Source organism: Zobellia sp. OII3 (assembly GCF_002211465.1).
GTDB lineage: Bacteria > Bacteroidota > Bacteroidia > Flavobacteriales > Flavobacteriaceae > Zobellia > Zobellia galactanivorans.
In genome coordinates this window covers 1-57,671 of record NZ_MWRZ01000004.1, presented here as the reverse complement: position 1 = coordinate 57,671, position 57,671 = coordinate 1, and the positions used below count along the sequence as shown (strand labels likewise).

The window sequence follows — 57,671 nt, the reverse complement described above, 5'->3', positions numbered from 1 at the left end:
TTGGTAACCAACAATCAATAAACCTAAAAAAACCGCCCTGTAACAGCAACCCCCTTACGGGCTTACAGCGAAAAAAAGACTAAAAATGAACAAAACTATAAACATTAATCTAGCGAATATGCTCTTCCATATGGATGAAGATGCATACAACAAAATGCAGCGCTACCTAGAGTCGGTAAAGCGCTCTTTCGCCAATACCCCGGGCAGTGACGAAATACTGGCCGATATTGAGGCGCGTATAGCCGAACTCTTCCATGAGAAGCTCGACAACGAGCGCCAGGTCATTACCATAAAACAGGTAGACGAGGTAATCGCCATCATGGGGCAGCCTGAAGATTATATGGTGGACGAAGATATCTTTGAAGACGAACCCCATACGGGAAGAACGAATTCCGATCATAGAAAATCAAAGAAACTATACCGCGATACCGAACAGAAATACGTTGCCGGTGTATCTTCGGGTTTGGCCCACTACTTTAATATCGACCCTTTGTGGATCCGTCTTTTATGGGTACTTCTGACCATAGGTTCTACCGGTGGGTTTATCCTGATCTATGGCCTACTTTGGTTATTGATCCCTGAAGCCGCCACAACTGCGCAAAAATTGGATATGCGGGGGGAGGACGTCAACATCAGCAATATAGAACGCAAGGTCAAGGAAGGCTTTGATGATGTTGCCCAAAAAATTAAGAGCGTTGATTATGAAGGTGTAGGTAACAAGGTAAAAAGCGGAGGTAAGTCGTTTTTTGACACCCTTGGGGACATTATCATGTTCTTCTTTAAGGTCATCGGAAAGTTCATTGGCATTATCTTGATCATTATCGGGGCCTCGACTATCATAGGCCTTTTTATAGGCATGATAACCGTGGGTATTTCCGATATGGTTCAGATACCTGGCCTTAATATGTACAATCTGGTAGATGCCAGTAACATGCCCATTTGGCTCGTATCCATACTCGGTTTCTTAGCCATAGGCATTCCGTTTTTCTTCCTTTTGTATTTAGGTTTGAAAATTTTGGTCAACAACTTAAAGTCCATCGGTAATATTGCGAAGTTCTCTTTATTGGGACTCTGGTTGATCTCGATTATCATGCTCATTGTCTTTGGTATCAAACAAGCTGCCGCAAGAGCCTACTCAGACACTTCCGAGCTTACCGAAGACCTTTATTTTAGAGACCTAACGGATACATTGGACATTCAGGTAGTAGCCTACGATACCCGGTTCAGGAACAAAAGAAGGGTTGAATTGGACGGACTCACCATTACGCGTAATGAAGCCGGAGAAGAGGTTATGGTTCTTGACGACGTCAGCTTTTATATTGAACGTTCACGAGACTCGATAGCCAAAATAGAAATCGTTAAGGAATCCGATGGTTCTTCCTTTAAAAAAGCCGAAGAATTGGCCGAAAAGATCAGTTACGAATACAAAATAGAAGGCAATACCTTGTTGCTCGAAGACTTTTTGACCACCGCCCGTCAGAACAAAATCATGAACCAAGAAGTACGGGTAAACATATTCATACCTGCGGGTGCCCTTTTAAAGTACAACAAAGAAAGTGGTTTTAACTGCTGGAGGTTCCATGCCAAAAATGATAGGGACCTTGACGGTTGCGAAATTAAGGGCGAGATATGGAAAATGGGTACCGACGGGGAGTTAAAATGTCAAGAATGCCCAGAAATATCAGATATTGAAGAAGACGACGGCAATGGAAGGAACAAGATCAGAATAAACAAAAACGGCATCGATATCGATATTCAAGACGACGGTGAATCTTTCAAAATGAAAATTGATGAAGAAGGGGTGCAAATAAAGGCCCATGAAAACGATGCCAATGGAAAAAACGAAATCAACATAAATGAAGATGGCATCAACATAGACGTTGATGACAATCATCCAGAACCAGAAGCACCTGATCCAAAAATTTAAACCAGGGCACCCTATTGGCCCAGTGTAATCAATTCAGCAACAACATTTGACATTTGAGTCTGAAAATCTGGCCAAAACACAACATATAGTGCAATTTTACATCAATCTTAAAACAACGATCATGACAACTTTAATTCGTATTGCAATAGCATTTTTGGTAGCGCTATTTTTATCTTCTTGCGGTTTTGACATAAACCTCGGGGATTTTGGCGCGGGAGAAAAGGGTAACGGAACCGTGGTAACCGACAAACGGGATATTACGGACGAATTCACAAAGGTATCGGCTTCGGAAGGCCTAGCCGTCTACGTGACGCAATCTAAAGAGTTCGACATAAAAGTAGAGGCGGACGAAAATATCATAGACCTCATTGCCACGGACATTAAAAACGGGAAATTACGTATCCACGCCAAACAGAATATAGGCCGTGCCACTAAAAACGTATATGTCTCACTTCCGGTCATTTCAAATTTAAGTGCCTCTAGCGGATCGCGGATACAGACCGAAAAAGCCCTTAAAAGTGATAATCTTGACATAGACGGTAGCAGCGGGGCCCAAATCAATATTCAATTGGTTGCCGATGCCTTGGAAATAGACGCCAGCAGTGGCGCTAACCTCAACATATCGGGACAAGCCAACCGGGCTGACGTAGATGTGAGCAGTGGAGCCAATATCAACGCCAAAAATCTATCGATCCAGACCTGTTCGGCAGATGCCAGCAGCGGCGGAAACATTAAGATCCATGTATCGAAATCGCTTATAGCCGATGCTAGTAGCGGAGGTAACATAGCCTATTCGGGCAATGCCAGCGTAAAAACTAAAAAATCGGTTTCAGGTAGCGTACACAAGTATTAAGGCCACATTACATACAACCACCAATGCAAGCTGTCGAATTTTCGGCAGCTTGTTTTTGGTTTAACCCCAGATCAGGCTTCATCTTTTTAACTTTTCAAAAAAAAGCCGCAAGACCGGCACAATCCTTTTTTCTCTTTTTATATTAGTGGAAACAATTGGACCATGCAGTTAGATTTAAAAAAATACGTTTTAGCCCTAAAACACACCTTTAGTATTTCACGCGAATCACACGATTTTCAAGATACGCTTATCCTTAGTCTTTCCTTAGACGGAAAAACCGGTTATGGTGAAACCACATCAAACCCGTACTACAACATTACCGTTGAAAGCATGATGGCGGAAATTGAAACCATCCGAAAAGAAATAGAAGATTTCCACATCGATCACCCTGAAAACTTCCATGCTTTTTTGACAAGTAAAAAGCTATCCAATTTTGCGATCTGCGCGTTAGACCTTGCCGCTTGGGACCTTTATGGCAAATTACAAGGGAAGCCCCTTTATGACATATGGGGTACCGGCAACACTTCTTATCCAACCACGAATTATACCATAGGCATCGCCCCCGTTGAAAAAATGGTGGAAAAAATGAAAGAAATGCCATGGCCTATTTATAAGATCAAACTAGGGACCGAAGACGATGTTGCCATCGTTAAGGCCCTGCGCCAGCATACCGATGCCGTATTTCGAATAGACGCCAACTGTGCCTGGTCTGCCGACGAGACCATTGCCAATGCCCCATTACTCAAGGAGTTGGGCGTTGAGTTTCTTGAACAGCCCCTAAAGGCCGATGATTGGGACGGGATGCAAAAAGTGAAGCAACACAGCGTTCTCCCCGTTATTGCCGATGAAAGCTGTATCGTTGAAAGTGATGTAAAACAATGTGGGGACTATTTTAACGGCATCAACATCAAACTCACCAAATGCAGTGGCCTTACCCCTGCCCTACGTATGATACACGAAGCAAAACAAATGGGACTCAAGGTTATGGTGGGCTGTATGACGGAATCTACCGTGGGTATTTCCGCCATTGCCCAACTGGTTCCGCAACTGGACTTTGTAGATATGGACGGACCATTGCTACTCAAATCGGATATTGCCGACGGTGTAAAAATATTGCCTGACGGAAAGCTCATCTTTCCGCGATTGAACGGAACAGGAGTAAGCCTAAGGCCATGAACCACTATATAGATACATTTCCTGGAAGAAAAATCACCATTGACGGGGTTTCGCACCTCTATTTTGGAGGCACCTCATACTTGGGCCTTCAGACCGATGCCGATTTTCAGAAACTATTTATAAAAAATATCAAGAAGTATGGCACCAACTATGGGGCCTCCAGAAAATCGAATATCCGTTTATCGGTATTTGATAAAGCCGAAGCGTATTTAGCGGACTTAGTGGGCAGCGAAGCCTGTATCTCGTTGTCGTCGGGTTATTTGGCCGGTCAGTTTTTAGCCCAGGCCCTCAATACCAAAGCACATCAATTCTTCTATGCGCCCAACACCCATTCGGCCCTCTATCAGGAAAAAATCAAACCCTATACCACCTTTGCGGCATTGAACATTGCCGTTCGCGAGCATTTATCCTCTAGTAAGACGACTCCTGTAGTCTTTTTGGACGGTATCGATTTCTCTGGATGCAACTACCCCCATTTTGAAGCCTTGCAAGTTCTTCCTTTGGACAAAATTCTTTTAGTTGTCGATGACTCCCATGGATTGGGAATCGTAGGTAAAAATGGCGGAGGCGTCTATAGCATCTTGGCAAAACTGAATATCAAGGAACTTATCGTATGTGGATCTTTGGGCAAAGGCTTCGGTATTCAGGCAGGTGCCATTTTCGGCACTAAGGCGCGTCTAGCCGCTTTGGCCGACACCTCATTCTTCGGAGGGGCCAGTCCGGCTACCCCTGCGGCCATGGCCACACTATTGGAGGCCGATGGCCTATATGGTTTAAAAAGGAATCGTCTACAACGGAACATCGCCTATTTTTTGGACCATCTCAAAAAGCGAAAACAGTTCCATTTTATGCAGGACCATCCTGCCTTTACGTTTTCAAACGTTCAGTTGACCGAATACCTTGCCGCCCATAAAATTATAGTTACGAGTTTTCCCTATCCTGACAAAAACGCCCAGCTCATGAGCAGGATCGTTTTGAGTGCCGCACACAAAAAGAAGGATATCAAGCATCTATTGGAATGCGTTAATATCCTTCCTTAAAAATGTCAATTGTATTTAGTCTTTATCCCACCATACTGGATCGATAGGTGATTTTTTATTAGCCTGAACATTTTCTGGATTCCTAGTTTCTTCTTGATCAGGGTAAGATGCCCGAACAAACCAAGCCCCGGGGAATTCTGTTTCTGCATTATCTAACGGCAGTTCCAAATCTTTAAACACATCTGATGAAAAATCATATCTTCTAAAATCAACATATGTTTCTGCATTTAAAAAATTGGCAATATATTTTTCCTTCATAATGTGATGTAACATCAAATTAGTCTCCCCTACCGCAATAGCGCCATCTTCCAAGTATGCAGATCCATCAACGCCTAACTTATTCATATTAGCCTCAATACCCATCAAATAAGCCGTATAGGCATCAGCAGTAGAACCTAAACTTGTTTCTGTACCTCCGTTTACCAAAAATTCAGCTTCTGCCCTAATAAAGAGTGCTTCTGCATATGTAATTACACCAATAGGAGAATCTATCGAAGTATAAAAACCATCATCTGCGAAATCAGTATTTGCATCTTCTCCGTCAGATGAAATTCCTCCTCCACCACTTACATAACCTCTATAAGGGCTTCCTTCATCCCCTTCATTGTCCGCATACACAGGAAGGCGGGGGTCAAAGAGCAGCATGCCACTTTCAAAAGGATAGGAAGTTCCGTTCATGTAACTTACCAATTGATCACCAATCTTATCGTGTACATTACCGGTTCTCTCAGCTAAAACTTCTCGTGAATGCCAAGGGTTTATATTTCGCTCCTCAAAATTTATTTCAAAATCATCATCGTTGGATATGAAACCGTTTTTCAAACTCAGTAATGCCGCATTAGCAGCTTCTACTCCATTTACTTCTGTTAGATGCAAAGCATACCTTGCCTTTAACGTATAGGCTGCACGAAGCCATTTATCTGCATCGCCCCCATATACAATATCTCCAGTAGTAGGTAAAAATTCCGAAGCGTTTGCCTGGTCAAGGTCCGATATGGCATCACTCAAAAGCAGATTAATACTCGAATAAATAGATTCTTGTGAATCAAATACAGGTTTAAGGTTTTCTGTACCCTGAAAAGCTTCCGAATAAGGGATACTCCCATAACTATCCGTGGCCAGACCGAGATTAATAGCCGTCAATACCTTTGCAATTCCCCTAAAGTGATTAGACCCTGTTTCTTCAGCTTTGTTTAATATGGTCTTTATATTCGGCAAGGCGTATAAATATATATTACTCCATGTACTCCCTATTGATGTAGTACCGATTGTTGTTCCTCCTTGACCTGTAAAATACTGAGTATAATTACCAAAACTCCTTTCTGCATAATACTGCGCCATTACCGTATGATAAATAGCCGGGGCCAACAAATCGTTCATCCCCAATTGATCTTCGGTCGCAGAGCCGGACGGTACATTTACATCAAAATATTCATCGCTACAACCTAAGGCCAAAAAGGCTAACGATATGATAGATATATAAAACTTTTTCATCTGTTTTTTTTTTAGAATTCAAGGCTAAGGCCAAGTGAATAATTCTGCGTTAATGGAGTAGTCAAACCTGTAAAGCCGTAAATATTGCTTCCGGCGCTAAACTGGTTACTTTCGGGGTCGAACCCATCAAAAGGTGTCCACAATATGATGTTATTCGCACTAGCATTTACAGCTACTTTAGTCAATCCTATACGTCTAACAAATTCTTTAGGCATGTCATAAGAAACTCCAATATTTCGAAGTTTTACCCAAGAACCATCTTGCAGTAATACTTCTGAAGCCGCACTGTAGACCGAACTACTTCTATAAAAATCATCTGCATTAATTAAAGCTGGCTTCGTATTTGGTACAAAGCCACCACTTCCATCTGACACAACACCTTCTAGAATCTTTGTCTTATCACGGAATTCGGTTAACGCAAGGTTACCATTTCTGAGAGAATTTCTTAAACCACGGTCATATAAGTCCCCTCCTGCCTTATACTCAATCAAGAAGTTTAAACCAAAATTCTTGTATTTGAAATAATTGGACATAGACAATATGTAATCTGGAAATGCATTCCCTACGAGAACTTTTGCATTTTCGCCTTCAAAGTAATACCCAGAGTTCTCAGAACCTGTTACTACCCAGTATCCACTATCATCCACATAACGTTGCCCGTCAGGTGCCGTTTGAAACACCCAACCATATAAGGCTCCCAATTCATCACCGACTTTAGCTTTTCCCGTAATGAAATCATCATAAAATACAATCTCATCCAAATCTTCAGGTATAGCCGTTACTTCCCCTGCCGTTGTTGAAAAGTTGACGACTGATTCCCAATTAAAGGTTTCGCCACTGATAAGTTTTGCACTCAATAAAAACTCATGTCCCCATGTTTTATAATCTCCTGCATTTCTAATAACACTAGACAGACCCGAAGAATATGCCGAACCTACGGGAAATATCTGATCTCTTACTTTAGTGTTATAATAAGAATAATCAAGCCTTATGCGATTATCCCAAAAACGTAAATCGGCACCTACTTCCAAAGTATTGCTTCTCTCGGGAATAAGTTCAGTATCACCAAACTGAGTACTAGCCCTAAAGCCCCCGGCCCCACTAAAAGGAAAGTCACTGTCTTTTATAAAGTACTGTCCAATCTGTCCGAAGTTCGGACCTTTACCCACTTGTGCCCAAGAACCTCTTAGTTTTCCAAAAGTGAAGAATTTTCCTTCTGGATCCAATAGGTCGTTAAATAAATAAGATAGGCTTACCGATGGGTAAAAAAATGATCTGTTTTTTGGAGGCATAACCGAAATCCAGTCATTACGTCCGGTTACAGATAAAAACAGAACATCTTTATAACCAAATCTTAAATCTCCAAAAACACCCATATTTCTTAACTGAGTTACCGTTTTATCCCCAAAAAGATTAGTGGTATTACTAATTTCCTTGATACCAGGAAGATTCAATCCCTCCCCCCTGAGATAAGAGTAGTTTGTCTTGGTATCGGATAGTTGATGACCAACCGTAAGCGTAGATGAGAAATCTTCGGAAAAATCTTTAGTGAAAGTGGCTAACAAATTTGATTCGACCCCAGTAAAATTGATATTCTCATTTACCAAGAATCCGCCGATTTGAGAACCGGCATCTACATCCGGCGGTACAAAACGGTTACGAAGATCCGAGTAGTTATCTACCTGTACAGCATATGAAATATTAGCCCATTCCGCAGGGTTCCAATTTAACGTAATGTTACCTACCCATCTATTTACATCATCTTTCAGATTACTTGTTTCTGCAAGATATCTTGGATTATCCGCAATACCATCAGTATAATTTTTTTCGCTTCCATCAGGTAACAAATAATCATTTACATCAAAAGTTGCAGACCAGTAGGACAAGGCACTGTAAATAGATTTGTCCCCACCAGTTCCACGGGTCCCTCCTGAATTTGTAAAAGCGATTGAAGAATTTACATTAAACTTATCATTTACCTTATATCCTCCCTTAAAACGGAAATTAATTTTATCATAAGATGTATTTGGCTCAATGCCTTCATCACTACTTTTCCCAGCTGACAGATAATAATCAAGCTTATCCGTTGCCCCACTCAAATTAAAGTTAATCTGAGTATTTACTCCAGTTTTAAAAAAATCATAAGGGTCGTTGAAGCTATCATTGCTAAGGTCTATGACCGTTCCATCTTCCAAAGCAAAAGAATCATCGGTATAAGGAACTCCCCAAGAATAAAATGAAAAGCCCGCATAATAATTATAGCCGTTAGGTTGACTAGGGTCTTCAACCGCAGGTATTCTTGAGGTACGATGGCCTTCACGGTATGTAGTCTGCAAAGTTGGTGTTTTTCTAACCTCTCTAACTGTTGTAGATGCCGTTACCCCAACTTTGACCTTCCCTTGTCTTCCCTTTTTAGTAGTAATTACAATGGCTCCGTTAGAAGCTCGAATACCATATAAAGATGTCGCTGCGGCCCCCTTAAGCACATTGAAGCTTTCTATATCTTCGGGGTTAATATCCCCTGCCCTGTTCGAGAAAGAGAATTGTTCGTTACTACCTGAAGCATTAGAACCTGCACTAGGAAGTACATTACCCGCAAAGGTATCGTTGTTAAGCGCGATACCATCAACAATTATTAAAGGTTGGTTATCCCTACCAGGATTTACGGAAGTCACACCTCGTATCAAAATATCAACACCCCCACCTGCAGCCCCAGATGTTCGATTGATTTGGACACCGGCAACCCTACCCTGAAGGGTTTCCAAGGGGTTAACGTTTCCTGCCAGTGTTAACTCATCAGCATCAACTTTTTGTACAGCATAACCGAGGGTCTTCGTTTCCTTTTCCAAACCAAAAGCTGTTACTACAACCTCGCTCAATTGCTGTGCATCTTCTTCAAGAACTACATTAATAGTTTGATTACTACCGATTGTAACCCTCTTAGTTTTCATACCAATATATGAAAAGCTCAAAACATCACCTTGAGAAGCGGTTATTGTGTATTTTCCATCAAAATCCGTGGTTCCTCCCTTGTTCGTTCGTTCGACTACAATGGAGACTCCCGGTAACGGAACATTTTCTGCATCTGTGACGCTGCCCGAAATTGTTTGTCCGAAAGAAGTGTAAGAACACAAGAGGACAAACATTACTAGTGTAATATTTTTCATGTGTATTTAGAGTTAGTTTATCTAATAAAATTAGCGAATAATTAACAGACACTTAACGCTCCGAAGGAAAAATCACACTTCTGTAAAATAACTTCCTCTAATTATGAATATGCTGTTTTTATATTCTTTGAATTTTCAAACACATAATATGAAAGATTTTACCTACAGTATCAATATCTCAATTTTCTGTTACAAAAAATACGATTTTCCTAAAATTTGTTGTAACTTATTGGTACAAAACCGCTTATCCACCTAAAATAACACTACTATGAAACAGCTTATAGGATTGGCTCTAATGATGCTTCTGCTCATCTCAGCAACAAAGAACCCGAAGAACGTTCCCGAACTTCACCCAACGATAGAAGGTACTTGGGAATTGGTCAGCCGCTACAACTACGACGGTGAAAACGTTACCGATACACTCACCCCCGAAAAGGGATACCACCAGATCAAAATGTTCTATAACGGAAAAATCATGTGGACGCGCTATACCCCTAACAAAACGGTTGAATGGTTCGGCTATGGCTCTTACGAGACCACGGATAATTCCCTTATGGAAAAACTGGAATATATGTCGGCTTCCATGCGAAAAATAGCTAATCCCGATATGGTATGGCGTATGGAGCTTCAATTAAAGAACAACACCTATACCCAAATTTCATTGGATGAAGACGGAGGACGCATTGCTTCGGAAAATTACCGGAGAATAGATTAAACCCGATTCCTTTACGGACTGTTCGTTTTTACTGTCCGATATTACATACCCCTTGTTCAGTAACCTTAAAAACACTTGCCATGAAAAAATTAATCACGATACTCATCTTCTCGCTTTTAATGATTTCCGCCACCGAATACCATCCTACAGCAAACTTTCACCCTACAATTGAAGGTACATGGGAGTTGGTCAGTTTCTACAACTATGAAGACGGGGTAACCCCCTCCGACACCTTATTGATCGCCGATGGTTACCGCCAAATTAAAATGTATTACAACGGCAAAGTAATGTGGACCCGTTATGTACCCAATGATTCCGTCGAGTGGTTCGGCTATGGTTCTTACGAGACCACCGACAGTACCTTAACCGAAAAATTGGAATACATGTCCGCCTCTATGCGTAAGATCACCAATTCGGATATGCTATGGGATATGGAACTGCTACTGGAAAAAGACAGGTACAGCCAAATTTTCACGGACGAGGAAGGAAATAGAATCAATTCAGAAAACTACAAACGCCTCGATTAAACCATTGATGGCCACAAATAAAAAAAGCTGCGAAACGCAGCTTTTTTCTTATATTATATAAGGTATTCTACACTGTTTCCTGTGGGGTTTCAACCGTTGCCAGATAACGTTCCGCATCTAGTGCGGCCATACAGCCCGTACCTGCAGCGGTAACCGCTTGACGATATTCCTTATCTTGTGCATCACCACTAGCAAAAACACCTGGTTTATTGGTTTTGGTAGACTTTCCTTTGGTTATAATATAACCGGTTTCATCCATATCCAATTGCCCCTTGAATATATCGGTATTGGGTTTATGCCCGATGGCAATAAAGAGTCCCGTAATGGCAATATCCTCTTTTTCCCCTGTCTGATTATTCACCATACGCAACCCTTCGACCACTTGGTCACCTAACACTTCATCGACTTCGGTATTATACCTGATCTCGATATTTTTAATGCTTTGGACACGATGTTGCATAGCCTTAGAGGCCCGCATATGGTCTTTTCGGATCAACATGGTCACTTTATTACATATATTGGCCAGATACGAAGCTTCTTCGGCAGCGGTATCACCGGCACCAACAATTGCTACATCTTGACCCTTATAGAAAAACCCGTCACAAACGGCACAGGCAGAAACTCCCCCACCCCTTAGACGCTGCTCACTCGGTATGTTCAAATATTTGGCAGAGGCCCCGGTAGAAATAATAATGGTCTCCGCTTCTATAGTCTTACTATCATCGATGGTCACCTTGTGTATTCCTCCAACGGTATCGCTCAACTCAACCGCCGTGACCATACCTATACGAACCTCGGTTCCGAAACGTTCGGCCTGTTGCTGTAATTGGACCATCATACTTGGGCCGTCTATACCTTCTGGATACCCTGGAAAATTATCGACCTCCGTGGTAGTGGTCAATTGCCCTCCGGGCTCCATCCCTGTATATACCACTGGTTTCAAATCTGCACGGGCTGCATAAATAGCCGCGGTATAACCCGCAGGTCCCGATCCTATAATCAACGTTTTCAGCCTTTCTATTTTCTCAGACATAATCAAATACTCATTTTAGATAGTTAATGAACAAATGTAACTTTTTTGCAAAAAGCCTGTTGTAAAAGTTATCAAAAGTTTTGTGTATTGGTCGGTTTAGATTACAGTACTTACAAACCGCGATATAGTCAACTATAGTCGTGCCCCAAAGGTTCTGGACACTATTTTTACTGTTTGGTTTTTCACATAAAAATTGTTCAAAAACCAAATTTCTAACGCATAACGTCCTCAATCTTCCGGATAAAATCCATACTTTCAGAGGAACGGTCCTAGGTAGCCTAGGCCATAATCGACAAATCTATACGGAAAGATACAATGGACTATTCCTCTACCGGAACGACCATAAAAGGAATGTCTACGCAAAAACTAACTTTTTTGATTACAGGTTCATGGGTTAGTTTCTCTATAAAGTCGTGATTGTATTTGAACATCGTCAACAAATCGATGTCCAATTCCTTTAAAAATACCTGAATACCTTTTGTTTTGTTTCCAAAATTGGGCATCCAATGAAAAGAGGGCTTGAATTCTTCCAAATAGGTCTCCAAAGTGTTCCTATTCGATTCTTGAAGACGGTTCAAGCGTTCTTCTTCGAATATGTGCATGATATGCATGGATGCACCAAAGCGAGAAAGTACCTGCTTTATGGGGTCTAGAATATCGGCAGAGAAGTTTCTCTTGTAATTGGTTACAAAAGCAACATTTTTAACCAATTGATAGGTATATCCGTTCGGAACGATCAGCATTGGACAAGTGGCCTCTTTTAATACGTCAACCGTTTTTGTACCTAAAAATGTCGCTTTTGCCCCTGTCGCGCCCTGGGTCCCCATCACAATTATATCTATCTGCTCATTTAGGACCATTTTTTGCACTTCCGCTCCCAAGGATTCAAATGCCACATGGGTCACAAACTGGTGACTAAGATTGGTATCGTCACTTTCCAATTCTTCACTTAGCTCGTTTATTTCACTTTCGGCCTCTACCTTCCAAGTATCGCCCAAGCCAATTTGACCCGGTGAGCCGAGAATATAATCGATCCGCTGAGCTGCCGGAGTATAGGTATGCAACAAATAAAAAGTGCAGGCAACATCTTTATAGAAATGCAAGGCATAACGAATTGCATTTTTTGAGTTTTCGGAAAAATCTGTCGGTAATAGAACTTTGAGCATAGTTTCTTGTTTATAGGAATAAAATTATGGCATTCTAAATATCTAAAACATGACTTCTATCAGTTTTACCCTACATATAGATAAATTTATTCCCAAAATACGTAATGATTTGCTATAGATTCGTCAATAAAATATTAAACTCTATATTTGCAAAAGCTTACCTATATTTTTATATGGCCCCACAACTGTAAAAAAAGGTGATTAGTTTAATGAATATTTAACCTCTTTAAGAAGTTATACTTTTTAAATAATCCTCTGATTATGAACTCCGTAAAATTAACGTGTGTAGTTATCGACGATTCGAAGACTCAGCGTACCGCAGTTGCCCAACTTATCAAAAACCACATTAACCTGCGTTTTTTGGCCGATTATAAAAATGCAATAGAGGCTCAGAAGCATATGGAAAAAAACGAGGTCGACCTTGTTTTTCTCGATATAGAAATGCCGCTTGTAAATGGTTTTCAATTCATAGAATCGCTTGAAAACAGGCCCCAGATTATTCTTATTACGGGCAAAGCCGAATATGCCATGCAAGCTTTTGATTACGATGTTACCGATTATCTTCTTAAACCTATTTCCCAAGGCCGTTTTAATATTGCCATAAAGAAGGCTATACAGAACAAGGTTGTTCCTATGGAAAAGGAAGAAGATTTTATTTTTGTGAACAGTAAACTAAAAAAGGTAAAACTACTCTTAAGCGATATTAAATGGGTAGAAGGGTTGGGCGATTACATTAAAGTAGTTACCGATGACGAGAACATTTTGATCTTATCGACCATGAAGGCCTTTATCGACAAATTGCCCGAAGACCAATTCCTTAGGGTACACAAGTCGTATATCATTAACCTAAACAAGGTTGAGAAGTTCAACGGTTCACAAGTTGAAGTATGCGGACACTCCATTCCGTTGAGCAGACACAAAAAATTGGCCTTGGAAGAGGCCCTTATGAACAGTACGGTACAATAACCGTCTCTTCCGCACTAAAAATAAAAAAGGTCGATTTTAATAAATCGACCTTTTTATTAGTTGATAATATGGGTACCCCCACTTGGCTGTACTTCAAAAGCTTCCAAGTCAATATCGAATTTCTCTTTATAGGCCTTGGCGGCTTGGGTGACAAAATCGTCGACGGCATCCCCGTGAACGATATTCAATGTACATCCACCGAAACCTCCACCGGTCTGCCTTGCTCCCAAAACTTTAGGGTTGTCTTTTGAAAAATCGACCAAAAAGTCAGATTCGGGGCAGCTTACTTCATATGCTTTGCTAATGCCTTCATGGGCACGATAGAGAATTTGACCGACTTCATCGAGGTTGTTTTTCTTCAATGCATCGACCATGGCCAAAACCCTGTCGTTTTCCTTAACAATAAAAGAACAACGTTTGTATACGGTTTCGCTCATTCCCTCTTTGCTGGAAAGCAACATTTCTTCATTCACGTCTCTCAAGGATTTCACCTCGGGATATTTCTTTTGAATAACACTTACCCCTTCTTCGCATTCTTTTTTACGCGTATTATACTCGCTCGAAGCCAAATTGTGCGAGACCTTGGTATTAAGGAGTATGATTTTATACGGATTCAGGTCTATTGGAATATGCTTATAGTCCAAGGAACGACAATCCAATAAAATTACGTTGCCGGCCTCGCTCATTACAGAGGCAAATTGGTCCATTATACCACATTGTGTTCCCACATAAGTATGCTCCGCCGTTTGCGAGAGCTGAACCATTTCAATTTTTGAAAGTCCAAGATCAAAGATCTCGTTCAGACCAAAAGCCAGACCACATTCTAAAGCAGCGGAAGAACTGAGTCCGGAACCTGTAGGCAAATTACTCTCTACCACACAATCGAAACCCCTCACCTTATCGGTTCTCTTTGAAATTTCGTTGAGCACCCCCAGAATATAGTTCTCCCACTCTATCTTGCTAACGGCAATGGCGTTCAAATCTATTTCAAAACCGGTATCGTAAGTCTTGCTATAAACACGACATTCGTTATCGGAGCCGTTCTTTTTAAAACTGAAGGTAATGTTCTTTTCTATTGCCGTTGGCAAAACATAGCCCATGTTATAATCGGTATGTTCGCCAATAAGGTTTATCCTACCCGGCGATGACACCACCAATTCGGGCGTAAAGTGTTCTAAAAATTGCATAAAAAATTATTTTTTTGAATTGCGGATCATATCAGGGGTAGCAACGGTTCTAAAGCCCAAATGTTCCAAGGAAGAATCTAGGCTCGTAGCCATTCTAGACGAAACCCTATAACTCGCGCAATAACTGGCATTGCACAGAAAAGAACCGCCTTTCATTACTTTTTCCCTGGCATAGGGATCTCTTTCGTTATAGGCCTGATCCGCTCCCAATGGGTTTTTGGCCACAGGGAAGGTCGTACTCAGTTCTTTGTAGTAATTGGTATTGTACCAATCGTTGGTCCATTCCCAAACATTTCCAGCCATATCATATAGCCCAAAATCATTTGCGGGATACGACTTAACGGGTGCCCGAAGGCCGAAACCATCGGTCTCGACATTGGTTACGGGAAATTCCCCTTCCCAAGTATTCGCCTTATCCGATAATTTAGCGTCCTCATCGCCCCAGAAATAAATAGTGTTCAAATGGTTGCCACGAGCAGCGCGCTCCCATTCGGCCTCGGTAGGCAAACGTCTATTGGCCCACTCACAATAGGCCAGGGCATCTTCATATGCAATATGTACTACAGGATAGTTTCCTTTGCCCTTAATGGAACTGCCTGGGCCATTGGGGTTTTTCCAATTTGCCCCTATCGTCCAACTCCACCATTGTGAAAAATCGTAAAGATTGGGCACGGAACTTTTTGCCTGTTTAAAGGTCAGGGAACCAGGCTGCATAATACTATCATGGGGTTTGGGCGTACCTTCAGGAAGCTGTTTTTTCATCTCTTCCCAATCGATCTCACGCTCTGCCACCGTTTTATAGCCTGTTTCATCCACGAATTTTTGAAATTCATCGTTGGTCACCTCGGTAATATCCATAAAGAAACCGTCTACCGCTACTTTATGGGCAGGTTTTTCGTGATCCATAGCCGCCTTATCTTGCGGTACTGCACCTTGAGAGAACACGGCTCCGGGTATCCACACCATTCCTTCGGGAGCGCTAACATCTTCCGGCATTTCCTTGACTACCGTAGTATCGACCTCCACTGCCTTGGGCGCCTCCACTGTTTCGGTAGACACTGTTGCTTCCTCCTTGTTCTTCTTTTCTTCCTTACATCCTATTAACAAACAAAAAATGGCAAGGGGAATATAACTCTTAATCATATTGTACATAATTCTATTTCAAAAATGGATAACAAAGTTAAACCTATTTTTTTGGTATAGCATCATAATAAGGCCCAGCTGTTTTTTTTAAAACGGAAGCAAAAAAATGTCCCTATTATTAACAGGGACATCCTTATTTTGTGTTATCTGTAAATTTATATCACTACAGTTTCACCCGGCTTTGGTATGTTATACGTACCATCGGCATTGGGTTGCACCGGTGCTGGGGAATCCCAACTTAGTTCATCTGGGGCCAAATCGATATTGGACTGCATGGCTTCATCCCATTTAATGACTTTTCCAGAGTAAGTGGCCATTCTACCCATTATGGCGCTCATAGTACTCTTTGCCCCATTTTCGGCATCGGCTATGACCCCTCCGTTTCTAATCGATTCAAAAAGTTTGATATGCTCTACTTGGTATGGATTCGGGTCGTCTTTTCCCCTATGTTCGAATATAGAACCACCGCTATAGTCTTTTAAGATGGCCGTATCCCCTTTGGTATAGACCGTACCCTTGGTTCCCTGAAAGAATTCGGAAACCTTGCTCATAGTCTCGGGCTGGTGGCGGCACTGACTTGCGATGACCGCTCCACTAGGGTAGGTATACTCTACAAAATGGTGGTCGAAAATTTCACCATGGTCTTTTCCTTTACGTACCTGTCTACCGCCCATACCCTGTGCTGAAATGGGGTATTCACCGATAAACCAGTTGGCTACGTCAATATTATGGATGTGCTGCTCTAAAATATGGTCTCCACATAACCAATTAAAGTAGTACCAATTGCGCATTTGATATTCAAGTTCAGTTTGCCCAGGCTGTCGCTCACGAACCCAAACACCACCACTGTTCCAGTATACTTGTCCAGAAACAATTTTACCGATAGCATCTTTATTAAGATGTTCTAGAGCCGCCAAATAACTGTCTTGATAGTGTCTTTGAAGACCGACCACTACATTCAATTTGTTTTCTTTTGCCTTTTTTGCCGCAGCCAATACCTTACGTACGCCGGGTACATCGGTAGCTACAGGCTTTTCCATAAACACGTGCTTCCCATTGTTTACGGCATATTCAAAGTGCTGAGGACGAAAACCCGGTGGCGTCGCCAAAATGACTACATCGGCCAAATCGATCGCCTTGGTGGCCGCATCGAAACCAACGAATTGGTTCTTTTCCTTTACATTGATTTTTTTGGTCTCGCCCATGGCCTTGGAAATATTCGCCAAACTGCCTTTTAAGCGGTCTTCAAAGGCATCGGCCATAGCCACAAGCTCTATATTGTCATCGGCGGTCAAAGCCTGTACCGCGGCGCCAGTACCCCTGCCACCACAACCGACCAGTGCCAGTTTTAATTTTTTATCCCCTAATACATTTGCCATACCGCTCATCTGCAGGTTGGGCAACAACATGGCCCCTCCGGTAAAAAGGGCGGTGTTCTTTACGAAATCTCTTCTTGATTTTTTGGTCATACTGGTTTTGGTCTTGTCTGTTTTCATTTCCTGAATATTTCTGAATTAACTACAATGCGAAACACAAATGCAATGCTTGGTGAATATAAAAATAATATGGCAAACAAATGCCCCATCATTTACATAATCGCCAAATAAAATAAAGCCAAACCATCAAAAAATTAAAATATTGTTAGTTTTTTAAACGTAATACGAAGCCCTTTTTTATACATGGCCCATACTACGTCAAGTATACTTAAACTAAGGGTTCGGGACGTATTTGAACTTAAAGCCTTGACATTTGGAACTTTGAAGATAGCAAAGGTTTTAATAATAAGTGTATATTTAACACAAAAATTAAGCCCCTAAAGAACTTTAAAACCCAAAACATCCCTTTATATGGAGATGAGGGAGACTTGTTAAAATCGCTTTTTTTTTATCAATTACATATTTTTAATTTATCTTTCGTTTCGATTTTCGTAAAAAAATGTTTGATTAAAATTACTTTTACCAATCTGATCATATAAAAAACAACAAACCAATATCATATGGAAACAACAACGAACGGAATGGCCTCAAACGCCAATAGACTTTTTTACGGTAGCTGCTTTGCTCTGATCACCACCGCATTCTCTTTTAGTATCAGGGCGGGTATTCTCCCCCAATTAGGGGAAGAACTAAGCCTTAGTGGTGAGCAACTAGGTTTTATCAATTCGATGTGGTTTTTAGGATTTCCCCTGTCTATGGTTATCGGAGGGCTTATTTATCACAAGGTAGGAGGAAAAGCCATTATGCAGTTCGCATTCTTCGCCCATGCACTAGGTATTATATTGACGATTTATTCAGGAAGCTATATTGGCCTATTGATCTCTACCCTATTAATAGGTTTGGGCAACGGATGTACCGAAGCTGCCTGTAACCCCATGATAGCCGATGCCTATCAAGGAAACAGGATGAGCACCATGATGAACCGTTTTCATATGTGGTTTCCAGGGGGTATTGCCATTGGTAGTCTTATTTCAAGTTTTATGACCGATATGCATTTTGGCTGGCAAACCCAAATCTGGTTGATCCTTGTACCCACACTTGTCTATGCCTATTTGTTCTTCGGACAATCATGGCCCAAAGCCAAAGTCGAAGAAGCGGCCACTCTCGGTGGAAACTTCAAGGCTATGCTTTCTCCCTTGTTCCTCTTTATGGTCGCCTGTATGGCCCTAACCGCTATTTCAGAATTCGGGCCTAACCAATGGGTAGGATTGATCCTCTCTAAAAGTGGGGCCAACCCAATGATCATATTGGCATTGACGGCGGGTCTTATGGCCGTTGCCCGTTTCTTTGGAGGTGATATGGTAAAACAATTCAACCAGACCGGGGTACTTTTAGGTTCTGCGGTCTTAGCTACCCTCGGCATCTACTTATTCAGTACGCAAACAGGGGCAATGGCCTATGTTGCCGCCATCTTTTTTGCCTTAGGCGTTGCCTATTTCTGGCCGAACATGATCGGTTTCGTAGCCGACAAAATACCAAAAAGTGGTGCCTTGGGACTTTCGATTCTCGGTGCCGTAGGTATGTTCTCCAGTTCTATATTTCAACCTATCATCGGTGGATGGATTGATGCCGATAAGGCCAAAGCAGCAGCTCAAGGCTTTACCGGTGACGAACTGGAATTGGTTTCCGGCCAAGCTACCCTATTGACCATGACGATATTTCCCGGTATTCTCATTGTGCTCTTTACCATTCTCTATTTTTGGATGAAAAGCAAAAAGGAGGACAAAGTAGAAGCCGAAGTGGCATCATAATCCTATATATACTTATTGAAAATGAAAAGCCCGTAGAAACGGGCTTTTTTTATACCCCTTCCCCACCTGATTCACGCCCCCACACTACGATCTCAACAGCCATCCCTATCACCAAATACGATACCCCCTACTCCTCCTCCTTCAATGCATTACACTATGGTTTCATTTGGATTGACCCACAGTTCGTTTTGTATTGGAAAGCTTGATTACAAGCCTATACCCCATTTTAAACCAATTATCAGATTTTCGATTTTCTTATTCACTTTTCATTGAATTCATTACCACACCCCACAAATATTACCAACTACCTAATTTAAAACCCCATATGCAACATAACTATTAGTATATGCATCAAATCTTTTACTGCAAGAAAAGCCCTTCATATACATTTGCCTCGGGTGAGGACGTGACATGGCCAATCACCTGAAAATTAACTAACTAAACTCAATGATTATGATTAAACTTAAACATGCGATCATTGCAATGTTTGCAATGATCGGGCAATTTGCCTATTCACAAACATCTACGGTCAGCGGTGTAGTTTCCGATGAAAGCGGAACCCCTCTTCCCGGGGCCACCATTGTTGTTTCGGGCACAACAAACGGTACTACCACCGATTTTGATGGAAATTATTCCCTATCGAATGTAGGCGCCACCGATAAACTGGAGTTTTCCTATGTCGGTATGACCGCCAAAGTCGTTGCGGTAGGCAACCAAACCAATATTAACGTAACCCTCGAGGAAGATGCACAGGCCCTTGAAGAAGTTGTGGTCGTAGGGTACGGCACACAATCTCGGGCAGAGGTAACCGGCGCTATAACCACGGTAGGTTCGGAAGAGATTTCCTCCCTTCCCGTGGCTACGGCCGATCAAGCGCTACAAGGTAGGGCTGCCGGGGTTACCGTATTGAATTCCGGTTCCCCAGGTACAGCGCCCGTCGTTCGAATTAGGGGGTTAGGCACCATGAACAACAACGACCCGCTTTACGTTATTGATGGGGTCATAGCCGGAGGTCTCGGTGATTTAAACCCAAACGACATAGAATCGATCAATGTCTTGAAAGATGCTTCCACCACCGCCATTTATGGGTCCTTAGGTTCTAACGGTGTAGTTATGGTAACCACTAAAAAAGGAAGAAGGACAGGAAAAACAGTCATCAACCTCGATTCGTACACAGGTATACAATACTCCAATCAACGGTACGACCTTTTAAATACACAAGAATATTTACAATTTGCACAAGATGCCTTTGGCTTTACCCCTACTTCGGCCCTATCCCAATCCGGTAACAATACCGATTTTCAGGATGCGCTATTCAGAACAGGCGTAATGCAAAAAGTCGACCTCGGTATTTCCGGCGGTTCGGAAAACAGTGATTTCAGGTTCTCCGCTGGCTATTTAGACCAAGAAGGGGCCGTTATAGAAACGGGCTTCGAAAGATTCTCTTTCCGTGCCAATAGCAATTTTACCTTAGGGAAATTCAAGTTCGGCGAAACCTTGGCGGTTTCGTTCAACAAGCAGAACCCGGAACGGAATTTGGGAGATCGCTCACTATTGGAACATGCAATCAAAATAGCTCCTTACCTCCCTATTTACAACCCAAATAACTTACAAGGTTTTCAGGGCCCTAGCAATGGTTCGGACGGACAAGATGCCGAAAACCCGATTCGCGTACAGACCCTAGGCGAACACGTAAACAAATCTTCGGGTATTATCGGAAGTCTCTTCGGTGAATACGAGATAGTTGAAGGGCTTAGTTTTAAGAGCCAAGTTGGTTTGGAATATAGAAATTCAAGCACCAATATCTTTAGGCCTTCCTATAACGACGACAGTGAAGGAGGCAATACCCACAGCTCGGATTTTGCCGCTATAACCAGGAATTCAGGCTTAAGAAAATCGATTATCTTAACCAACAGCCTAAATTACTCAAAGACTTATAACGACCTTCATAACTTAGAATTTTTAATTCTTGCCGAAAAGCAAGAGCAATCGGACGAGCTATTGAATTCCAATAGCCAAAACCCGATTACCAACGAGCTTGACCAAGTTTCCAACGAACAATCGTTCTTAGAATCAAAATCATACGAATACAACCGTATAGGTTACTTGGCCCGTTTGAACTACAATTATGATCAAAAGTACATTCTGGCCGCCTCTATTAGAAGGGATGCTTCTTCGCGTTTCGGGGAGAACAATCGCTGGGGTACTTTTCCATCGGTAGCCCTAGGTTGGAACATTGCCAACGAAAGTTTCTTGGAGAACTCCTCGATCAACACCTTAAAACTTAGAGGAAGTTGGGGTATTACAGGAAACGATAGAATTGAGGACTATAGATATAGCGCCACACTTTTATCCAATTTCTTTTATCCTTTGGGAGAGGGACTTGCCACGGGTACCACTCCGGGCGGATTGGCCAACCCTGATTTAAAATGGGAGGAAACTACCATGAAAAACATCGGACTTGATTTTGGTTTTTATGACGGAAAAATCACAGGTGCCTTAGAGTATTACAACAATACCAGTAACGACCTTCTTATGGACCGCCCCTTACCGGGTTCTTTGGGCATACACTCGGGAGTAGTAACCGAAAACGTAGGCTCCGTTGAAACAAGTGGATTTGAACTTAATATAGGATATAACGATTTTGAAGGTGACTTTACCTGGTCGGCCAACCTTAATTTGGGTACATCTAGCAATGAAGTACAATCACTAGGTGAGAACGAGTCGCTTTCCGGTGGCTCTTTTGAAGGGCAAAATATTTCACGTGTTGAAGTCGGGCAACCCTTGTTCTTCTTCTATGGCTATGAAACCAATGGTATATACCAGACACAGGGCGAAGTCGAGGCAGTGCTTGACCAAGTTCCCGACGATAAAGGCGAAGTCACTTACAATGCCGGTGATATCCGTTTCGTAGACCAAAACGGAGACCGAAAAATCGATGACCAAGACCGTGTCAATATCGGCAACCCATACCCTGATTTAACTTATGGATTAAACTTAGACTTCAACTACAAGCAACTCGACTTGAATATGTTCATTTCCGGTGTAGCGGGTGTAGATGTCTATAACACCAACATCTATGATTTAGAGGGGATGCCCAGATTGTTCAACGCAGGAACAAATGTTCTGAATAGATGGACAGGGCCGGGAACTTCGAACTCCGTACCCCAAGCTGGCGGTGCCGATGAGAACTTTACCTTGATTTCCGACAGATTTGTTGAAGACGGATCCTATACACGCCTAAAGAACATTACTTTAGGGTACACCTTGGAAAACACTTCACTGGAAAAGTATTTTTCCAAATGTAGAATTTATGTAAGCGGACAAAACTTGATAACCATTAGCGACTACTCTGGGTTAGACCCCGAAATCGGAAACCCGTTGACCAATGATGGAGGTAGCCGAAGATATGAACTGGGAATTGACAGGGGCAACTATCCACAACCTAAATCAGTTTTACTCGGAGTACAATTATCATTCTAAAAAAAATTACCATGAAAAAAAATAAAATATTTTTGACGATTCTCGCCACTTTAGGCTTGGTGCTTTCCTGTAACGACGATTCCTTGGAGCTGACCAACCCTAACGAGTTATTGCCAGATAGCTTCTTTGAAAACCCCATACAGGTACAATCTGCAGTAAATGCGATTTACTCCAATTTACAGACCCAAGGGCTCTATAGCCGTCATATGTTCTTTATGATGGACAATATGGCGCATGAAAACGGAGGGAACCCCCAACTCGAAGCGGACAAAAGGCAATATCTCGATTTTTCCTTTACTCCATCACATGGCGCCATCGGGGCGTATTGGGAAAGCTGCTACAGGGGCATAAACAAAGCTAATTATGTTATAGGGAACGAAGAGACCATCAATGCCATTCTACCATCGGTCATGACCAATGAAGACAAGCAAAGGGCACTTGGCGAAGCTAAGTTCTTAAGGGGACTTTTTTACTTCTTTATCGTCACCCGATTTGGAGACGCTCCATTGATCACCACCTTGCCCCCCGAAGACGGGGTCGGTTTTTCCAAGAACACCGAAGCGGAGATCTATGCCCAAATCGTAAAAGACCTGAAAGAGGCCATACCCGTACTTGATACCAAGGCCAATACGGAAAACGGTAGGGCCACCAAAGGTGCCGCTCAGGCATTACTAGGTAAAGTATACCTTTTCTTAGAGCAATACGAAGATGCAATGGCCCAATTCAACGACCTTAGCGGTTACGCCCTTGAAGACGATTACTTTGACAATTTCAAGGAAGAAACGGAATTTGGGGTCGAGTCGATTTTTGAGATCCAATATGATGACGATCTTGGGTTTGGTGCCCAATGGAACTCCGACAGATCGGGAGAAGGTCCGAACGAAGCTACGTTTAGAGGCCAAGAATACGGGTTTAACGATTGGTTCAATGTCTTTCCTTCCGATGACCTTTTAGAAGAATATGAGGCCGGCGACATACGTTTCGAGCAATCGTTCTACGTTAACGGTGACAAGTTTGGAAAAGACAGTGCCCTGACCGTTGATCATTTCCCAAGTAACGGAGGTGGTAATGCCGGTTGGGCAAAGTATAACAATTACTATAAGGATGATAATGAAGACCAAACCTCAGGTATCAATTTCAAGTACTTAAGATATGCCGATGTTCTGTTGATGATGGCCGAATGCGAAAGTATGAGACCCGGCGGCGACCAAGATGTAGCCGTGGGCTATATCAACGAGGTTCGTGAAAGGGCCATGGTAGATCCCCTACCTATGGGCCTATCGCAAGCAGAGGTCTTCGAGGCTTTGATACACGAGCGTAAAGTAGAACTGGCCGGTGAGCAGTGCAGGTTCAACGATATTATCCGTTGGGGCATTGCCAGCACCGAATTGGCCGGCACTGGTTTTCAAGAAGGCAAACATGAGAGATTGCCGATACCTCAAGCTGAAATTGACGCTAACATTAACATTAGCTCGGCCGACCAAAATCCGGGATACTAGAACTGATTTAATTGATAGTTTTGAGTTAGTTTCTTTTAAAACAGTGTGTTTCCTGAGCACACTGTTTTTTATTTTAACCGCTATCCGCAAAAAAATGTAACTTAATTTTTTGAACTCACTAACATGAACTTCAAGACATACAGCCGATTTTTAATCTATACCATTATCCTTACCTGTATTGCCTGTTCCCCTAAAGGGAAAAGTCAATTTAAAGGGAAGCTCTTTGCTACCTTAAGTCCCGAAACTACGGGAGTGAATTTCAGCAACGACCTAACCGAAAACGACTCGCTCAACTACTTTACCTACTCATACCTCTATATGGGCGGTGGTATAGCCGCGGGCGACATCAATAACGATGGATTGGTAGACTTATACTTTACCGGAAATCAAGTTTCCAACAAACTTTACCTGAACAAGGGCAACCTTCAATTTGAAGACATCACCGAAAAGGCAGGTGTTTCTGGCGATAACCGCTGGTATACCGGTGTTACCATGGCCGATGTAAATGGCGATGGCCATTTGGATATTTATTGCTCCGTGGGCGGCAAATTCGGCCCAAAGAACAATGAGCTCTTCCTCAACAACGGAGACGGCACATTTTCGGAAAAGGCCGCCGAGTACGGTATAGACGACATCGGCAACAGCGTTCAGGCCACTTTTTTCGATTACGACAAAGATGGCGACCTAGATCTCTTCGTGGCCAACTACCCCCCTACCCGGTTTGACTCCCCCACTTTTGTGTATTCCTATAAAATGAAAAATGTCAAAGATTACGAATCTGGACATTTGTACCAAAACAACGGAAAGGGCTTTACCGATGTTACCGAGGCCTCGGGCCTAAAGGCCTTCGGGTTGTCATTGAGCGCTACCGTAGGGGACATCAACAATGACTCTTGGCCCGACCTCTACGTTTCCAATGATTTCAACTCCCCCGACTTTATGTACCTGAACAATCAAGACGGAACGTTTAAAGAAGTGGTAAAGCAAGCTACATCACATACCGCCTTTTATGGTATGGGTGCCGATATTGCCGATTTTAACGACGACGGTAACCTCGATATTTTTCAGGTCGATATGGATGCCAAATCGAACCGGAGAAAAAAGGCCAATATGGCCAGTATGAACCCCGAACTCTTTTGGGACGTAGTAAATGCCGGATTCCACTATCAGTACATGCACAACTGTATGCAAATGAATTCAGGCGTATTCGAAGATGGCATCCCACATTTTTCCAATGTTTCCCGAATTACGGGAACCTCCTCTACCGATTGGAGCTGGGGCCCTCTTTTTGCCGACTTTGACAATGATGGCGATAAAGACCTTTTTGTTTCCAACGGAACACGACGGGAAATCAACAACAATGATTATTTCAACCAGCTCAAGACCATTACATTGAGCAAGGATACCTTGTTGGCCCTGAGCCAAAAAATCCCATCCGAAAAAATAGACAATTTTATATTTAAGAATACGGGGCTACTTGAGTTCAAAAGAGCCAATAAAGACTGGGGTATTGAATTCGAAGGTTTTTCTAACGGGGTAGTTTACGCCGACCTTGACAACGATGGCGACCTAGAGATCGTTACCAACAATATTGACGATAAGGCTTCGGTTTTCAAGAATAATGCTTCGAAGACCAACAACTACATCCAAATAAAATTTAAAGGAAACCCTTCGAACCAATTCGGTCTGGGATCCCGTGTTTATGTTACCAGTAACGGAAGAACCCAAATGCAGGAACTGACCCTTACCAGAGGATTTCAGTCTTCGGTAGCACCAATACTCCATTTTGGTCTAGGGGATGCGACCCAAATAGATACACTTAAAGTGGTTTGGCCCAACGGAAAAGTCGAACATCTAAACAGACTCGATGCCAACCAAAGCCTTACCCTACTTCTTGAAGACGCCAATGGTACGGACGAGAACAGCGCTTCAGAGGAACCTGTACTTTTCACAACCGATAAGAGCGTAAAATTTCCGCCCTACAAACATGTTGAAAACAGCTACGACGATTTTGCAGACCAAGTTTTGCTTCCCCACAAAATGTCTTCCTTCGGTCCCACCCTTGCTACGGGCGACCTGAACAATGACGGCTTGGACGATTATTTTATCGGTGGTTCCGCGGGTCAAACGGGCGCCATATTCCTGCAGACCGCTGAAGGGTTCAAAGAACAATCTTCCCCCTTTTTAGAAGAGGATAGGCAAAGTGAGGATACGGGCTCTTTAATTTTTGATGCGGACGGAGACGGTGACCAAGACCTTTATGTAGTCAGTGGCGGATACGAATTTGCCGTAGATTCGGAAGCCCTGCGCGACAGATTGTACCTCAACGACGGCAAAGGGAATTTTACGAAAGCCGCCCCCAATGCCCTGCCCGACCTAAAGTTTAGTGGTTCACGGGTATACCCATCCGATTTTGACGGCGATGGCCAAGCCGACCTTCTGGTATTGGGCAGACAGGTACCGAAACACTATCCCAGCCCTGCAAGCAGCTATATCTTAAAGAACAACAGTCGAAACGGAAATGTACGTTTCGATGTGTTCGACCAAATGCAACCCGAGGCCTTTGAAAACCTTGGTATGGCCACCAGTGCCGTAATTACCGATTACGACAACGACGGACGGAATGATATTATGATCGTTGGCGAATGGATGCCCATTCGTTTGTTCAGAAATACGGATAAAGGTTTTAAGGAAGTTTCCGAATCGCTCGGCTTGACCAAGGATACCACAGGCTGGTGGTGGAGCGTGCAGCAAGGCGATTTCGACAAGGATGGCGATATGGACTATATCGTAGGCAACAACGGCAAGAACTACAAGTACAAGGCCACCCGGGAAGAGACCTTTGACATCTTCGTAAACGACTTTGACAAAGACAATAAGGAAGATATCGTGTTGAGCTACTACAACGATGGAAAACAATACCCCTTACGAGGGCGGGAATGCTCTTCGCAGCAGATTCCTTCGATCAAGCAAAAATTTCAAAATTACGAGAGTTTTGCCGAGGCGACCTTAGAAGATGTATATACCGAAAAATCGCTTGAATCGGCCCTGCACTACCAAGTGAAATCTTTTGCCAGCATCTATTTAGAGAACCACGAGGGCAAATTTATCGTCCACGAACTACCCGTCTTGGCCCAGACCTCCAATATCAATGAAATACTGGTCGACGATTACGATAAAGACGGAAACCTAGATGCACTCGTTGCAGGAAACCTGTACGCCTCAGAGGTAGAGACCCCTCGTAACGATGGGAGTTACGGCCTATTACTAAAAGGGAATGGACAAGGAAGCTTTGAAGCCCTACCAGCTTCTAAAAGTGGCCTATTCCTAAAAGGCGACGTTACCCAAATGGCCCCGATAACGGTGGCCAAAGAAAAGTATATCATTGCGGTCAAAAACAATGATTCACCACAATACATCAGAAGGAAATAAAACGGAAAGAGGGGGCAAAATAGTTGCCCCCTCTTTTTCTTAGTCCGTCTATTTTTCTACTTATACGGATCCAGTGTAACAATGGTACCGTCTTGGTTGTATTCAATTTCAGCAACCTTTACGGACCTAAGGTGTGTTACCCCTTTCGAAAGGCTCGAATCGTGGTAAAACAAGTACCACTTCCCATCAACTTCACATATGGAGTGGTGCGAGGTCCACCCTACCACGGGGTTTAAGATCCTGCCCGCGTAGGTAAAAGGACCGTAAGGACTATCTCCCATCGCATAACAGATGTAATGGGTGTCTCCCGTAGAATATGAAAAATAGTACTTGCCCCTATATTTATGTACCCATGAAGCTTCAAAGAAACGTCTTTCGTTATCGCCTTCCAACAGAAGGTTTCCGGCTTCATCTAAAATCCGTACTTCTTTAGGTTCTTCCGCAAACTCAAGCATATCATCGCTCAATTTGGCAATGATAGGCAACAAGGCCGCTTCGTTCGGTTTGGGCAATTCATGGGAACTATCATAGGTATTGTTGCGGTACTTTTGCAACTGTCCGCCCCAAATTCCTCCAAAATACATGTAGTAACTACCGTCTTCGTCTTCAAAAACCGCAGGGTCTATGGAGTAACTGCCCTTTATTGCTTCCGGCTGGGGTACAAAGGGGCCTTCGGGAGCATTGCCCACGGCCACACCTATCTTAAACCGCCCGTCATAATCCCGGGCCGGAAAATACAAATAGTACCGTCCGTTTTTGTGCGCCGCATCGGGGGCCCACATTTGTTTTTCTGCCCAAGGCACATCATTCACATGAAGGGCGACACCATGGTCTACGGCCTCACCATTTATATCCTCCATAGAGATTACGTGGTAATCTTCCATGGCAAAATGGCTTCCCAAATCATCGAAGGGAATACCTGATTCTACATCGTGGGAAGGGTAAATGTATATTTTCCCATGAAAAACATGGGCCGAGGGATCAGCCGTATAAATGTGCTTTACCAAGGGTTTTGAGATCGCACGTTCGTTCAGTTCATTAAAGTCAATATGTTCAATAGGTTCTTCTGGCATATTATGTACTTTATTTTGTTTTGCTTTTATTCGATTCTTCTTTTCTTTAGCTCCTCTTCGATCAGGGTCTCCTTCTCTTTATTGATCTCATAGAAAAAGAGCAATCCGATTCCCAATAGAAAGGGAATGGCAGGATAAATACTAACGAGCATTCGTGTACCTTGAATTGCCGATTCGGGTTGTACGATCGCCTCCCCTACCACGGCGGCTTCCTTGGAAACGTAATTGTAGGCACCGAGAATTGCGGTTACCAAGGCACTTCCAATACTCAATCCTCCCTTTAAACCGACCATCATGGCTGAAAAAATTATGGCGGTGGCCCTACGATTGTTCTTCCATTCGGAAAAATCGGCCACATCGGCGATCATTGCCCACAACAAGGGTATGGTCAACCCATAGAAAAATCCGTGAAAGATCTGCGATGTAAATATGAGCCCTACTGAATGGGGCGAAAAGAAATAGAAGAACATTATGAACAAGGTCGACAAAAAGAGGGCTACCATAAAAACATCTCTTTTCCCGTATTTATCGGCAAACCTTTTTGACAGGGTAATACCGAGTATCATAAAAATAATCCCACCCGCATTGAAGAGTCCAAAACCGGCCGATACCGGATTCTCCCCAAAAAAGTTCACATTAATGGATACCAAGAAATCAAGTAGGGGCTGAATAAAATAAGTAAGGCTTCCTTCGTCTACAAAGTTTTCAAAATAGTAAACATAGGCCCCTCCTTTCATGGCCAAGGTGACAAATACCAAGGTAGTGACCACCAACATTATGATCCACGGGATATTCTGAAACAAATCGCCCAAATCTTCCTTAAGGGTCGATTTCTGGTCTGGCGTAGGAACAATACGCTCTTTGGTCGTAAGAAAGGTGATGATAAGCATAACGGTTCCTATAATGGCCAACCATGTCATTACTATTTCTATACCCACGGCCTTATCGCCATTGCCGGCAGACTCGATTATCGGCAGCATGAATACCTGTACAAAAAACTGGGCGAACATTACGGCTACGAACCGGTAGGCCGACAAGCTATTCCTGTCTCCCATATCCCCCGTAATGACCCCGCTCAATGCGGAATACGGTAAATTATTGGCCGCGTACAACAAGAGTAACAAGGTATAGGTCACTACGGCATAGATCACCTTTCCCTTGTAATCGAAATCGGGTGTACTGAACGCCAATAACGCCACGACCCCCAATGGAATCGCCGTAAACAAGATCCATGGCCGGAACTTGCCCCACCTTGAAGAAGTACGGTCGGCCAGAGCCCCGATAATGGGGTTGAAGCCGAATGCTGCAATAAGCCCTACGGTCAATATAATACCCGATGCATGCTTGGTTTCAAGACCATAGATGTCCGTATAAAAATAGGCCAAGTAGGTCATTAAAGTCTGGAACACCAAATTTGCGGAGAGGTCGCCCAGGCTATAACCGATTTTCTCCTTAACCGATAGCTTTTGAGTTGATGAATTCATGGATGTTTAGTGTTGGTCGGCTGAATCGGTCTTGAGTTGAATGACCGCGTCGTATGCTTTTTTAGTTTGGTACTCCCTATCAAATAATAGCGGATAGTTGGTTCTATTATTTATGGGCCAATTGTTCAGCCAAGAACTTTGGTCATTGACCCCCCAAAAGGTAACCCTGTCAATTTTATCGCTATGCTTGAGGAAGAGTTTAAATATATCGCGGTAACGCTCGGCCAATTGCACTTGAACGGAATCGGGCAAACCCTCTGTATAGGGGTTCATTTCTTCGCTATTTTCAAAATTCTGGCTGACCTCGGCACCCTCAAGTTCCCAAGGATTGGGCAGTACGGTAACGTCAAGCTCCGTAATGGCGACTTTTATCCCCAAGTTCGCATAGGCTACGATGCTGTTTTCCACTTCTTCCAGCGAAGGTTCGGTCAGGCTCCAATGGGCTTGCATACCCACCCCATCGATCTTGATTCCGTTTTTCTGAAGGTTCTCGATGACGCGAATGGCCCCCGCCCTTTTTTCGGGCTTCCACATATTGTAGTCGTTATAATACAGTTTGGCTTCCGGATCGGCCTTTTCGGCAAGTTTAAAGGCCATGTCTAAGTAACGGTCTCCTATTACCTTTAAAAAAATCGATTCGCGTAAAGAGCCATCTTCATTTAGGGCTTCGTTGACCACGTCCCAGCTATCGATCTTACCTTTGTAACGCGTGGCCACGGTATTGATATGGTCACGTATGTAATTGGCCATGGTGGCGCTATCTTTGACCGAGTTCATCCAAGGTCCGATTTGACTATGCCATAACAAGGTATGTCCCACAACGTGCATTTTGTTCTTTTTGCCCAGGGCCACATATTTGTCGGCCATATCAAAATAAAAGGAATCGGGAGTCGGGTGGATCTCTGCCCATTTCATGACATTTTCCGGACTAATACTATTGAACTCCTTCTTCAAAACATCTAAGGCCTTGGCGTTTTTTTCCGTGACTATTTGATCGTTCACCGCCGCGCCAATGTAAAAGTTCTCTTCATAAAGTTTTTTAAGACTATTGAGCTCGTTTACAGTGTTTCGCTTATTCTCTTTGACTTTTCCACAACCCAGCAGAAACAATAGTATTCCTAGAAATAACAGAGCGGTTTTTAGCATATCGTAAAATTTGATCAGATTAGTTAGGGTATTACCAAAATTGCTCAATGTGCAATTTATCGCCCTAGTGATTAACAATATGATAAAAGTCGGGAAATTCCCCTTTCTGTGTATATTACAAATGATGCGCTATCTAGAATATTTGTGGCATTTTGCCCCATAAAAGTGATGAGCTTTAAGTAATTGGGCACGATGCAGAAAATGCGAGTGATTAAAACTCACGTTTTTAAGTGTAGAAAATGAGTGGTTTTAATTAAGTTTTGATAGGGTCAGTTCATTACTAAACCATCCTAATTTTTAGTTTTCTTCAGCATTGCCTTTAGTCCTTTCTATTCCTTTATATACATTTGGATTATGCTTTTCCATGTAAAATTCGGGATGGGACAATGCTGTAAATCCAAATTTCCTATAAAGCCATTCTGCAGTGTCAGTTAGTAAAATCCATCGTCTTAATCCTTGTAGGTTTGGATGTTCCATGATTTCATTTATCAGCCATTTACTTAATCCATTTCCTCTATATTCTTTAAGAACGAATACATCTCCTAAATAGGCAATTGTGGAATAGTCCGAAATTATTCTGGCAAAACCGATTTGTTTGTTATTATGATACAGTCCAAAATTCAGAGAGTTTTCAATGGATGTTTTAAGGGTGTTCATTGGAATTCCCTTAGCCCAATCAGTTTCGTTTGAAAGGAATTTATGGATGCAAAGAATATCCAATTTATCCTTATCAGTTGAAATGGTGTATTCCTTTTTATGCGTTTCTACTATTTCCAATCCAGTATATTTAAGTCATATAAAGGTATGGATTTACCCATAACAGTACATATACTTCTATTGTACCCGTAATTTTCTTAAGTCTTTTGTTGTGTCATTACCTGAGAAAGCATAGTGAATAGGTGTTTTTAGATTTAGAGGATGATTAGTGCGGTTTCATAGTTTCACTTATTTGAATCAATTATTTAAAAACATCACGGGAAAAACCCCTACCGTTTACAGAAATCAGTACAATTTTGATACGGTTTAGAATTGGACAGACCCCTGTTTATTTTGCTGCTATAAGTTGGTAAAACGGCTATCCGCTAATTTGATAAAAGATACAATAAATCATTCCTAAGTTAAAAGCCGCATGGCATACTATTGCACCTAAAATAGACCCTGAACGCATCCTACATATGTAAAAAAGTATACTGACACAAAACATACTTAAAACCCAAATAATGGTCGGCACCAACAGGAATCTCCATTCTTGATTTACGAATACCAGACCAAAGTGGGAAATGTGGACAAGGGCGAATGCCGAACTATCAATTAAAGTGGCCCTCTTATCTCCCCAGGAAGTTGCGATGCTTGAATGTACTATGCCCCTAAAAAACAGCTCTTCACCTATTGGGCTAAACGTCATTCCCGTTACAGCCATGATACTGAACAAAACGAGTTTTCCTTCCTCGTCAATTCCTGTAGGGATATTGTAAGATTGGGCAATATAGTAGTACCAATTTTCAAAAGTATTGCCGTACAAGACTGTCCCCAAATAATATAAAGCGATACTAAAAACCAGGCCTACTGCTAAGGCAATAAGTAGCCAACTAAAGTTCTCTGTCTTTTTAACACCTATTTTTCTCCTTCCCTGTTTACTCAAAAAAAGAAAAGGAACTATAGCCGAAATAAGCATTATCAATCCTAGCCAACTATAATTAGCTATTTGGTTCGCCTGCAGCACCAGTGCGAAACGAGGAATACAAATTAGCAGGATTAGGAAAAGGCCAAATTTCCAATCAAAATTGAAAATCTTTCCCCAAAACGGTTTTAATTCTTCCTCCATAATCTGTTTTAGCCCCTTAAGTTGATTCAGCTTTTATTGAGCTTATAATTAACTTGGCACGTACACACCAAACTGAAAATCAGCATAGATTTTTTAGAAATAGGCAAGAACAGGCAATTCCTTATAGCCCTCGAGCCTTTTGCACAACTCAAAATTTCAAATAAATACGTCAATTCTGATACGTAATAAAAATAATACCTTTTTTAAATCAGTAAGTTATGATTTTTTATAATTTCAAAAAATAAGGGTGTTGTACTCCATGTCGAGTTGTGCAATGGCTATTGTTCTTGTTCTTTTTTTTCTTTACGTAATCATTGCTTTATCTCCCTTTTTTCCTTTTTTTACTCGTTCTGAATATCCAGCAAAAAAGAAAGGAATGTTGTCTTCATTTCCATTTTCAATTCGTTGTTTCACTTTCTCAAAGGCTAGAATTGAAATTTCAAAATCAGGTTGTCCAGTGACTAAAATCGGTTGATTTAATTGGTCATACCAATAATATTCCCCCCCGTAATTTCGTCTGGCAACTTCAAATATATACGAACCTGCTTGGGCAATTATGTCCTCTAAGATTCCAGAATCCATATCATCTTTGTTTTCTGAAAACAAGCTCAAAATTTCTTCGTCTAAAACAGTTAAACTAGATTCGCTGTAATCCAATCCGTCATCTAGTCTTTCGTTGAAACTTGAAATGAGTTTTTCCGCATTATTCGTTGTTTTTTCAATAAATTCTAATTGAGTTTCATCAATCGGATTTTCATTAGTTTTACCGTTTGATTTTTTCTTAAAGAAGTCAAATAATCCCATAATTTACTTTTATTCTCAGTATTTTTTAATTGAAGTCCAACGTAGGTGTATATGTAATTCAAACACATCTATTTCACCTCCCTAAATTACTTAAATCCAGAAAAGTATTGAGGTTTGCACTACAATAAAAATTAACAAAATCTTACTTCATCTCCGTAGGAAGGTGTCCGAAATGCGCCTTAAAGCATTTGGTGAAATAAGAAGGAGAGGAAAAGCCTACTTTAAAGCATACTTCACTAATAGATTCGTTTCCGTTCTCTATCATCTGCTTGGCCTTTTCAAGTCTGATCTTTCTTAAAAATTCATTGGCCGAGCATCCGGTAAGGGCTTTTATCTTTCGGTACAATTGGCTTCTACTGAGGTGTAGTTCTTCCGCCAATTGTTCTACGTTCAAATTTTCATCGGACAGGTTGGCCGTTATATAATCGAGTACCTTGGTGATAAAGCCTTTGTCGAGCTCCGAAGTGTTTTCGGGTACTTTTACATTGTTCGAATCGTTCAGATATTTATTGAACAATACCCGTCTACTGTTCAACATTTGCTTTAGTTGGGCGCGAAGCACCTTCATTTCAAAAGGTTTGTTCAAATACACGTCGGCGCCCGAATCTATACCTCGTACCCAATCGTCGGTCATGGTCTTGGCCGTAAGCATTAATATTGGTATATGGCTGGTCTTCAAGTCTTCCCTTACGCGCTTGCAGAACTCAAACCCGTCCATTTCGGGCATGACCACATCGCTCAAGATCACATCGGGTATTCTTTTTAAGGCCATTTCAAGGCCCTGGGTTCCGTTTACGGCTTCAATCACGTTATACTCCTCACGCAGTTCTTTTTTGAGATAGGCCCTCAGCTCCGCATTATCTTCAACTACAAGTAAGGTCTGATTGTCGGTATCGACCGTCAATTGATCCAGAAGCCCATCTTCTTGCTTCACTTCCGGTTTATCGTCTAGGTTGATATCAGGGGCCAAGAACAGTTCACTAGGTTTAAAATGTGCCTTGCCCAAGGGAAGGAAGATCCTGAACTTGGTACCTATCGATGCTTCGCTCTCTACGCTTATTTTTCCTTTAAGCAAGTCGATAAAACTCTTAACTACCTCAAGGCCAATACCCGTACCCCCGTAATACTGGCTATTCATATGCTCAGCCTGATAGAAGCGCTCGAATATTTTTTCCAGATCTTCCTTCTTTATTCCGGATCCGCTATCCTCAATTGCGATTTCAACCGCTTGGACCGGTTTTTCATCATCGACCTGCGGAAACACCATTGCTTCATTACACTTAAAGACTCCTATGGTAATGCTTCCGTTATCAGGGGTAATCTTAAAGGCATTCGACAAAATATTAAATATGATCTTCTCGAGCATAGAAGGGTCGCTCCAGAGGGTGATCGGCATTTCGTCGGATTCTACCTGAAATAGAATGTTTTTTAGCGAAGCCTCTTCCTCAAAATGTCCCGCAATCTCACTGACAAAGGCTATCGCTTCCAACTCCGATATCTTTACCGTTAATTTATTGATATCTAGCTTCCTGAAATCCATTAACTCATCGATCAACCTTTTCATTCGGTTGGTATTCTTTTGGATGGTCCTTAATTTTTCCCTTATTTTTTTGGAAAACTGGTTTTCCGTATCGGTCAGTATATCTTCCAAAGGGTTAAGGATAAGGGTAAGCGGCGTTCTAAACTCATGCGAGATATTGGTAAAAAATTGAATTTTTCTATCGTTCAACACCTCTTCTTGCAATCGCTTTTCGCGTTCAAATTGAACCATACGTTTTTCGCGTATTCTTTGGCTCGCCAAATTGGCTAGAAAGTAGGTAATCAAAAGAATGGCCAGCACGTATAAAAAAATGGCCGTATTTGTACTCCACCATGGAGATAGAACCGTAATTTTCAGTGCCGTAGGGCTATTGTTCCAAACCCCGTCATTGTTTGCCGCCTTCACCTTAAAGACATAATCGCCCGGCGGCAGGTTCGTATAAGTAGCACTTCTGGTTTTACCGACATAGTTCCACCGATTGTCAAAACCTTCTAAAAAATAGGCGTATTGGTTCTTCTTGGGCCGTGTAAAATTAATGCCCGCATATTCTATGGTAAAAACCGACTGATCATGCGTAAGGGTAATAGCCTTTGTTCGGTCTATCACCTTTTCCAAGGGCGAATTTTGTGTACCGGGAACCACGGACTTGTTAAAGAGCTTAAAATCGGTAAAGTAAACCTCTGGTTTTACCTCATTAAAGCGTAGGTTTTCGGGATCTATGGAATTAACGCCTTCATAACTTCCAAAATAGAGAATCCCCGATTCATCTTTAAAAATGGAATTGAAATTAAAATCATTGGCCAAGAGCCCATCATGGATATCGAAATTCTTGAAGTTTTCTTGTTCTACATCCAATCTAGAAATTCCGTTGTTCCCCCCTATCCAAATAGCCCCACTATCATCTTCTAGAATTGAGGCTATGGTCTGTTGTGATAAACCGTTTCTATCGCCATACCATGTAAATGTATCTTTAGAGGGGTCGTATTTACACAAGCCCCCACCATCCGTACCGATCCAGAGTATGTTCCTACGATCTTCAAATAAGGATACAATTCTATCCACGACCAATTGTCGCCCTGTATCTTCGTGCATACGCTCTACCAAGGAAATCGCCTTGTCCCCGGCAGAAAAATCACTGGAAATTTTATACAAGCCCCCAGTTGTTCCCAACCAGATAAAGCCATTACTATCTACCAAAATTTTTCGTACCTCCCCATGGCTCGGAATCAGGTCATGAAAAATTTCCTCGTTGTGAGCGGTAAACTTTTCCGTTTGGGGGTCATAGGAATGCAAGCCCGTTACATAGGAGCCAATCCATATGATGCCATTTTTATCCTCATCAAAGGTCATAATACGGTTACTGGTTAGTCCCCCCTCAGTATTTGAAGTTTTATAATTTATAAACGTGGAAGTATTTTTTTTCAGGAGATAGATTCCAGAATTCCACGTACCTACCCATAGATTGCCTTGGCTATCGAAAAACATACCCGCAACGGCCGCTGCATGCAGGTTCGTTGCTATAGGGTTTCCTAGGTCTTTTAAATGGACTATCTTTTTGCTTTCCGAATCATATACATCGATCCCGCCACCGTCTAAACCGATCCACAATCTGCCTTTTTTATCACTCACAATACCCGTGACGGATGGCAATTGCAATGAATTGTTCAAGTTGGCCGAACTCTCGATATCCTTGAATTTATCATAGAGGGTATCGTAAACCCCGACCCCCTTGTTATAGTAACCGATCCAAATACGTTCTTGGCTGTCTACAAAAACAGTCCATATAGAATTCGATTTGATACTATTCACATCAAACTTATCGTAGCGATAGTTCTTGATCAAGCTTCCATCTGCCTTTAGTACAAAAAGTCCGTCGTTTTCCGTACCGCAAATGATATTGCCATCTGCCGCTTGGGCAATGGAAAATACCCTTTCTTGGGTAAGGCTAAAGGAATCGATCTTATACTTGTTCGAAGACAGGAGTTTTATTTTTATTAATCCATCCGACAGAGTACCCAACCAAATGGCCCCATCCTTATCTTGAAACAAAGTCTCAATATTTCGAGACAGACTTTCTACCACTTCGCCCTTCCCATTCACTATTTGTGAAGGGCTCAACTTGACACCGTCATATTCAAAAAGGCCGTAATTTGTAGCCACGTATATTTTACCCGTAACACTCTTTAGAATATAGTTGATCTGAATGACCGATTTATTTATGGTAGACTGAATAGGGATCGACTCACTACGCAAGCTTAACGGATCGACCCTAAACATCCCATGGTAATGAGAGCCCACCAAAAGCTCTCCACTAATACCTTCTTGAATGGCCCTGATAAGCACACCCCCTTCTATTACGGCTTCATCCCTAAGTTCTATTTTATCGAAGTTATCAAGGTCTCTATTATATAAATCCAAACCCGTTTCCGTGCCGACCCAAAGTCTATCCTTGCGGTCAATATATGTGGTGTGTATTAGCGAATTGCTTATGGATTTTGGTTCATTAAGATCCTGCTTGTACGTAATAAAATCAATACCGTTATACTTTTTAAGTCCCACGCCATTGGTCCCCATCCAAATAAGCCCCATACTATCTTCAACTATAGCGGAAACGGCTCTTTGCGTATTGTCTTGCTCGATATTCACAAAAGTGTAATCAGTTTTGGAAACCTGTGCACAGAGATGACCTTGCGCACACAAGGCACATAAAATCAATTTACAAACCGCTTTTACAAATTTCATTTCCGTGAATATTAAATACACTTCGATCTATAGACTAGAATAAATTGAGAAGAATTTTTTGATGCTTCTACCTTTCAGAACCCGGTTGAAGATAGGCGAATTGTTGATTTCAAACAAATGGACCCATTGGCGGAAGACTTAGATATAAGGTATTTAGTTTTTGATGTAACGGGTTTTCCAAAGCACTTGCCCGGCTTTATCCTTCCCTTCCAAATACACTACGGTATCGGACAAAAACCGAAAAGACACGGTCTGGGTATGTGTCCCTTGAAAGTCGCGATCCACCATTAGCCAGTTATCCTTATCCGAGAATGACCCAATGCCCGAAAAGCATTCCCCTTTTTCATTCTGGCCCAAGGCCACAATTTTATCGGTGGTACTATCGTAGCTTATCATTTCTACCAAAATGGGCGTATATGCCCCATCACGTAGCCGAAGCACTTCAACCTGTAAGGCAGTACCGTCCATTTTCGGCACGTTTACCATTTTTATCTGTGGTTCATCCCCAATCTCGTTCGATTCGGGAGAGACCGAACTTCCCCATTCACCTATGTACCTTTTTAGACAAGAAGCTTGGTCAACTTTGACTTCTTGTGCCCATATACCCATGGTGCACATCAACAGTACTAGTGTTATTTTGCTTTTCATATACAAGCTTTTGAATTATTGGCTGTCAGTCGAAAAATTAAAAAATGGGGTACATTATCTCGGGGCAAGCCCGCGAGGCATTAAAAGGAATACACCTTGATTTCGAGGCAAGCCTAGGAGCATTTAATCTCGATTATCGAGTAAAAGCAATATTGCCGATAGCAAGACCATCGGCAATATCATATATTGAAATCGAACGTAAACCTTTTTTAGACCATAACCCTATGGCAGGTCTTCATATCGTTTACCTATGCATTACCTTTTTGATAATCGGCCAAAAACTTCTCTAAACCACTATCGGTCAAGGGGTGTTTTAGTAGACCTTCGATAGCTGATAAGGGCCCGGTCATTACATCTGATCCTAATTTTGCACAATTGATGATGTGCATGGTATGCCGTACGGAAGCCGATAGGATTTCCGTTTCAAAACCGTAGTTGTCATAGATCAAACGGATCTCTTCGATCAATCGCAAACCGTCGGTAGAGATATCATCCAACCTCCCCAAAAACGGGGAAACGTAAGTCGCGCCGGCTTTGGCGGCCAATAAGGCCTGACCTGCGGAAAACACTAGAGTAACGTTTGTTTTTATTCCTTTATCGGAGAAATACTTACAAGCCTTGACCCCATCTGCGATCATGGGCAACTTAACCACGATCTGTGGGTGTAAAGCCGCTAATTCCTCACCTTCTTTGATCATGCCCTCATAATCGGTTGCGATAACCTCAGCGGAAACATCACCTTCAACCTTTTCACAAATGGCCAAGTAATGCTTTAAAATATTGTCCTTTCCCGTAATGCCCTCTTTGGCCATTAAGGAAGGATTGGTAGTTACGCCATCCAAAACACCTAACTCGTAGGCGCTTTGAATGTCGTTTAAATTTGCTGTATCAATAAAAAATTTCATAGTTTATCTTCTTAGATGTACTGGTTGATAATGTTTTCGAACAACTCTTGCTTTCCGCTCTTAAGTTCCAACTCGCCATTTTCCTGTGCTAGCTCATAAAGGTTCTCAAGGCTTAGTTTACCGGCCTCAAAATCTTTTCCCTTACCAGAATCAAAAGAGCTGTAGCGTTTTTCGCGTAGTTTGGTATAATCGGAAGAAGTGATGATCTTATCGGCAGTAATCAATGCCCTTGCAAAGGTATCGGCACCTCCGATATGGGCCAAGAAGATATCTTCGAGATCGGTAGAGTTTCTTCTGATCTTGGCATCGAAGTTCACACCACCACCTTGCAGACCGCCAGCCTGTAAGAATACCAACATAGCTTCGGTGGTCTCTAAAATGTTGTTCGGGAACTGATCGGTATCCCATCCGTTTTGGTAATCCCCACGGTTGGCATCCAAGCTTCCCAACATTCCCGCTTTGGCGGCAACTTCCATTTCATGCTGAAAAGTGTGCTGTGCCAAAGTAGCGTGGTTTACTTCGATATTTATTTTGAAATCTTTTTCAAGTCCGTATTCCCTTAAAAAGCCGATTGCGGTAGCGGTATCAAAATCATACTGGTGCTTCGTAGGCTCCATAGGTTTCGGTTCGATAAAGAAAGTACCTTTAAAACCTTGCTTACGGGCATAATCCCTCGCCATGGTCAAGAACTGCGCCATATGGTCTAACTCACGGCCCATATTGGTATTTAGAAGAGACATATAACCTTCACGTCCTCCCCAGAAAACATAGTTCTCACCATCTAGGGCGATCGTTGCGTCCAAAGCCAATTTCACTTGACCACCGGCTCTGGCCACCACGTCAAAATCAGGGTTTGTAGCGGCACCGTTCATGTATCTCGGGTTAGAGAAACAGTTGGCCGTACCCCATAATAATTTTATACCTGAGGCCGCTTTCTTTTCTTTGATATAATCGGTAATCGTGGCCAGTCTTTTTTCCGATTCGGCGAAAGTCGGGCCTTCTTGGATCAAATCGAAATCGTGAAAACAAAAATAATCGAATCCTATTTTACTGATAAATTCAAAAGCGGCATCCGCCTTATCCTTTGCGGCCTGAACGGCATCGGTAGATGCATCCCAAGGAAAGTTCTGTGTACCTGGGCCGAATGGATCTGAACCCTGCCCACAGAAGGTATGCCAATAGGCGATAGCAAACTTGAAATGCTCCCTCATGGTCTTGCCCGCAACAACTTGGTCGGGATTGTAATATTTAAACGCTAAAGGGTTGTCAGATTCCTTCCCTTCAAACTTGATGTCTCCAATTCCTTTAAAGTACTCTTTGTCTCCTAATAATGCCATGTTACTTGTTTTTTAATAATTGTTCTAATTCATTTTTCCATGCGGAATATGCGGATTGCAATGCTTCTTTTTCTTCGGAAGGCTTATAGCTCATGACATAATCATTGGCCATAATCTGCTCGCCGAAGCTTGAAAAGTCGCCATCGCGTAAAATACAGGCCCTGGCTGCGCCAATAGCGCCCGTGGTATTATATATTTCAATTTCACGACCGATAAGTGTCGCTATGGTGTTCGAAAAAATTTCCGATCGAAACAGGTTATCGTTTCCTGCCCTGATTTTGGTAGCGGTAATACCGTCTGACCGAAGAATTTCCATACCGTAAACAAAGGAGAAGGCAATACCTTCGAGTGAAGCCCTACACAAATGGGCCTTGGTATGGTTGTTCAGGTTGATACCAAAAATGTTGGTTCCCAAATCTATATTGTTCAACATGCGTTCGGCACCATTGCCAAAAGGCAATATTTTTACACCATCGGAACCTTGTGGTACCGAATTGGCCAAATCGTTCATTTCATCGTATGAGGCAACACTTAGGTTATTCAGCAACCATCGGTATTGTATACCGGCTCCGTTGATACAAAGCAGCTTCCCTACAAAGCGATTGGCTTCGCTGTAATTAACGTGGGCAAAATTGTTGACCCTTGAGCTCTCCTTGACAGAAAGGTTATCGGTAATGGCATAGATCACACCAGAGGTCCCACCTGTCGCAGCTACCTCTCCCGGATTAAAAACGTTTAAGGACAAGGCATTGTTCGGTTGGTCTCCCGCACGGTATAAAATAGGCGTACCTACTTTTAACCCTGATTCTTTTGCCCCTTGTTCCGAAACTTTACTCTGTACGGAAAAGGTATCGACGATTTCCGGAACATGTGCTTCGTTCAATCCGTAATAATCCAACAACCAAGTGGCGAGGCTATTCGTCTTAAAATCCCAAAATATACCTTCGGACAAACCCGATAAGGTTGTATTTGCCGTACCGCTCAACCTACAGGCGATATAATCTCCCGGTAGCATGAATTTATGGATACGCTCAAAAGTTTCCGGCTCGTTTTCCTTGACCCATTTTAATTTAGAGGCGGTAAAATTGGAAGGCGAGTTCAAAAGGTTTTCACTACAACGATCGTTGCCCAGTTCATCAAAGGCCTTTTGCCCGATGCCCACTGCCCTACTATCGCACCAAATAATGGAATCCCGTAAGGGCTTCAAATCTTTGTCGACCACAACCAATCCATGCATCTGATATGAAATACCGATTCCCGTGACCTCTTCGGATTTGATATTATTTTCCGAAAGAAGGGTTTTGGTGGCCGTACAAACGTGCTTCCACCATGTATCTGGATCCTGTTCGGCCCAACCATTGTTAATGGCAAGAATATCCATTTCCGTTTTGGGTTCGCTAACCACGGCCACGGGCTTACCTGTGCCCACCTCGACCAAGGCCGCTTTTATTGACGAACTTCCGATATCATAACCTATACTGTACATAATTTTTTGATGTTTGAAAGAGCTTAGAGTTTTTAACGGCAATTTTGCCAAATAGCTTTTACCGCACTAAAAACCAAGCCCTTTTGTCAAATTTAAACCATAACTTAAAACGAGTGGCAGATAATTCGTTTCCGTACTAAAATACGAAATACAATTGTTCTTAAAATCAAAATATCACAAATACAACCTATTAAAAATCAGATATTTACAAATATGTTGATTTTTCGAAATGGGTTTCGTAAAAAACAGAGGTCCTAAATATTAGTTTAGCGATCGGGAAGATCAAAAAGAAGTAAAATCTTATTGACGATATTTAGTATCTTGATGCAGTTATGAAACGAAAAATAAGTTTAGACGATATCGCCAAACATTTTAAGGTATCTAAATCTACCGTATCCAAGGCCCTTAACGACAGTCATGAGATAAGTGCCCGTACCAAGGCCAAGATCATTGCCTATGCCCGTGAACACAAATATCGCCCCAACCTAAACGCCATCAATCTAAGAAAAGAGCCGTCGCACTCGGTGGGGGTAATCATACCCAACATTCTCAACTATTTCTTTGCCCAGGCGATTAGCGGTATTGAAAAAGTATTGAACGACCACGGGTACAACATGATCGCGTGCATCTCCAACGAATCGCATAAAAAGGAAGTCGCCATTACCGAAATGCTCCGCAAAGGAGCCATATCGGGACTCTTGGTTTCCTTGGCGGAAGAAACCGGAAAGCTGAACAACATTGACCACTTCAAGCCCTTTTTAAACAAAGGCATACCAATGGTCATGTTCGACCGTGTATCATCGGAACTCAACTGTGACAAAGTCACCATAGACGATAGCAAAGCGGCCTATAATGCCACGGAACACCTTATAAAATCGGGATGTAAGCGTATTGCCATAGTATCACTATTGGGAGACCTTGAGATTTCAAAGCTTCGGATCAACGGCTATCACCAATGCCTAAAAGACCATAACATCGACCTAGATAAAAGCTTGATCTTTGAAAAGCTGGAAAAGTCGTTTATGGAGGTCGAAATCAGAAAATTGCTTTCCGCCGGAAAAGTAGACGCGATTTTAGGTTTAGAGGAAGAAGCCGGTGTTACCTCTTTATTGACCGCCAATTCACTGGGGATAAAAATCCCCGAAGAACTTTCCATTATCTGTTTTACCAACGGGGTGCTCCCCAAATACGTACGCCCCAGCCTTACCTCGATCAGCCAACACGGCTATTATATGGGAGAAAGGGCCGCTAGGCAATTGGTCAAAAGAATAGAACAGAACGATAACGGAAATACCTTTGAGACCGAGGTCATCAAAACCACCATGATCGAACGTGAATCTACCGTGCCTGTCGCCTAGAAAACACTTTATTTCAAAAGAAAAAGAGTTGGTTCACCCTCAAGGTGTCGTCCTTTTTGGGTTGGGCCACTATTTTCAGATATTTATATGATTGCTTTGGAAGCTGGATCGATATTTCCTTAAGCCGGTCAAGATTACTTTCATTCGCAAAGCTTTCCTTCTTTATCAATTGCCAATTTTCCTTGTCATCGGAAGCCCAAACCGCTATAAACTCAATGGGCGATTTTTTTTGCTTATAGTGCAAGCCACAACTTAAGACCACCTCTTTTATTTTCGGGGCCGATACGCTAAAATCAACGATGGCCTCCAGCGGTTTTTTGTTGAAGGAAGCCCAGAATTTTGAAAAGCCTACTTTTTCGTTGCTTCGAACGGCATCGGTCAATATTTTTTCGGCCTCGCCCGTATACGAGCTCAAGATCCCCGGATAAACGAGCTCTATCGCATTGGGCACCAGGCCTCGATCATAAAAAATATAGGAAACCGGGTTACTGGGCAACCAGCCTTCCTTGTAGGCATAGGCTTTAACGGTTTGCCGTCTTTTTCCTTTCAGATCCAATGGAAAGGCCTTTTCAAAAGCTACCGAGGTAGAATCGGGTCGAGATCCATCCAAGGTATACTTAATGCTTACCCCGTTCATCTTATGTCCCAAGGAAATCAAATCGCCCGAACTAATAATATTTCCCTCATTGACCAAGGTTGGTGGGGTCAACCGCAATTCTTCTTCCGGGTCGGGCACATAACCTTCATTAATAATCACATGGGGCAGTTTCGTTCTCAACTGTTCTATATCATCGGCATTGAGCTGGGTGTTCCATACAAATACTTCCTTCAGGCCTTTCAACTTTTGTAAATGTTCGAGTACCGATGCATTTATACCCGTACCCGATAAGGACAAGCTTTCCAACTGGGTACACCCCTGCAAGGCCCCGATGCCCTCACTGTCGATATCGGTAAAATTAAGGACCAAGTGCTCAAGGTTCTGCAGTTTTCCCACAGACTTCATATGCTCGTTCGTTATCGGAAGGTTGGCCAAACTGAGGTAAATGACCTGCTCCTTGATTTTATCAAGTTCGTTCAAGTATTCGTCTTGAAAAGCACTACGCCCGAAAATGGCAACTTCTACCGCCGGTGAAGTTGGCGATTTTTGAACCACGGTTCTATAGGGGTTGTTGAGTTCTTTAATGGCTTCGGCCCCAACAAAGTTGAAGGTATATTGTTTTTCTTCAAATGATTTCAACCATTTGTCGGTAACCAACTGCTTTAAGGTATCGCTTTCTTGTAGTTGGGCATAGGTAACCTTATCATCCGCACCGTGTTCGATCCAAGTACCGATCAATATAATTTCTTCTTTGGTCAATTGTGGTTTTCCTTCGGGTGGCATGTGCTCTTCGTCTTCCAAAGGCAGGGCCGCCCGCTTCAACAAAAGGCTCTCTTCCGCATTATGAGCCAGCCAGACTTCCCCATTTTCGCCTCCCTTGGTTATGGCCTCTATGGTGGTCAGGTCTAGATCGCCCTTATGTTTTTGAGGATTATGGCAACTGGTGCATTTCGCTTTTAAGACCGGGGCGATATAGGCCGTATATATGGGCGTATTCTCGTCTACGACTTCCTCTTGTGCCGCTGTGATCGGTTCCATTAAAAAATTGGTCCCATGGGTCAACCCTGCCCCAAAATGCCCGCCTACGAGCACGCCTAACAGGCCTGTATACAGCAATACGCGAAACACCTTGCCGTAAGAATACACCCAAACCAAGGCGTATATAACAAAACATAAGGCAATGCCCACCCACTTGTGGAGCGTCAGCAATTCCGAATCGTAGCCCTCAAGGGACAATAAGAGCCCCATAAGCGTAGCCAGTACCGTAGTAAACGAGGTCAACAACAAGAGCGAGTAGTTTATCTTTTCAAAGGAAACCGGGTCGAGCTGTTTTTTGAAGAGGTTGAGAACCACCAAAAGCACTATAAAGGCCACCGGAAAATGCAGGATCAAGGGATGCATTCGCCCCAAGGGCTGCACCCAAAAAGGAATCTTCAAATGACCTTCAAAAAGCACTAAAAATGCCAACAATACGTGCAGAAAGAACAGCACGTTCAAAAAAAACGGAATGGCTTTTTTCATAGATCTAAGCTATAATATCTTTTACCACATGACCGTGTACATCGGTCAACCTAAACCTTCTGCCTAGATGTTTATATGTCAGTTTTTCATGGTCTAAGCCCATTAAATGCATTATAGTAGCGTGTAAGTCGTGAATGTGTACCGGACTTTCCACAATGTTATAGCCCAGTTCGTCGGTCTTTCCGTAAGACAGACCTGCCTTTACCCCACCCCCAGCTAAAAAGATACTGAAACAGCGTGGGTGATGGTCCCTTCCGTAATTATCTTTAGTTAGTTTACCTTGGCAATAGTTCGTTCTACCAAATTCACCACTCCATATCACCAAGGTTTCGTCTAACAGTCCTCTTTGCTTTAAATCGGTAATCAAGGCCGCCGATGCCATATCTACATCTTTGGCCTGGCCTTTGATTTCACCTACTAGGTTATTGTGCTGATCCCAGCCCTGATGGTACAATTGTACAAAACGCACGCCCGATTCCGACAGTTTTCTTGCCAGTAGGCAATTGGCCGCGTACGTCCCCGGCACCATACAGTCAGGACCGTACAGTTTTTTGATATGATCCGGTTCTTTAGATACGTCCGTTATTTCGGGAACGGCCGTTTGCATTCTAAAGGCCATTTCGTACTGTTTTATTTTTGCAGGAATTTCAGGATCACCAAACTCGTCATAGCCCAGTTGATTCATGGAGGCCAAGTGGTCTAACATCTTACGACGTGTTTCCCTATCCATTCCCTTGGGGTCGTTCAGATAAAGAATCGGGTCTTCACTGGCGCTCAATTGCACCCCTTGATGGGAGCTATCTAAAAATCCGTTCGACCATAATTTCGAGTATACACCTTGGCCATTACCTTTTCCCTTTGAGAGCAACACACAATAGGCCGGTAAGTTTTGGTTCTCGCTTCCCAGTCCGTAGCTGAACCAAGATCCGATACTGGGCCTATTCCCCACTTGGGCGCCGGTCTGCATAAAAGTCAATGCCGGGTCATGGTTGATCGCATCGGTATGCATGCTTTTGATCATGCAAATATCATCGGTTATCTTGGCAATATTCGGAAAGAGCTCGCTCACCCAAGTTCCGGATTCGCCATACTGCTTAAAGCCGAATTTAGACCCTACCAGAGGAAAAGATTCTTGACCTGCGGTCATACCCGTTAATTTTTGGTTTCCCCGAATGGAAGGGGGAAGCTCTTGCCCGAACATATCGTTCAACTTAGGTTTATAGTCAAAGCTTTCCAATTGGGAAGGTGCCCCATTTTGTACCAATAGAATGATCCGTTTGGCTTTTGCCGCAAAGTGCTTTAAGCCTAAAGGCAGCTGTTCTTCGGCGGCTTTCTTGCCTGACAACAGATCGGGCATTAAAAGCGACCCTAAGGCCACACCGCCCATTCCCATGGCCATTTTTCCTAAAAAATGTCTTCGGTTCGTATTCAAATAATGCTCAACAACTTCTTTATCCATATCTCTTGATTGACCTTTATCCTTTTACTATTGTTTCTTCTAGATTGTAAATCGTGTGAATGATCTGCATAAGTGCCGCCACTTTAACCTCGTCCCTATCTTCTAAAATAGAGTACTCGCCTACTTCAATAAAATCCTTTGCTTTCTGCCTATCGTTTGCAAATGCCTTTTCTTGGTCATGGTAATAAGCGACCAGCATTTCCTTTTCTTGGGGTTTAATGCTTCGGCATAAAATGCGGACAAAGGCGGCTTCTATTTTTTCATCGAAGGTGCTTTCTTCCTGGATCAATCTTTCCGACAATACCCGGGATGCCTCCAAGATCGTCGGATCGTTCAGGGCGATAAGCGCTTGAAGCGGTGTCATGGTTGATTGCCTTTTTACCTCGCACTGATCACGTGTGGCCGCATCAAAGGTCAATTGTACCGGAGGGAGGGTGGTTCGTTTTATAAAAACGTAAATACCGCGTCGATACAGGTCTTCGCCATGGTCCTGAACATAATTGGCCAAAATGCCGCGCCCTGAACTTGCCGCTTCCCAAATACCGTCGGGCTGATAGACCTTTACGCTACGCCCACCTATCTCGGTGTTCAACAATCCGCTCGTCGCCAAGGCGTGGTCCCGTATCATCTCTGCATTAAAACGCAAGCGAGACATACGCGACAGGTAACGGTTATCGGGGTCTATAGCCAACTTTTCGTTACTGACCACGGAAGACTGCTTGTAAGTGGAAGACATGACTATCTGTTTCACCAAACGTTTCATATCCCATCCGTTTTCCATAAAATCCGCGGAAAGCCAGTTCAACAGGCCAATGTGCGTAGGCAAATCGCCTTGCATTCCAAAATCGCCGGAAGACCTCACGATACCTTCACCAAAAATTTCCTGCCATACCCTGTTGACAAAAACCCTACTCGTTAGGGGGTTCCTGTCATCAAAAAGCCATTTGGTAAGTCCTAGGCGATTACGTTCGTAGACCAGGGTATCAAACTTCATGACGGCTTCGGGGGTAGCTGGCTCAACAATCTCCCCCTTATCATCATAGACCCCTCGGTTCAATACATGGGTCGTTCTAATGTCGGGTTTCTCTTCGATAACCATGACATCGATATCCTCCGGTTCTTTTTTATTTATAAACGGAAGTTCCTTATCGATTACCTCATCGGTAATAGTAATCAAGGGGGGCTCTGCCAATACTTCCCCCATAGGTCTAGATCGATGTACCACCTTGTCGAAAAAGGCAAAAGTATTGAAGTAATCTTTCTGTGAAATTGGGTCGTACTTATGATCGTGACACTTGGCACACTCCAAGGTCAGCCCCAAAAAGGCCTTACCGAAGGTATTGGTTCTATCGGTTACGTTCTCGATCCTGAACTCTTCCTCTATAATACCGGCCTCTTGGTTTATTTTATGGTTACGATTAAAGCCCGTTGCCAAAATGGTCTCCATATTTTTCTTCGGCATCAGGTCTCCCGCCAATTGGTAGGTTACAAACTTTTCGTAGCTGTAATTTTCGTTAAAGGCGTGAATTACCCAATCTCTCCAGGGCCACATGGTTCGCAACTGGTCGTTCTGAAAGCCGTGGGAATCGGCGTAACGGGCCACGTCTAACCAGTGGCTTGCCATTTTCTCGCCATAATGCACACTGCCCAATAACTCGTCCACAATTTGTTCGTAAGCATCGGGCGCGTCATTCCGAATGAACTTTTCGCGCATTTCCGGCGAAGGCGGTAAGCCCGTAATATCTAAAGAAACCCTTTTCAATAAGCGTTCCTTATCGGCAATTTCATTGGGTTCAAGACCTACCTCTTCAAGTTTTCCCCATATAAAATGGTCGATTTCATTGCTCACCCAATCAGAGGGAACTTCTGGTATCTCCGGTTTTTTCACGGGAATAAAGGCCCAATGTGGCTCGTACACCGCACCTTGTTCTATCCACTTCTTCAACACCTTTATTTCATACTCCGTCAGCTTTAGGTTAGAATCTAAGGGAGGCATGAGGTCGGAACTATCTTTGGCCGTAATCCGTTGGTAGACCATCGATTTTTCTACATTCTTCGGTACAATGGCAAACTCCTTATCGGAGTCTTTCAGTGCTTTGTAGGCGCCTTCAGGGGTATCTAACCGTAAGTCTGCCGACCTTTTATTGGCATCGGGACCATGGCAATTAAAACACTTGTCCGACAGTATGGGCCGAACATCAAAATTATAATCTACCCTGTTAGGAACTTTTTGCTGCGGAATGGAAGCATATTGCCCCTCTTCCTTACAAGAAACCAGAAGTAGCCCTAAAATGATAAGTTGAAGAACGAATTTTTTCATAAGTTATACCCTTTCTAGTTTTATAGGATAGGTTTTATTGGCGTTCCACTGGCAGACGTATATGTTCTTATCATCGTCTATACAAACATCATGACAGTGATTGAAAAGGGGCACATCTTGTACCATTAATTGTAACTTTCCTTTCTTGTAGACCGGGGCCGTACCTCCTGGATTGGATACAACCTTGTCGTTCTTGTCCAAAATGGTAACAAAACCAGAATCAGGGGTTTGCTCCAAATACTTTAACCGAGACCAACACACCCCTGAATATAGGTTCTCACCATCTATGACCGGTCTGCAGACAAATGCCCCTGGAAGAAAAAGAGAAGATAGGTACTTGCCATCAAGGCTGTAGCGTTTGAATGAATTGTGTTTTCTAGAGGTACACAACAATGTAATGTTGTTAGGATCCCTATCATCAATCGTTACCCCATGGACCGTGCTGAACAAATGGTCCTCTATGCCCCGTCCGCCAAACTTCCGTATAAATTCACCGTCTTTGGAGTACTGTAAAATAAAATCGGAACCGTAGCCGTCCGCTACATAAATATCCCCATTGGGAGCTACCGTTGTTTCGGTAGGGCGATACTTTTGATCTTTTTCATAAACCCCTATGTCGTGTGGATTAGGCAACTCCATAAGAACCCTTCCCTCTACCGTAGTTTTGAGAATGGCACCATCGTTATCGGTTATAAAAAGCATATCTACTTCCCCTTCCTTCGACAAGGTCAGTCCGTGGGCCGATTTCAGGTTATGTGTCCAAGTCTTTAATAGCTTGCCCGATTTGTCATATACAATAACATTGTTCTTGATCTCATCGGTAACCATAATGAGCCTGCCCTTGGAATCCATCACCATTTCATGACAGTTTTTTACCGGGGTGCTTGCCGGGTTCAGGTTTCCCCACTCTTTATGTACGCGATACTTAAAATCGCCATGACCAATAATCTGATCAGATAACTTGGGCTTATTTATTATCCCAAAACTATATGTAGGAACAGAAAGCGCGGCACCGGCAAAAGCCGACTGTTTGATAAAATTTCGTCTGGAGTTTTTCATTCGGTTATTTTTAAGTTGCAGCGTAATAAGCGCTTCTCAAAAATACCTAACTACCTATTTTTCAATGTAGACTAATTGTGCAAAAGGGTGCATTTTTTTGTGTAATACATACACTTAATCTATTTATCGGGCACATAATGCGATGGAGGATGACCGAACTCTTTTTTAAAAATGCGACTGAAATACCGATTATCGTTATACCCTACCCTGAACGCAATCTCCTTTATACTCAGCTGCCCTTTCTGTAACATAGGCATCGCTTTTGAAAGTTTGTAGGTATTGATATACTCAATAATGGTCTTACCGGTAAGCGCCTGGATCTTTCTATACAGCTGTGAACGTCCGATGGCCAATTCATCACACAAAAAGTCAATGGAAAAATCGGCGTTTTCGAGATGGGCGTCAATAACCTTGTTCACCCGTATCAAATATTGGTCTACCTGAGAGGTGGGTTCTACGATCAGGTCTTCCTTTTGATATTTTTTGACAAGGCGTTGCCTGCTCTCGATCCGGTTTTGGATTTTCATTTTAATTTCGGAAACGTTAAAGGGCTTTTCTATATAATCTTCGGCCCCGGTTTCCAATCCTTTTAACTTATTTTCCAATCCTGTTTTAGCGGTCAAAAACATCAATGGAATATGGGCGGTCAGTTCATTCGCCTTTAACTGGTTTGCTACTTGAATGCCATCGAACAAGGGCATCATGATATCACTGATCACAATGTCGGGGATATGTTCCAAGGCCAATTGAAAACCGTCCTTTCCATTGTCCGCCTGAAGAATTACGTAATCGTCGGACAGTTCGGCGGTCAAATAATTACGAATATCCTCATTGTCCTCGATCAGGAGCACTACCGTCTCACCTGAGGCTGTTTCCGTCGAAACAACGGGAGCTTCCTCTATGTTTACCTCATAATCTTTATAACCAATAGGCACGGTAATCGTAAAATGCGATCCTTTTCCCTCTTCGCTCTTCAATTTGATCCTTCCTTGATGGAGCTTTACCAATTCTGAGATAAGGGAAAGTCCTATTCCACTACTATAGCCTTTATTCGGATTTTCGTCCAACTGATAGAAGCGTTCAAATACCTTTTCTTGGTATTTTTCTGGGATACCGGCCCCATTGTCTAGAACCTCAATTTCCAATTTTCCGCTTACCACTTTATCGTCGTCATCGGTCTCAAGGTCGGCATAGGAGGTCCTTAAATTAATCTCACCGTTTTTAGGCGTAAACTTAAAGGCATTGGAAACGAGATTGCTTACTATTTTTTCAATGACATCTTCGTCAAAATAAAGGGTATAATCGGTTTCGGAAGCCTCGCAGTTAAAATCGATATTTTTCTCTTTTGCCCAATATTCATAGGCGGTATACATGTTTGTACAGACCAATAGTTCGTCATGGGGCTTGATTCTCAATTGCTGATTTCCTTCCAGTTTACGAAAATCAAGAATTTGATTTACCAGTTCCAACAAACGATTGCTGTTTCTATACATCATTTGCAAGACCCGGGTATCCGGTTTGATCCCTTTACGGATATACTTGTCCAAGGGCGAGGTTATCAAGGTCAATGGCGTTCGCAGTTCATGGGAGATATTGGTAAAAAAACGAAGCTTCATCTGGGCCAGTTCCTCGAATTGATATACCCTTTCCTTTTCAATTTCGAACATATTTCTTGTCCGTTCCCGCAACAAGAAAAACCTAAAGCCCCATATCCCTATCAATAAGAGCAAAACGGCCCCTAAAATCTGCACCCATAGGCGTTCCCAAAAGGGAGGGGTGACTACGATATCCAAGCTTTTGATCTTGTCCGTCCAAATTCCATCTTCATTGGTCGCCTTTAAAAGAAAGGTATAGTGGCCCGAAGGTAGGTTCGTATAGGTCGCCCGAGTGCCATTGGCCATGGTCCAATCAGAATCAAACCCCTCTAATTTATAAGCGTATTGACAACGCTGGGCATTTTCGTACTGTATGGCCTGAAAGCTGAGTTCTATTTTTTGGTCTTTATATGAGAGTTGTAAGTGGTCTTCTACCTCTATACTCTTTTTTATGTACGGACTATTGGGCGAAACCAACTCATTGTTCACCCATAATTTAGAAATATAGACCGAAGGGGTTTTGGTACTAGGTACAACCTTTTCAGGATTGAAGGTCATTAGGCCCGCATTTGTAGAAAACACCATATGGCCATCATCGGTAACGGAGCTTGAAATATTGATTTTCTGCGAAATGAGTCCGTCTTGTTCATTCAAAATACGAACCACATTGTTCTTTGCATCTAGTTTTATAAGTCCGTTTCTGGTACCCAACCACAAATTCCCCTTCCGATCTTGTTCAATGCTGTTAATGATCCTATCCTTTAGAAGGCTATTATCATACTGTATAAATAAATCTTTTTGCAGATCATAACTACAAAGTCCGGAATTTGTCCCCACCCAAAGGGTACGGTCCGCATCCTCAAAAATCACATTTATAAAATTGTTGTTTACCGTAGCGGTATTGCCAATTTCATGCCTATAGTGTACAAATTGGTTCTTCTCGGGCACATAGCGTTTTACGCCATCGCCATTGGTGCCGATCCAAATCTGGCCTTTGTAATCTTCAAAAAGTTCATTTGCCCGATGAAAATACCCTATACCATTGGGATCGTTGGGGTCACAGTCGAAATACACGGTTTTCTCCGTTGCGGGATCGTAAATGCGGGCTCCTAAGACCTCTCCCGTCCAAACCGGTCCGCTACTCGTTTCCAAAAGCCCGAAAAGCTCGGCGGGTTTTCTTGTGGTTTTTCGTAAAGCTTCCCCTTCTTCGGTATATCTATAAATATGATCGTTATCGGCCACCCATATAATTTCCTTGTCATACGAACTCATAAAAGTCCTGTAAGTAAACCCTTCGAGGGTTTTGCTCAGAACGTGGTCTTTCTTACTGTAGATATTGATCTTTCCGTTTCTATATACCCAATAGTTATTTTTAGTCTTTAGGATTTTGGCGTTCCTGCCCGATTCTAAAAAAGACTTGAATATTACCGGCGATTTTTTAATGTGAAAAAAATGGCCCGCACCGTCCAATACCCAAGAATCTTCCTTGGCCGGGTTATGAAATATTTGTCTTATATAGAACGACCCTTCATTGAAGCGCTTGTTTAGCCCAATTACCTTTTTGGTTTTGAAATCGGCATCTACGATAGCTATTTGATCTCGGTGCGCTATCCAGCAATTCTTTCCATTGTCCGGTTGTATGGCACTTACCCGGTCTTGTGGCAAATCCAATTTATGAAGCTGGTTCTTTTTGTCCACTTTAAACAGCTTGCCGCTGGAAACAATGAGGTCGTTATAAAAGCCCAATACGGGAAAAGAGTGGGAACCGCCTGGTATTTCTTTTATAAGGCGTGTAAATTTCCCTGTATCCGGATGAAACAAATTGAGTCCGATCCATGTACCGATAAAAAGACGGCCATCAGGACTCCCCTGTATATCGAGCACGTTATTATGACTTATACTTTCGGGATCTTCTGCATTGTATTGGTATCGTTTAAAAGTTCCCGTTTCGCGGTTCATCAAGTTCAAACCACCACCATCGGTACCGATATAGAAGGTGTTGTCGGCAGTTTCATAAATGACCCTGACCTCATTAAAACTTAGACTTCCAGGGTCATCTTCGTCATGAATGAAACGTTGAAAATGATCGTATTCCCGATCATATTTAAGAAGGCCGCCACCATAGGTCCCTACCCATAAGATTCCTTGGCTATCTTCATACAAACACGAGATATGGTTATCGGTGATACTTGTCTGTTCGTGCTCGTTTTTACTGTAGTTTTTAAAATTCCCCCCATCAAAACGCCACAGACCATTAGTAGAGGCTATCCAAATAAAACCATAGCGATCCTCAAGTATATCTTGGGCAGCGGTCTCTATCGGTAGTTGAAAATGGGTAATTTCAAAATCAGATACATTTTCCTGTGCATGTACAAAGGGGACAGTACCCAATAATAACAAGGCCAAAAAAAGATAAAAAATATGGGGTACTCTAAGCATGAGCTGAATATAAAACAATTCTAAGGAAGGTTAAATAAATTTCTGTTATTGTCAATATGCCCTGCTTCAAATTCGGTGCCCCCAACCTCTCTAAACCCCATGAGTAGTAGTGCCTCTCCCAACATTCGTTCTACAAAAAACAACTTAAGGTTAAGATAGTGCCAGCCCTTGATAAAATACATAAATACAGGGGGTTAATTTTAAGGTTAATTTGTAGTCGATACAAAACTACAGGCTATGGTTAATATTCTTATTAATGCATAACTTTAATTGGTTCCATAAAACCCGAGAAAAATGAACATTCGCATCGTTGCCCTAATCTTTCTAGGGCTGTTAACAAACTGTAAAAACAATACCACGCCCGCAAAGGAAGCGCAAGCAAAAAAACCGAATATTCTTTTTCTGGCCATTGATGACCTAAGGCCCGAACTTGGCGCCTACGGTTCCGACATCGCCCTGACGCCCAATATCGACGCCTTGGCCAAGGATGGCCTTCGATTTAACAATGCCTATTGTCAACAGGCGATCTGTAGCCCTTCGAGGGCCAGCTTAATGACCGGTGCCCGCCCCGAAACCATTCAGGTCATTGAAAATTTCACCTATTTCAGGGATAAAAACCCTGATATCGCCACCCTGCCCCAGCATTTTAAGGCCAACGGTTACGAGACCGTATACACCGGAAAGATCTATCACGGAAAATACAACGATCCAGAACTTTCTTGGAGCAGACAGCCGGTTGAATTGAACAAGAGCGAAGTCAAATTCGGGTTTAAATTGCCCGAGAATATCAAAATGCAGAAGGAAAACAGCGAGGCCATGGTGGCCAAGTACGGAAAAAATGCCTTGAGGAACGGTCTAGGGAAAGGTCCCTCTTACGAATTTGCCGACTTTCCCGACAATGCCTATGAAGATGGATTCAACACAGACCTGGCCATTGCCACTATGAAAGATATGCTTGAGAAAAACCCGGAAAAACCGTTCTTCTTGGGTATGGGCATGAAAAAACCCCACCTCGATTGGATCGCCCCTAAGAAATACTGGGATATGTACGATGAGTCTGACATTAAACTTGCGGAACACGACCAAGCCCCAAAAGACGGAGCCACCATGGGGCTCCATGCTTCCTTTGAATTAAGGGCCAGGGCCGGAATTCCTAAAAAAGGGGATATCTCCCCCGAGCAAGCCATAAAGTTAAAGCATGCCTATTTGGCCTGTGTGAGTTATGTCGATGCCCAAATCGGCCGTATGCTCAGTGCCCTCGACGAAGCGGGAATAAGGGACAACACCATCATTATTTTATGGAGTGACCACGGATGGCATTTAGGGGATATGGGCATTTGGGGGAAGGCAACGAATTATGAAATTGCCACTAGGGTTCCATTGATCATCTGGACCCCCGACATGGCAAAAGAAAACCGAGGAAAAGCTACGGATGCCCTTGTAGAATTGGTAGATATGTATCCGACCCTATGTGACCTTGCCGACATTTCAAAACCCAATACTTTGGAAGGCCAAAGTTTTGTTCCTTTGCTTTCCAACCCCGAGCAAGAATGGAAGACCGCTGTTTTTTCGCAGTTTCCGACACCTGCACTAAGGGAATGGGCCGCCAATCCGCTTTCAAAAGGAATGCGTGAAACTTCCTTTGGGCCATTAATAGAAGAAGTCGAAGGCCGTATTAAAACGCAACAAGGTGAAAAATGGGACCGCGATCTGTTCGAAAATCGCTTAATGGGATATTCCATGCGCACCAAAAACTACCGTTTTATCGTATGGAAAGATTATACCGATAAAGAAGCAGAACCTGTGTTCATAGAACTCTACGACCACAATAACGACCCAGCGGAAACCGTAAACATCGCCAAAGACCGTCCTGAGCTGGTAAAAGAGCTCATGCTGTTGTTCGATAAAGGCTGGGAAGGGAACAGGGCGAAAGTAAATATTTAAACAAGTCCGACCCCATCCCTGTCATCGGAACCAGGTTCTTTATAATATAATTCAGACCTCGCGGTTAAAATGATTCCATTTTCGATGTAAAACCTATAAAATTCTTGAATTTGCATAGGCTTTTGGGAACTCTACTACAGACAGGCGCAAACTATTGTTATTTTTCGAATCTCAATCGAATCGAACTACTAACAAAAGCAAAGAACCTATGCAGATTAAAGAATCGCCCGAACTCTATGATGTTATCATCGTTGGTTCGGGAGCGGGTGGCGGTATGGCCACCAAGCAATTGGCCGATGCGGGCCTCAAGGTCGCGGTGGTCGAGGCTGGCCC

38 protein-coding genes (1 of these 38 running past the window's edge) are annotated in these 57,671 nt (G+C 42.7%); 15 read left to right on the top strand and 23 right to left on the bottom strand.

All coding sequences use genetic code 11. From position 1 onward, the window contains the following. The 5 genes from B4Q04_RS12800 to B4Q04_RS12780 form a co-directional block, all read left to right on the top strand. On the top strand, nt 1-21 hold the 3' portion of the coding sequence (locus tag B4Q04_RS12800; RefSeq protein WP_046287670.1) for a PadR family transcriptional regulator. It extends 309 nt beyond the left edge of the window; the window shows 21 of its 330 coding nt (coding positions 310-330); its start codon lies off the left edge, out of view; it ends in the stop codon at nt 19-21. 64 nt (nt 22-85) lie between these two features. Beyond that, nucleotides 86-1,927 carry a PspC domain-containing protein gene (locus B4Q04_RS12795; protein WP_088697044.1) on the top strand — a complete coding sequence of 614 codons (1,842 nt, stop codon included), beginning with the start codon at nt 86-88 and terminating at the stop codon, nt 1,925-1,927. 121 nt (nt 1,928-2,048) lie between these two features. After that, nucleotides 2,049-2,780, top strand: coding sequence for a head GIN domain-containing protein (locus B4Q04_RS12790; protein WP_013991529.1), 732 nt, complete (start codon nt 2,049-2,051; stop codon nt 2,778-2,780). A 162-nt stretch (nt 2,781-2,942) separates the two neighbouring features. Further along, a complete protein-coding gene (locus tag B4Q04_RS12785; protein ID WP_088697043.1) occupies nt 2,943-3,956 on the top strand; it encodes a dipeptide epimerase in 1,014 nt (337 codons plus the stop codon). Further along, nucleotides 3,953-4,996, top strand: a complete 1,044-nt coding sequence (locus B4Q04_RS12780; protein ID WP_013991531.1) for an aminotransferase class I/II-fold pyridoxal phosphate-dependent enzyme — start codon at nt 3,953-3,955, stop codon at nt 4,994-4,996. Before B4Q04_RS12785 ends, B4Q04_RS12780 begins: the two co-directional genes overlap by 4 nt. A gap of 15 nt (nt 4,997-5,011) precedes the next feature. On the opposite strand, the gene B4Q04_RS12775 is transcribed toward B4Q04_RS12780, so the two are convergent. Together B4Q04_RS12775 and B4Q04_RS12770 are read right to left on the bottom strand one after the other, a co-directional pair. Then, a complete protein-coding gene (locus B4Q04_RS12775) occupies nt 5,012-6,490 on the bottom strand; it encodes a SusD/RagB family nutrient-binding outer membrane lipoprotein (RefSeq protein WP_013991532.1) in 1,479 nt (492 codons plus the stop codon). Between the two features lie 11 nt (nt 6,491-6,501). Continuing rightward, a complete protein-coding gene (locus B4Q04_RS12770; protein WP_088697042.1) occupies nt 6,502-9,657 on the bottom strand; it encodes a SusC/RagA family TonB-linked outer membrane protein in 3,156 nt (1,051 codons plus the stop codon). Nucleotides 9,658-9,925: 268 nt separating this feature from the next. Between B4Q04_RS12770 and B4Q04_RS12765 the strand changes: the two genes are divergently transcribed. Together B4Q04_RS12765 and B4Q04_RS12760 are read left to right on the top strand one after the other, a co-directional pair. Next, nucleotides 9,926-10,372: a hypothetical protein gene (locus B4Q04_RS12765; protein WP_046287261.1), complete on the top strand. Its 447-nt coding sequence runs from the start codon at nt 9,926-9,928 to the stop codon at nt 10,370-10,372. An 80-nt stretch (nt 10,373-10,452) separates the two neighbouring features. After that, nucleotides 10,453-10,899 carry a hypothetical protein gene (locus tag B4Q04_RS12760; protein ID WP_088697041.1) on the top strand — a complete coding sequence of 149 codons (447 nt, stop codon included), beginning with the start codon at nt 10,453-10,455 and terminating at the stop codon, nt 10,897-10,899. Between the two features lie 67 nt (nt 10,900-10,966). Here the strand turns inward: B4Q04_RS12760 and trxB are convergent, their stop codons facing one another. Continuing rightward, nucleotides 10,967-11,932: a thioredoxin-disulfide reductase gene (gene trxB / locus B4Q04_RS12755; RefSeq protein ID WP_013991537.1), complete on the bottom strand. Its 966-nt coding sequence runs from the start codon at nt 11,930-11,932 to the stop codon at nt 10,967-10,969. Between the two features lie 320 nt (nt 11,933-12,252). Next, nucleotides 12,253-13,098 carry a universal stress protein gene (locus B4Q04_RS12750; protein WP_088697040.1) on the bottom strand — a complete coding sequence of 282 codons (846 nt, stop codon included), beginning with the start codon at nt 13,096-13,098 and terminating at the stop codon, nt 12,253-12,255. A gap of 261 nt (nt 13,099-13,359) precedes the next feature. On the opposite strand from B4Q04_RS12750, the gene B4Q04_RS12745 reads away from it, so the two are divergent. Beyond that, complete coding sequence (locus B4Q04_RS12745) at nt 13,360-14,064, top strand: LytR/AlgR family response regulator transcription factor (protein ID WP_013991539.1); 705 nt, start codon at nt 13,360-13,362, stop codon at nt 14,062-14,064. Nucleotides 14,065-14,120: 56 nt separating this feature from the next. On the opposite strand, the gene galK is transcribed toward B4Q04_RS12745, so the two are convergent. The 3 genes from galK to B4Q04_RS12730 all read right to left on the bottom strand — a co-directional run bounded on the left by galK (nt 14,121) and on the right by B4Q04_RS12730 (nt 17,890). Continuing rightward, nucleotides 14,121-15,251 carry a galactokinase gene (galK, locus tag B4Q04_RS12740; RefSeq protein WP_088697039.1) on the bottom strand — a complete coding sequence of 377 codons (1,131 nt, stop codon included), beginning with the start codon at nt 15,249-15,251 and terminating at the stop codon, nt 14,121-14,123. A 6-nt stretch (nt 15,252-15,257) separates the two neighbouring features. After that, complete coding sequence (locus B4Q04_RS12735; RefSeq protein WP_236631018.1) at nt 15,258-16,394, bottom strand: formylglycine-generating enzyme family protein; 1,137 nt, start codon at nt 16,392-16,394, stop codon at nt 15,258-15,260. Between the two features lie 155 nt (nt 16,395-16,549). Beyond that, the gene (locus B4Q04_RS12730; protein ID WP_013991542.1) at nt 16,550-17,890 is read right to left on the bottom strand and encodes a Gfo/Idh/MocA family protein; all 1,341 of its coding nucleotides are present in this window, start codon (nt 17,888-17,890) and stop codon (nt 16,550-16,552) included. A gap of 500 nt (nt 17,891-18,390) precedes the next feature. On the opposite strand from B4Q04_RS12730, the gene B4Q04_RS12725 reads away from it, so the two are divergent. The 4 genes from B4Q04_RS12725 to B4Q04_RS12710 all read left to right on the top strand — a co-directional run bounded on the left by B4Q04_RS12725 (nt 18,391) and on the right by B4Q04_RS12710 (nt 28,055). Beyond that, nucleotides 18,391-19,641 (top strand): MFS transporter, encoded by a 1,251-nt coding sequence (locus B4Q04_RS12725; RefSeq protein ID WP_013991543.1) that lies wholly within the window; start codon nt 18,391-18,393, stop codon nt 19,639-19,641. Nucleotides 19,642-20,094: 453 nt separating this feature from the next. After that, nucleotides 20,095-23,124: a SusC/RagA family TonB-linked outer membrane protein gene (locus B4Q04_RS12720; RefSeq protein ID WP_236631017.1), complete on the top strand. Its 3,030-nt coding sequence runs from the start codon at nt 20,095-20,097 to the stop codon at nt 23,122-23,124. An 11-nt stretch (nt 23,125-23,135) separates the two neighbouring features. Further along, a complete protein-coding gene (locus B4Q04_RS12715) occupies nt 23,136-24,623 on the top strand; it encodes a RagB/SusD family nutrient uptake outer membrane protein (protein ID WP_088697036.1) in 1,488 nt (495 codons plus the stop codon). A 123-nt stretch (nt 24,624-24,746) separates the two neighbouring features. Beyond that, nucleotides 24,747-28,055 carry a VCBS repeat-containing protein gene (locus B4Q04_RS12710; protein ID WP_088697035.1) on the top strand — a complete coding sequence of 1,103 codons (3,309 nt, stop codon included), beginning with the start codon at nt 24,747-24,749 and terminating at the stop codon, nt 28,053-28,055. Between the two features lie 56 nt (nt 28,056-28,111). Here the strand turns inward: B4Q04_RS12710 and B4Q04_RS12705 are convergent, their stop codons facing one another. The 11 genes from B4Q04_RS12705 to B4Q04_RS12655 form a co-directional block, all read right to left on the bottom strand. Next, nucleotides 28,112-29,128 carry a glycoside hydrolase family 43 protein gene (locus B4Q04_RS12705; protein WP_088697034.1) on the bottom strand — a complete coding sequence of 339 codons (1,017 nt, stop codon included), beginning with the start codon at nt 29,126-29,128 and terminating at the stop codon, nt 28,112-28,114. Nucleotides 29,129-29,154: 26 nt separating this feature from the next. Continuing rightward, entirely contained in the window at nt 29,155-30,612 is a 1,458-nt protein-coding gene (locus tag B4Q04_RS12700) for an MFS transporter (protein ID WP_088697033.1), read from the bottom strand. A 6-nt stretch (nt 30,613-30,618) separates the two neighbouring features. Then, a complete protein-coding gene (locus B4Q04_RS12695) occupies nt 30,619-31,758 on the bottom strand; it encodes an endo-1,4-beta-xylanase (protein WP_088697032.1) in 1,140 nt (379 codons plus the stop codon). A 297-nt stretch (nt 31,759-32,055) separates the two neighbouring features. Beyond that, entirely contained in the window at nt 32,056-32,535 is a 480-nt protein-coding gene (locus B4Q04_RS12690) for a GNAT family N-acetyltransferase (protein ID WP_013991551.1), read from the bottom strand. 298 nt (nt 32,536-32,833) lie between these two features. Further along, nucleotides 32,834-33,583, bottom strand: a complete 750-nt coding sequence (locus B4Q04_RS12685; RefSeq protein WP_088697031.1) for a CPBP family intramembrane glutamic endopeptidase — start codon at nt 33,581-33,583, stop codon at nt 32,834-32,836. Between the two features lie 303 nt (nt 33,584-33,886). Then, nucleotides 33,887-34,387 carry a hypothetical protein gene (locus tag B4Q04_RS22850; RefSeq protein WP_013991554.1) on the bottom strand — a complete coding sequence of 167 codons (501 nt, stop codon included), beginning with the start codon at nt 34,385-34,387 and terminating at the stop codon, nt 33,887-33,889. Nucleotides 34,388-34,529: 142 nt separating this feature from the next. Next, nucleotides 34,530-38,669 (bottom strand): hybrid sensor histidine kinase/response regulator transcription factor, encoded by a 4,140-nt coding sequence (locus B4Q04_RS12675; protein WP_088697030.1) that lies wholly within the window; start codon nt 38,667-38,669, stop codon nt 34,530-34,532. Nucleotides 38,670-38,822: 153 nt separating this feature from the next. Further along, complete coding sequence (locus tag B4Q04_RS12670) at nt 38,823-39,317, bottom strand: hypothetical protein (protein WP_013991556.1); 495 nt, start codon at nt 39,315-39,317, stop codon at nt 38,823-38,825. 248 nt (nt 39,318-39,565) lie between these two features. After that, a complete protein-coding gene (gene fsa, locus B4Q04_RS12665; protein ID WP_013991557.1) occupies nt 39,566-40,222 on the bottom strand; it encodes a fructose-6-phosphate aldolase in 657 nt (218 codons plus the stop codon). 11 nt (nt 40,223-40,233) lie between these two features. Then, nucleotides 40,234-41,559 (bottom strand): xylose isomerase, encoded by a 1,326-nt coding sequence (gene xylA, locus B4Q04_RS12660; RefSeq protein WP_013991558.1) that lies wholly within the window; start codon nt 41,557-41,559, stop codon nt 40,234-40,236. Nucleotide 41,560: 1 nt separating this feature from the next. Further along, nucleotides 41,561-43,045 (bottom strand): xylulokinase, encoded by a 1,485-nt coding sequence (locus B4Q04_RS12655; protein ID WP_088697029.1) that lies wholly within the window; start codon nt 43,043-43,045, stop codon nt 41,561-41,563. A gap of 332 nt (nt 43,046-43,377) precedes the next feature. On the opposite strand from B4Q04_RS12655, the gene B4Q04_RS12650 reads away from it, so the two are divergent. Beyond that, the gene (locus tag B4Q04_RS12650) at nt 43,378-44,403 is read left to right on the top strand and encodes a LacI family DNA-binding transcriptional regulator (RefSeq protein WP_013991560.1); all 1,026 of its coding nucleotides are present in this window, start codon (nt 43,378-43,380) and stop codon (nt 44,401-44,403) included. A gap of 13 nt (nt 44,404-44,416) precedes the next feature. On the opposite strand, the gene B4Q04_RS12645 is transcribed toward B4Q04_RS12650, so the two are convergent. The 5 genes from B4Q04_RS12645 to B4Q04_RS12625 form a co-directional block, all read right to left on the bottom strand. Continuing rightward, a complete protein-coding gene (locus B4Q04_RS12645; protein WP_088697028.1) occupies nt 44,417-46,522 on the bottom strand; it encodes a c-type cytochrome domain-containing protein in 2,106 nt (701 codons plus the stop codon). Between the two features lie 4 nt (nt 46,523-46,526). Beyond that, complete coding sequence (locus B4Q04_RS12640; protein ID WP_013991562.1) at nt 46,527-47,981, bottom strand: DUF1501 domain-containing protein; 1,455 nt, start codon at nt 47,979-47,981, stop codon at nt 46,527-46,529. Between the two features lie 16 nt (nt 47,982-47,997). After that, nucleotides 47,998-50,301 carry a PSD1 and planctomycete cytochrome C domain-containing protein gene (locus B4Q04_RS12635; protein ID WP_088697027.1) on the bottom strand — a complete coding sequence of 768 codons (2,304 nt, stop codon included), beginning with the start codon at nt 50,299-50,301 and terminating at the stop codon, nt 47,998-48,000. A gap of 3 nt (nt 50,302-50,304) precedes the next feature. Continuing rightward, nucleotides 50,305-51,360: a 6-bladed beta-propeller gene (locus B4Q04_RS12630; RefSeq protein ID WP_088697026.1), complete on the bottom strand. Its 1,056-nt coding sequence runs from the start codon at nt 51,358-51,360 to the stop codon at nt 50,305-50,307. 119 nt (nt 51,361-51,479) lie between these two features. Further along, nucleotides 51,480-55,394, bottom strand: coding sequence for a hybrid sensor histidine kinase/response regulator transcription factor (locus tag B4Q04_RS12625; protein ID WP_088697025.1), 3,915 nt, complete (start codon nt 55,392-55,394; stop codon nt 51,480-51,482). 294 nt (nt 55,395-55,688) lie between these two features. Here B4Q04_RS12625 and B4Q04_RS12620 point away from each other — a divergent pair, with 294 nt between their 5' ends. Together B4Q04_RS12620 and B4Q04_RS22465 are read left to right on the top strand one after the other, a co-directional pair. Then, complete coding sequence (locus B4Q04_RS12620) at nt 55,689-57,338, top strand: sulfatase (RefSeq protein ID WP_013991567.1); 1,650 nt, start codon at nt 55,689-55,691, stop codon at nt 57,336-57,338. A gap of 208 nt (nt 57,339-57,546) precedes the next feature. Next, a partial coding sequence (locus B4Q04_RS22465) for an FAD-binding protein (RefSeq protein WP_123772372.1) occupies nt 57,547-57,671 on the top strand: 125 nt, incomplete at its 3' end.

What these genes read in the sequence shown, in the direction of transcription:
- B4Q04_RS12730 (WP_013991542.1), bottom strand. Translation starts at nt 17,890, where the DNA reads ATGAAAACAGACAAGACCAAAACCAGTATGACCAAAAAATCAAGAAGA.
- B4Q04_RS12655 (WP_088697029.1), bottom strand. Translation starts at nt 43,045, where the DNA reads ATGTACAGTATAGGTTATGATATCGGAAGTTCGTCAATAAAAGCGGCC.
- xylA (WP_013991558.1), bottom strand. Translation starts at nt 41,559, where the DNA reads ATGGCATTATTAGGAGACAAAGAGTACTTTAAAGGAATTGGAGACATC.
- B4Q04_RS12625 (WP_088697025.1), bottom strand. Translation starts at nt 55,394, where the DNA reads ATGCTTAGAGTACCCCATATTTTTTATCTTTTTTTGGCCTTGTTATTA.
- B4Q04_RS12720 (WP_236631017.1), top strand. Translation starts at nt 20,095, where the DNA reads ATGATTAAACTTAAACATGCGATCATTGCAATGTTTGCAATGATCGGG.
- galK (WP_088697039.1), bottom strand. Translation starts at nt 15,251, where the DNA reads ATGCAATTTTTAGAACACTTTACGCCCGAATTGGTGGTGTCATCGCCG.
- B4Q04_RS12705 (WP_088697034.1), bottom strand. Translation starts at nt 29,128, where the DNA reads ATGCCAGAAGAACCTATTGAACATATTGACTTTAATGAACTGAACGAA.
- B4Q04_RS12795 (WP_088697044.1), top strand. Translation starts at nt 86, where the DNA reads ATGAACAAAACTATAAACATTAATCTAGCGAATATGCTCTTCCATATG.
- B4Q04_RS12685 (WP_088697031.1), bottom strand. Translation starts at nt 33,583, where the DNA reads ATGGAGGAAGAATTAAAACCGTTTTGGGGAAAGATTTTCAATTTTGAT.
- B4Q04_RS12645 (WP_088697028.1), bottom strand. Translation starts at nt 46,522, where the DNA reads ATGAAAAAAGCCATTCCGTTTTTTTTGAACGTGCTGTTCTTTCTGCAC.
- B4Q04_RS12735 (WP_236631018.1), bottom strand. Translation starts at nt 16,394, where the DNA reads ATGATTAAGAGTTATATTCCCCTTGCCATTTTTTGTTTGTTAATAGGA.
- B4Q04_RS12635 (WP_088697027.1), bottom strand. Translation starts at nt 50,301, where the DNA reads ATGAAAAAATTCGTTCTTCAACTTATCATTTTAGGGCTACTTCTGGTT.
- B4Q04_RS12745 (WP_013991539.1), top strand. Translation starts at nt 13,360, where the DNA reads ATGAACTCCGTAAAATTAACGTGTGTAGTTATCGACGATTCGAAGACT.
- B4Q04_RS12770 (WP_088697042.1), bottom strand. Translation starts at nt 9,657, where the DNA reads ATGAAAAATATTACACTAGTAATGTTTGTCCTCTTGTGTTCTTACACT.
- B4Q04_RS12710 (WP_088697035.1), top strand. Translation starts at nt 24,747, where the DNA reads ATGAACTTCAAGACATACAGCCGATTTTTAATCTATACCATTATCCTT.
- B4Q04_RS12715 (WP_088697036.1), top strand. Translation starts at nt 23,136, where the DNA reads ATGAAAAAAAATAAAATATTTTTGACGATTCTCGCCACTTTAGGCTTG.
- B4Q04_RS12750 (WP_088697040.1), bottom strand. Translation starts at nt 13,098, where the DNA reads ATGCTCAAAGTTCTATTACCGACAGATTTTTCCGAAAACTCAAAAAAT.
- B4Q04_RS12695 (WP_088697032.1), bottom strand. Translation starts at nt 31,758, where the DNA reads ATGCTAAAAACCGCTCTGTTATTTCTAGGAATACTATTGTTTCTGCTG.
- B4Q04_RS12620 (WP_013991567.1), top strand. Translation starts at nt 55,689, where the DNA reads ATGAACATTCGCATCGTTGCCCTAATCTTTCTAGGGCTGTTAACAAAC.
- B4Q04_RS12675 (WP_088697030.1), bottom strand. Translation starts at nt 38,669, where the DNA reads ATGAAATTTGTAAAAGCGGTTTGTAAATTGATTTTATGTGCCTTGTGT.
- B4Q04_RS12790 (WP_013991529.1), top strand. Translation starts at nt 2,049, where the DNA reads ATGACAACTTTAATTCGTATTGCAATAGCATTTTTGGTAGCGCTATTT.
- B4Q04_RS12630 (WP_088697026.1), bottom strand. Translation starts at nt 51,360, where the DNA reads ATGAAAAACTCCAGACGAAATTTTATCAAACAGTCGGCTTTTGCCGGT.
- fsa (WP_013991557.1), bottom strand. Translation starts at nt 40,222, where the DNA reads ATGAAATTTTTTATTGATACAGCAAATTTAAACGACATTCAAAGCGCC.
- B4Q04_RS12780 (WP_013991531.1), top strand. Translation starts at nt 3,953, where the DNA reads ATGAACCACTATATAGATACATTTCCTGGAAGAAAAATCACCATTGAC.
- B4Q04_RS12775 (WP_013991532.1), bottom strand. Translation starts at nt 6,490, where the DNA reads ATGAAAAAGTTTTATATATCTATCATATCGTTAGCCTTTTTGGCCTTA.
- B4Q04_RS22850 (WP_013991554.1), bottom strand. Translation starts at nt 34,387, where the DNA reads ATGGGATTATTTGACTTCTTTAAGAAAAAATCAAACGGTAAAACTAAT.
- B4Q04_RS12725 (WP_013991543.1), top strand. Translation starts at nt 18,391, where the DNA reads ATGGAAACAACAACGAACGGAATGGCCTCAAACGCCAATAGACTTTTT.
- B4Q04_RS12700 (WP_088697033.1), bottom strand. Translation starts at nt 30,612, where the DNA reads ATGAATTCATCAACTCAAAAGCTATCGGTTAAGGAGAAAATCGGTTAT.
- B4Q04_RS12760 (WP_088697041.1), top strand. Translation starts at nt 10,453, where the DNA reads ATGAAAAAATTAATCACGATACTCATCTTCTCGCTTTTAATGATTTCC.
- trxB (WP_013991537.1), bottom strand. Translation starts at nt 11,932, where the DNA reads ATGTCTGAGAAAATAGAAAGGCTGAAAACGTTGATTATAGGATCGGGA.
- B4Q04_RS12640 (WP_013991562.1), bottom strand. Translation starts at nt 47,981, where the DNA reads ATGGATAAAGAAGTTGTTGAGCATTATTTGAATACGAACCGAAGACAT.
- B4Q04_RS12670 (WP_013991556.1), bottom strand. Translation starts at nt 39,317, where the DNA reads ATGAAAAGCAAAATAACACTAGTACTGTTGATGTGCACCATGGGTATA.
- B4Q04_RS12765 (WP_046287261.1), top strand. Translation starts at nt 9,926, where the DNA reads ATGAAACAGCTTATAGGATTGGCTCTAATGATGCTTCTGCTCATCTCA.
- B4Q04_RS12650 (WP_013991560.1), top strand. Translation starts at nt 43,378, where the DNA reads ATGAAACGAAAAATAAGTTTAGACGATATCGCCAAACATTTTAAGGTA.
- B4Q04_RS12785 (WP_088697043.1), top strand. Translation starts at nt 2,943, where the DNA reads ATGCAGTTAGATTTAAAAAAATACGTTTTAGCCCTAAAACACACCTTT.